Here is a 57,671-nt window from a genome sequence, read left to right as displayed (position 1 = left end):
TATCGGGTAATGGAATCTATGAAAGGTATAAATACCCAATTTTAACTGCAAAGCATACACCCTTATCGTGGCGCTATGATTTAGATCAGGACACTAATCCATATTTGCTCGAACGCTTTGGTATAAATGCAGTGTTTAATGCAGGTGCAATTAAACACAATGATAAATATTTAGTTATTGCTAGAGTCGAAGGAGTAGACCGTAAATCATTCTTTGCAGTGGCAGAGAGTGACAACGGGATAGATAATTTTAAGTTTTGGGATTATCCTGTTCTATTACCAGATATTGATGAAGACGAGACAAATGTGTATGACATGCGGTTGACAAAGCATGAAGATGGTTGGATCTATGGCTTATTCTGTTCCGAGATGCAAGACAAGAACGCTCCTTTAGGGGATATATCTAGTGCAATAGCTTCAACAGGTGTTGTTCGGACAAAAGACTTGAAAAAGTGGGAACGTTTACCAAACGTGAAAGCTAAATGTCATCAAAGAAATGTTGTATTACATTCTGAATTTGTTGATGGTAAATATGCTTTATATACGCGTCCACAAGATGGTTTCATCGATGCCGGCAATGGTGGCGGAATCTGTTGGGCATTGACAGATAGTATGGAAAATGCAATAATTGACGGTGAGCAGTTAGTAGATAGACGCTATTATCATACGATAAAGGAAGCAAAAAATGGGCAAGGTCCTGCTCCAATTAAGACTGCAAAAGGTTGGTTAAATCTAGCACATGGTGTTCGGGCTTGCGCAGCTGGGTTGCGTTATGTTTTGTATATGTTTGTAACTGAATTAGAACATCCTGAAAAAATCATAGCAGCACCTGCAGGTTATTTTATGGGACCTGATGGTGAAGAACGTGTTGGTGATGTTTCTAATGTTTTATTCTGTAATGGTTGGATTGCCGATGAAGATGGTACCGTGTATATTTATTATGCATCATCAGATACGCGTTTGCACGTTGCAACATCATCTATTGACAGACTTCTGGATTATTGTTTTAATACAGATTCGGATGGGTTAAGATCTATTAAGTCGGTGGAAACCTTGAATAAAATTATAAATAAAAATAAAAAAGTATGTGTTAATTGAAAAATTCTACCTAAATATACTTCATTTTTTGGAGGCCTCAATTTTCGGATTGAGGCTATCCATATTCAATAAACTAATACCAATATGCAAAGACTAATTTTCATATCCGTTATATTATTTTCATTCGTACTATTGGGATGTAATATAAAGCAATCTAAAAATGATGAATGGATATTGATCTGGGAAGAAGATTTCGAGAAAGAAGTGATAGATGATAATATTTGGTCAAAAATTCCACGAGGACAAGCCGACTGGAATAAATTTATGACCGACTATGATTCGTGTTATAAAATTGCGCATGGAAATCTTATATTGAGAGCCATCCCTAATATATATCTTGAAGATGATACCGCAAAAGTATTGACAGGAGGTGTCTGGTCGATGGGGAAAAAAAGCTTTCAGAGTGGAAGATTAGAGATTCGGGCAAAATTAGACGAAGGGCAAGGTTTATGGCCAGCAATATGGATGCTGCCTGAAGGTCGGAAGTGGCCGGCTGGTGGTGAAATTGATATAATGGAACACTTAAGTTTTGATACAATCGTATATCAAACTATCCACACACCCTATACTTTAGCCGATAATGATGAGCCTCAGAGATTTGCTACGCATCCGATAACTAATAATGACTATAATATTTATGCTCTTGAGTTTTATCCTGATAGTTTACGCTTCTTTACGAATGATAAATTAACACTTTGTTATCCTAAAATTGACAGCTTGGGTATAGATCAATTTCCATTTGAGGATAATTTCTATATTATTCTAAGTAATCAGGTTGGAGGAAATTGGGTTGGAGAATATAATATTAATGATCTTCCTGCTAATATGTACATCGATTGGATTCGTTTCTATCAAAATAAATCAGAAAAATAAATTACGAATAATATTGACTGTTCATTGAATTGATATAGTCGAAAATAAAATATAATATAAAATGAGAAAATTACTATTCTGCATATTATTACTTTTTGTATTGCAGATACAAGCTCAAACAACACTACATTTCAAAAATGGGCAATTTAAAATAATGCAATTTACAGATCTACACTGGTCTGAAGGAGACAAATATAAAAATATCAATGATAGTACTGCAAATTTGATGAAGAATCTCATTAAAGAAGAGCAACCCAATCTTGTAGTTTTTACAGGTGATATAGCAGTTTCTAATGAAGCCGATAGATCATGGAAAGATATTATTGCTATAATGAAAGAAGTAGATGTACCTTTTATTGTTAACTTTGGTAACCATGATACTGAAACAGCTTTTACAAAACAAGAACAGCTAAATATATTAATGAAGGAACCTCTTAATTTAACATTCAACGCATCAGAATTTATTGATGGGGTAGGTAATTGCCATGTACCAGTAAGAGCTGAAAAATCGGATTCGACTAAGTGGATACTCTATTTCCTCGATTCTCATTCGTATACAAATAATCATGAAGAATTAGGCTATTATGACTGGATAAAAGGTAATCAGATAGAATGGTACCGTTCTATAAGCAATAAGTATAAATTACAGAGTAATACAACATTGCCAGCTCTGGCCTTTTTTCATATTCCTTTGCCTGAATACAAAATAGTAAAAGAATTGCCCGAAACTTTAGGAAATAAATTAGAGGAAGTATGTTCTCCTAAAATTAATAGTGGCTTATTTAGCGCTTTTATCGAACAACAAGATGTATTAGGAGTATTTACGGGGCATGATCATAATAATGATTATATCGGTGTATTGTCAAAAATAGCATTAGCTTATGGACGTAAAACAGGATATGCATCAGCTTACAAGGAGTTGCTTGACCGTGGAGCTAGAGTGATCATTATTTCAGAGAACGATGCAATTATGAAGACCTATATAAGAACATTATCTGCTACGGAATACGAATTTCAACATGCGAGATAAGTTGAATAATAATGAATTGAAAAATAATAGAAGCATAAAATAATATGAGCAAAATAAAACAAGCCGTATTTTTAATAATAGCATTGTTTCTCTGCAATAGTCTGATATTTGCGCAAAATAACAATTACGATATTATTCCGGCTCCTAAAAGTTTAAAACCATCAAAAGGCGTTTTTATTTTTGACAATCAAACGAAGATATATTTCGCTGATGGATCAAACGAACAATCACTTCAAGCTTTTGATGTGTTACGAGAGCGTATCTTAAATACGACTGGTATCAAATTGGCCGTGACAGGTGTTAAGCCTCTGTCAAATGCAGTAATATGCCGAGTAAATAAAAAAATAAAAAATGAAGAAGGTTATATTTTAAATATAGCGTCAGACAAAATAGAAATTGAGTATACAGATACTCAAGGTTTATTCTATGCTACTCAAACTATCCGTCAGTTGTTACCTGCGGCATTAGAAAGTAACAGTAAAATAGCTGATCTAAAATTATCAGTTCCTTGTTGTAAGATTGAAGATGCCCCTATGTTTGGTTATAGAGGGATGCACCTCGATGTGTGTCGCCACTTTGTACCATTGCAAGAGGTGAAAGATTATATTGATCAGATGGCTCTATTGAAATTGAATGTCTTTCATTGGCATTTGACCGAAGATCAAGGATGGAGAATCGAAATCAAGAAATATCCTCGTTTAGCTGAAATCGGTGGATTTCGTGAAAGAACATTGAAAGGACATCTATTTAGTGCTCCTCGTCAGTGGGATAACACATATACAGGAGGTTATTATACTCAAGAAGAAATTAAAGAGGTCGTAGCTTATGCCAAAGAAAGGTCAATCACTGTTATCCCTGAGATCGAATTGCCTGGACATGCTATGGCGGCATTAACTGCTTACCCTGAGTATTCTTGTACTGGGGGTCCTTTTGAGGTACAAGGTACTTGGGGCGTATTTAACGATGTATATTGTACAAAAGAAGAAACATTCAATTTTTTGGAAGATATTCTTAGTGAAGTAGTTGAATTATTTCCTAGTGAATATATTCATATCGGAGGTGATGAGTGTCCAAAAGTGCGCTGGAAACATTGTGCATCATGTCAACAACGAATGAAGGATGAAGGATTGAAGGATGAGCATGAATTACAATCTTATTTCATACAGCGAATTCAGAAATTCATGGCAACAAAGAATAAACGTATTATTGGTTGGGATGAAATACTTGAAGGCGGATTAGCTCCGGATGCAACAGTGATGAGTTGGCGAGGTATAGAAGGTGGTGTAGCAGCAGCTAAACACGGAAATGATGTTATAATGACCCCTTATAATTATTTGTATCTCGATTACTACCAATCTATTTCTCCTGCAGATCCATTAGCTATTGGAGGTTTTTTACCAATTAGTAAGGTTTATTCATTCGATCCTTATCCGACCGAATTAACTGCTGATGAATGGAAACATATATTGGGTGTACAAGCAAATACTTGGATTGAATATTTATCGACCAGAGAACAACGTGAATTTATGATATATCCTCGTTTAGCTGCTTTAGCCGAATTAGCATGGATTCAACCAGAACTGAAAAATTTCAACAACTTTAGTAAGGCTTTGCCTTCATTGCTAAAACGATACGATTATGCCGGATTGAATTATTCGAATGCTTTCTATAGCATACAGGATAAAGTTGTTAGTGATGGTATAGGCGGTGTGAATTTAGAATTGTTTTGTGATGCTCCGCAAGCAACGATCCATTTTACAATCGATGGAAGTGAACCTACAACCTCAAGTGAGGTTTATAGATCAGCCATTTCTCTACCCGAGAAGGAAGTTATTGTAAGAGCCATTTCGGTAAAAGATGGAAAAGTGATGTATGCGCCATATGAGCAACTATTTGTTGAAAATAAAGCCGCAGGTAAGTCTTATATTTTATCGAATGACAAAGATGAGAAAATACAGAATCATTTAGCCGAGAACTTATTCAATCGCAAGTTGGGGATGGACAAATTAATGGAGCGTGACGATTGGTTTTCTTACCATGAGAATCATTTAACGGTAGACATTGATTTAGAAAAAGTAACATCAGTTAGCGAAATATCTGTATTGTCTATAAATCAGGAACATCGATCGATTTACGCCCCTGAAACAGTAGAGTATCAAGTATCTTTAGATGGGAATACTTTCAATACTATAGGAACGCTTAATTATGATCAGATTGAAGCAGCCGATAGTAAAGCCGTTTTGTCGTTTGATCCGATCGATGTGCTTAAAGTACGTTTGAAGATAAAGAAAGTACCAGAAATACCCGCTAATAAAGTGATTGCAGGAGCTTTCTATCCAAGACTATTTATTGAAGAGATTACCGTAAAATAAATGTCTAATATTGATTAGTCATTGTAAATATAATAAAAGTGAGATGAAAAATATTTTAAAAGTAGCTATAGTAATTTTAGTATTACCTTTATTTGTGCAATGCCAGAATTCCAAACAAAAAGTAGATACATATCGCTTCATGACATATAACATACATCACGGAGAAGGTATGGATAGTATTGTGGATATTGCCCGTATTGGAAGAGTGATTCTGGATGTAAATCCCGAAGTTGTAGGCCTTCAGGAAGTAGATAGTGTTATCGGTCGTAGTGGCAACGTTGATATAATTCAACTATTAGCTGATCAGGTAAATATGAACGCAGTGTTTGGACACTCAATACTGCATGATGGGGGTAAATACGGGAATGGGATCTTGAGTAAAGAAAAACCTATTTCTGTAAATAAAATTTCTTTACCAGGCGCTGATGAAATGCGTACAGCTCTTATTGTCGAATTTGAAGATTATGTTGTTGTTAATACACATCTGTCATTAGACACCGAAGAGAGAATAAAATCTGTTGGTATTATAAATGAAACGGTGTCCAAATATATGAAGCCTGTCATTTTGATGGGAGATTTGAACGATCTCCCAGAATCAGAAATGATGAGGCTTTTGGAAAAACATTGGCAGCTGTTATCTGATGTAAATCAGCACACATTTCCTTCGGTTGAGCCTGATAGTACATTAGATTATATATGGGGATACACAGCTAATGATAAAATATACAATGTTGAGAAAGCTCAAGTGATTGAAGATAAAATAGCTTCTGACCACAGACCTTTATTTGTTGATATCCAATTCTAACTAAAATAATCAAATAAAATGAGAACAGTACTAAATAAGCAGGATTGATATTTTTAATAGCGACAAATATAAGAACAACAATATTTACAAATTAAAGCAATATGAGTGCTCATAAAGTTTCATTGAAAGAAAGAGTTGGATACGGATTCGGAGACATGGCATCTTCTATGTTCTGGAAGATATTTGGTATGTATTCACTCTTTTTCTACACAGATGTTTTCGGTATTACTGCTGCCGCAGCTGGTACGATGTTTTTAGTTGCCCGTGTATGGGATTCTTTTTTCGATTTATTTGTCGGAATAATGGCTGACCGTACCAAGACTCGTTGGGGACGCTATCGTCCTTATATATTATACTTTGCAATACCATTTGCGGTAATGGGTATAATTACATTCTATGTACCCGATTTTGGGGCACAAGGCAAGTTAATATATGCCTATCTAACGTATTCTCTGATGATGATCGTTTACTCTTTAGTCAATGTTCCTTATGCGTCATTATTAGGAGTAATGTCAAGCGATCCTCAAGAACGGAACATCCTTTCATCTTATCGTATGGCTTTTGCTTTTATCGGAAGTTTTATCACTTTCATGCTGTTACAACCGTTAGTTAATTTCTTCAACAATTCTTTTGGAGAGGAAATTTCTATAACAAGTAATTCTACTATAAGTACAGGTGCTATAGGTTGGACTATGGGTGTAGGAGTCATTGGCATATTGTGTGTATTTTTGTTTATTATGTGCTTCAAATGGACTCGCGAGCGCGTTGAACCTATAAATGAAGAAAAGGAGACGAAAGTATCTGTCAAGAGTGACCTTAAAATCTTATTTAAAAATTCGCCTTGGTGGATATTAGTAGGAACGGGATTAGCTTCATTATTATTCAATGCAGTTCGAGATGGTGTCGCGATTTATTATTTTAGAGACTTTGTTAAAATCAGCTATTCAACACCATTGACTGGATGGGATCTAACTACTATATACTTCTTGCTTGGTCAGGTTTGTAATTTGGTCGGTGTAATTTTAGCACCAATTTTATCAAGTAAATATGGCAAGAAGAGGACCTATCTGATAGCTACATTTTTTGCTGCACTTTTCAGTGTCGTATTCTTCTTTGTGCCAAACGAATTGGGCTGGATACTTCTATTACAAGCGATAATCTCTCTTTTTGCAGGATATGTACTTCCTTTATTGTGGAGTATGTTCTCTGATATTGTCGATTATCAAGAGTACAAATACGGTCGTAGAGCATCAGGGCTTATATTTTCATCATCTTCGATGTCTCAAAAATTAGGTTGGGCATTGGGTGCTGCAGCAACAGGGTGGGGGCTATTCTTCTTTAAATACGACCCTGCTATCATAGAACAAAGTATTGAAACAATCTATGGAGAGCGTTTGATGATTAGTATAATTCCGGCAATTTGCTGCGGACTAGCCTTTCTAGGTATGACGTTTTATCCATTGAATGATAAAAAAGTAGCTGAGATTTCAGAAGAATTAGAAAAGAAACGTTCAGAGAACTAAGGTCATTCTCTGAATTACATTGTCAATTGTTATCACTGTAAAAAATGAAACCTCGTCAGATAGCTGACGAGGTTTCATTTTGTTTCAATAAAGATAGATTCTTTATCTTGTTTGTTGATTTATTTTAAATTGTCTAATATAACTTCAGATATAGAAGCTTTTCCTTTTGTTATGAGTATACGAATATCACTTGCAACATCACCACCTAAAGGAAACTCTTGGAAATTATCTGTGACTTGAACTTTCCCGACATAGGTTGTGATAAATTGACCGCCTCCCCTTGAAGCTTGAATTTCAAAGTCTGTAGAATCATCAGCATCTTTCCAAAGGATAGATATTTTATGGGCTTTGGTTCCTTCTTTCAACGCGAATGTAAGACTTTCGCCAGATTTAGCATTCCATGTTGTTTGTTTGTTATTATCCAATACATTGTTCAGCGTTGGATCAAGTTTTTTACTATCTGATATTTTAGATGTTCTATCAAAAATATCTCTGATAAGTAATGTATCCTCCAGTCTAATATCTTCAGATGATGCTCCTATCATTATTTTAAACTCACCAGGTTCAACCACCCATTCGTTATGAATATTAAGAAGCGACAGATCACTTGGCTTTATAATAAATTTTATATCTTTTGTTTCACCAGCTTTGAGATGTACTCGTTCAAAACCGCGTAAGTTTTTCTCGTATGTTGTTACTGAACTCACGACATCTCTAGTATATAGCTGTACAACCTCATCTCCATCTTTATCCCCTGTATTTGTAATTTTAAAACTGACAGTTATATTTTGTTTGTCTGTAGCTGTTTTAGGAGAGATATTTAAATCAGAATATTCGAAAGTTGTGTAGCTCAAACCATATCCGAAATGATAGAGCGCTCCATTTACTCTACTCATATTACCATTCAGACCAGGTTTAGCTCCACCATCAACCTGAGCATTTGGCTTCGATGGGAAATTAAATGGTATTTGCCCTACACTTTTAGGAACGGTTACTGTAAGCTTACCTCCCGGATTGTAGTCGCCGAAAAGAACATCAGCTACGGCTGTGCCTCCCTGAGAGCCTGGATACCAGGCTTCTAATATAGCAGGAACGCATTTGTCTGCCCAATTTATCGAATTTGGTCTTCCATGTATCAAAACCAAAACTATAGGAGTACCTGTTTTGTATACAGCTTGTAGTAGGTCCAATTGTTTTCCTGGAAGATCAAGGCTTGAGCGTGATTTATTTTCACCACATGTTCGATTATTACCTCCAAGGACTACAACAGCAATATCACTTTTCTTTGCATTTTCTACTGCTTTATCAATTTCTACTTGTTCTGTATCGGTAAGAGGAAAAGAGATTATCTCAGATTCAGGCCAGTTCTCATCCACAACTTCACAACCTTTTGTGTAAAGAACATTTGATTCTCCAACTTTATTTTTAATGCCCTGAAGTACAGATGTAACATCTACAGCTAGAGGCCCATAATGAGTCAAAGCATATGCCGCATCATCGGCATTTGGCCCGCAAACACTTATCGTTTTTATTTTTTCTTTAGATAGGGGTAATATACTATTCTCATTTTTCAAAAGGACAATTGATTCTCTTGAAGCTTGTAGTGCTATAGCCTGATTTTCTGCAGAATTTACTTCTATATCGGCTTGTTTTAGATTCATTTGATAAGGCATATCAAAAAGTCCGACCAAAAATTTCACCCTCAATACGTCACGAACTCTGTCATCAATAGTTTTCATGCTTATAGAACCTTCTTCAACAAGTTCTCGAAGGGGTAGGACATAAGAATCTGGAGATCGGAATGTGCAACGGACGTTCAGTCCTGCTTCAACCGCTTGTCGTACCGACTCCTTCATATCTTTCGCAGTTCCGTGTTTGCTGTGTAGATATTCTACTGCATCGCTATCCGAAACAACATATCCTTTGAATCCCATTTCTTTACGCAGACGTGTAGTCAGCCAATAATAACTACCTTGTATGGGAAAGCCATCATAATCGTTGTATGAGCTCATAACACCAAGTAGACCACCTTCGCGAATAGCCTTTAACCAAGGATATACATGGACATTTTCTACTTCGCGCGGCGACATCTGAGGATCAAGACGAGCCATTCCCTCTCTAGCCCCTTTATTATTGCTATATGCAATGAAATGTTTGGCTGTAGAAGCAACTTGATAATCTTTTTGCAATCCTTTTACCATCGAAAAGCCTAGTTCCGAAACCAAATAAGGCGATTCTCCGTATACTTCTTCGTATCGCCCCCAGCGCTGATCGCGCCCTACATCCAATATTGGAGCATATACGTTTGTATAACCTAATAGCCTTGCCTCGCGTCCTGTTATATATCCGACTTTCTCTATAAGATCGCGGTTCCATGTATGTCCGAGTCCCAATTGAGTTGGAAAGTTAGTTGCTATATAGCTTTCAACACCTCGTATACCCTCATTTGTGAAATCGACTGGAATACCCAGACGGGTTTCTTCAACAAAAAAACGTTGTACTTCGTTCAAAGCCCATGCATGACGCGATGCCGGCCAGACAAATGGATTGTCAGATGGAGGTAATCCCCATTCTTGAAATCCGTTTAGATGTTCGTCGATAGCACCAATTCCATCTTTCCAAAGTTTGTTTTTCCATTCAGGTGTAGGTAGGTCGTCTTGAAGCACTCTTTTGTATCCGTACAAAGTGACCATCTGGCATGTTTTCTCTTCAAGATTCATCTGAGATAGCAGATCTTCTATACGGTCGTTGATTGGAGCAGATGGATTTTCATAGATATCCATTTTGCCATTTTTATTGAAATCCACCCAACCATTTTTATAGATTGAATTCTTGGGAATCTTGTATGTTATCAGATCCTTGTCAGGAGGAATACGCTTATCTTTATTTTGAGGAAAAGCAGTTGTACAACAAAGAGAAATAATTACGGGTAGAAATATTCTTTTCATATAAAGGTATTCTGAATTTGATTTAGTATGTAAGTGATGATTTTTTTATACCATCTTTCAGGTTTGATATAGGAATAATAGAGAATCCCCATTCATAATCTTTATCGGCGTATATAGTAGCTTCAGGAATTGGTCTCGATCCCCAGCTATCGTATCCTCCAATGCCTTGTTGTTTCAGATCTATACAGATCTCAACAAAATTACGTGGCGTGATATCGCTAGCGTGAGTTTGTTTTGGTAAACGGTTTTTGGCCCATTCATAGTCTCTGTTTTTGATGTCTTGCTCTGAGAAGTTATTCCACTGATAAGGTGCATTTGCTTCCTCTCCGTCAAAATCTTCGATAGAGTTTCTCAAAGCATTAAATTCTATTTTGTCTTGTGCTTTTATAAGCAAGCCTTTACCCGACTTATTTGTTGCCATCATCCATCTGGTATCTGTGCGATGACCGTTTTCTTGTGGACGGACATATGGATGATACATTTCGTCGGCTGTCGTTTTATATAAGTCAACAGTTGTACCCATAAATCGATCAATATAGTTTTCTTCAGGGCCTCGGCCAAAGTATGCTATCTGGTTCATTTGTTCGGGTAGTCTGAATCGCACACCGATGCGAGGAACTTCGACAACATCTTTCTTTGCTTTCAGGTCAGCTAAGGCCTTTGGCGAATGGGTTGCCAAGAGTTCGGATTCCGACTTATCCACTTTTTCTACTTCTGCGTCTAAAGCCGTGAAACGGGCAGATATCTTGATTACACCCGTCGGGAAAATTTCATAGTTTACGATATATTTATTTCCAGCCTTAAGAGCATATGTGATATCAAGCGAGATATTATTCTCTTTCTTCGAATAATTATGGCTCACAATTTTAAAGTCTTTGCTCGACTCTTTCCATCGATGAAGCCTCAAAGGTGCTCCATTTCCATAATCGTTATCGTTTGGAGCTCGCCAAAAATTAGGCTGAATACCGAATCCTTTCTCGAAATATTCAATTCCATCTACTTTATATGAACTTGCGATACCTTTATCTAGATCAAAAACGAATTGGACTTTAGATGATGATATTGTGATAGCATGGTCTTTTTCTGTAACATTCAATGCCGGGGCTTTATTGGCAACATATTTTTCAGCTTGGGCCTTTATTGGCAGTAGAAATTGATCGAATGCTACTATATGTCCTTTCGGGACAAGAAGCGTAGCTTCTTGAGTATATACTCTGAAATTGATAAAGTATTCAGTTCCACCTTTGGGTTTTAGCTGTTCAACTGGAATCGTAATAATTTTGCTCTCTTGCGGCTGCAGTTGTATATTAAGCGTTTCCTCTGTCACTATGTCCTGATTTGCTTTCAGTTGGTATATAATCTTATATTTAGATAAATCATTGAAATAAAACCTATTGGTTATCTCTATTTTACCTTGCGTCAAATCAATAGCTTTAAAGCCGATATCTTGATAATTGTATTTAACCTCCGTCATACCCGGATGCGGTTGCTGATTTGAACCTATTATGCCGTCAGCCACAAAGTTTCCATCAGATGGCATGTCTTTTCCAAAATCGCCTCCATACGCTAAAAATTCTTTTCCATTTTTGTCTTTTGTCAATATTGTGTGATCAATCCATTCCCATAAATAACCACCTTGCAACTGAGGATACTTATATATAGCTTGCCATTGCCCGTACAAGTCGCCGGTGGAATTTCCCATTGCATGGGCATATTCTGATGGAACTATTGGTCTATCTGCACCTTTAGCCCCTATTTCTTCCAACCATGCAGCAGAAGGATATTGTGGAACATACATATCGGTATTCCACTCCCATAAAGCACGCTCGTAGTTGACTGGACGATTCATTTTGTTTTGTTCTTTGTTTTTTATCCATAAGTATGCATTGTAAAAATTATATCCATTTCCGGCTTCATTGCCTAATGACCAGATTGTAACTGACGGATAATTTTTATTTCTTTCATACATATTCTCGATGCGGTACAGATGGGAGTGAAGCCAATCCGGATTATTGCCCAATGTACCTCCAACTTTTAGGTTATAATACATGCCATGCGATTCAATATTTGCCTCGTCATAAACGTATATCCCATACTTGTCACACATTTCGTAAAACTTTCTGTCTTGAGGGTAATGCGCCAAACGTACACTATTTATATTGTTTAACTTCATTAGCTCGAAGTTCCGTTTCATTTCCTCAGGACTTACATAGTGACCAGTGTATTGACTAGTTTCGTGAATATTAACACCCTTCAGTTTTATCGGTTGTCCATTCACATAAAACAATCTTAGCTTTTTACCGTTTTGTTCGTAATTACTTTCTTTTATTTCAATTTTTCGGAATCCGACATTAAATGGAATAAACTCTTTTTCATTATCAGTTTGTATACTCATAATTAGTTTATACAAATTAGGTTGCTCGGATGTCCAAGTCAAGACATTTTGAATCTCATCTTTGAAATTAATAACTTCAGACTGATTGGGAGCAATATTAATTTTCTGATTAGAAGTTAGAATTTGTTTCCCTTGATGATCTATCAGTTCGAATGAAACGATCGCATTCTGCTGCGTTTTTTTGTGATTATGGACATCAACGGAAAGATCGAAAATACCATTTTTGTATGTTTCGTCAAGTGTAGATACTACATTGAAATCTCTGATTGCAACTTTGGGTTGCGACCAAAGGAAGACATCTCTTTCTATCCCGCTTATGCGGAAAAAATCTTGACATTCCAGATACGAACCTGTACTCCAACGGAATATTTTCAATACTAGGCTATTTTTTCCAGGCTTAACGAAGTCATTAATCAGAAACTCTGCTGGATTTTTTGAATCTTCGCTATATCCTATTTCCTTTCCATTGATGTATGTATATACTCCGGATTTAGCACCTCCAATATGTAAAAAAATATCTCTATCCAGCCACTCTTGTGGGATATCTATTTCTCGACGGTAGACTCCGACCGGTGTTTCTTCGGGTAATAATGGTGGTGTCGGATTTTTCGCTTTGAATTCGTATCCATGATTTGTATATATTGCTGTTCCAAAACCTTGTATTTCCCAATTTCCCGGAACTTTGATATCTTTCCATTGGCTTAAATCAACTTCAGAATCTGTAATATTTTGAGGTAAATTGCTATATGCATCAACATAAAAGAATTTCCATGTCCCATAGAGGAGCATATAATGTTTGCTTTTTTCATATTGACTAGTCAGCGCATCCGATTTTTCATTATACGACATGAATGTACTTCGGGGCTTTTGAACATTGACTTTCGTAATATTTAAGTCTCTCCAGTAAGGTAAGTCTTGTGCGTTAAGACTTCCACTTATACATAAAAAGGTTAAGAGAATATTAAATAGCAGTTTTTTCTTCATATTATATTCTTCTCAGATTATTCGCGATTTAGTATGTTTTTCGCTTCGATTAATTTTTGTTCCCAATCTGTTGCTGGCTCTAGCGTACCGAACTGAGCTATCGTTTGATTTAGCTTTTCGAGTTTAGCTAATGATTCGGGTGTGTTTTCCGAAGCGTATTCTTTACGTAGTATATGAATCTTTTCAGCATCTTGTATCCCTTCTATCAATCTTTCGAAACGAATGGAGCTGCGAGCATCAGGATAAACCAGATATGTGTCACCGGCAGGCCATGTCCTGAAACGTGAGTCTGTCAATGGGTTTTCTACCCATGAATTGTATGCCCAACGTAGAAATCCATCATAATCACATGCTACGGCATACCAAGCAGCATATACGGACTCGGAAGAAGGAGAGAAAGTAAACATATTCGGAAATTTATCCGAACAACATACATAGTAGGTTGTGATCAATCCTTTTTCTCGTCTAGCTTCTATTTCTTTTACATCAACTTTGTTGTCAGCGCCAACACAGATATCCTTTATCCATGGATATTGCTGATAACTTTTATGATTATCGGCAAGAGATATTCCTAATTCGGGGGCAGCGTCTTTCAATACATTTAAGGCTGCTCTCATATCTTCAGGAGCACGCTCGTCCATCGCTATATTCGTAATTTCCAACCATTTTTTATCTTTAAGATGTTGTGTGAAATCTTTCAAGAAAGCAGACCATACTTCTCTGTATTCTTTTGATTGGGCTTTAAGCTCTACATCTATAGTTTCTTCTTTAGCCTCATCGTAATAACGAATTTTATTATTCCAAGTGAGTAAAGAGTAGCAATTTATCATTTTAGTTATACCTAAATCCATCATAAACTGCACCCATTTGTCAAATATTTTATAGTCGTAAGTCCAACTTCCATCTTCTTTTTTTGTCCAAAAGATCATATCTGCGTACGCATCATAACATTGATTATCCCACGGGTCTTTGTTTAATGTTGCCGTAATTACCTTTTGTCCACCATCAGCAAGCATTTTCATTAGAGGTTTCATTTTTTCGAAATGCTCATCACTCCATATTTCGAGATTATGTACTCTGGCTACAGCTGAAGGATGCTGCCAAAGATCGAGGTGATAAACCCATTCTTTAGCTGCTGGTAATGTTCTATCTACTACATTGATTGATATATCTATCTTCTGTGAATCATATTCGCGAGAGAATATTTCTAAAGTACCATTGTACATTCCGGGTTTTGCGTCTGAGGGAATATCAAAAGTTATCCAAATAGGTCTAACTGTTTTGGCTTCCAAATCGAAGCATTGTAGATTATCTAACATGTCAGGAGCAAGAGATGCTGCAAAATCTTCGGGTTTGCGATATCCACAGCCTGGACCGAATTCGTCAGTCATAACATAGCGAACAAACCTAGCTTGTGCAATATCGGCAGATAGGGTAGAGTTCTTGGAACTAAAATCATTAAACTCACATTCTATCTGATTGATATCTTCGGAGGACCAGATAACGACTTGCGCTGAAACTTTCTCTCCTCTCCAACCTGAGATATTTATGCTTTTATTAATCTCGATGTTGGGAAGTACAGATTTCGAGTATTTCTGATTAATAGGAACTTGTGAAATATGCAATCCCGGACTTACTGTCGACCAATCAGATAGTGTATCTGTAGTTGGATCTTTCATTTCGAGAAAAGTTTCACACTCCTTAATTGCTCTTTTTCTTTTACATGAACTACTTCCAATTATAGAAAGTAATAATAAGCAGTATGCACACAAAAGTAATGTAGTTTTTTTAGACATTTTGGTATAAGATTATTTTAGATGTATCAACTTAAAGCCAGAATTAATATTCTGAAGAATAAAGATACTGAAAAAATAGGAAGAAAGAATAGTAAGAAAAATTAGTATTATCCTAAGATAAAATTGTATTAATAAATCTCCATTTTTTATCTAATTCTTGCTTTATTTGAGAAATCCGTATAGATTTCTCATTTTCTATAGTGTCTTTTACTTCTATAAAAGGAGTTTGCTGTATATCGGCATCATTATTTTGGTTCCAAAGCTGAAAAATAGACGATAAGAAAACAAGAACTAATAATATACTTTTAAGTGTAGTTTATTTGTAAATACCTGTATGATTGCATTATAGTGTAACGTGATAAGTTGTTTGAAATATTTTAAGGCAGAAATCATCATGTTTCAAATAATCAATATGGTTCTCTTAACATTTCGAAAATGACTTCATTATCTAATAAATTATTCTTTCTTTTGTTCTTAATACAATACAGAACCTATCAATAGCATGAATAATAAGATTGATATAATAACATTAGAAGCTTTGAGGCATGGAGACCACAGTGCTTTTGAAACTGTTTTTATAGCTTATTATGATAGAGTCAGAATTTTTATTTTCGGATATATAAAATCTGAATCGGATGCAGAAGAGTTGACAGAAGATCTTTTTGTTAATCTTTGGGAAAAGAGAAGCTCAATAGATACTTCCAAATCATTTAATGCATATCTACACACTATTGCACGAAATACAGCTCTTAATTTTCTGAAACATAAATATCTACATTCTACTTATGTTGCTAATACATCAGCTTTAGAGCATTCTTCAACATCAGAAGAAGATATGATAGCTAAAGAATTAGGTCTGTTTATAGATGACCTTGTAGACAAAATGCCAGAGCAACGCAAACAAATTTATATATTGAGCCGAAATAAAGGTTTGGATAATGCCGAGATCGCAGAACGACTAAATACTTCCAAAAGAAATGTAGAGAGCCAGCTTAGCCTTGCTCTGAAAGAAATCCGAAGAGCGATTTCGATCTTCTTTTTTACCCTCTTTTAAAAATATTATCAAAAAACTTCATTTTTCTTACTGAGTTTTTCGATGCTTGCTTGTATATATAGTAAAGTAAAGCAAAATGAAGAAAAGTAATATATCAGCAATCATCAAAAAATATCTATCTGGTCGTTTTTCTCCTGAGACAGAAGAAAGAGTCCAACGATGGTTTATTAATGATGAGAATACAGATAAGAAAGAATCTGCATCTTTAGAATATTGGAATAGTTTAGAAACTACATCTAATTCTGAGACTTATTCAGCATTGAATAAAGTGAACCAACGCATTGGATATCCACAAAAGCAAGTTGTCAAAATCCCTCTTTATAAGAAACTAAGTCGTATTGCTGCGGTCTTGATTCCTTTATTTATTATCGGAGGAGGATATTTGTACTATCAAACTACTCAAAACAATATGATAGAAATTCAGGTCGCTTATGGAGAAGAAAAACATTTATTTTTACCCGATAGTTCCGAAATCTGGATTAATGCAGGCTCAACTATCAAATATCCAAAAGAGTTCAAAGGAAATAAGCGTGTAGTAGAGCTTGATGGAGAAGCCTATTTCTCAGTTAAGAGAGACGAAATGAAACCCTTCATTGTCAATACAGAAAAGTTATCTGTTAATGTTCTCGGAACTAAATTCAATGTTAAAGCATACTCTGACGAGGAACAAATCACCACAACACTGACAAGTGGAAAAATTGAAGTGAAATCGGTGGAACAATCTCAAATATTAAAACCAAATGAACAACTTAGCTTTAATAAAAAAACATCTATAATAAATATCACTGAGATTTCCTCAAATGAAACCGATGCATGGCTTACAGGGCAACTTGTTTTTTCGGATGCTACTTTTGGGCAAATCATACAAGCCTTAGAGCGTAAATTCAATGTATCCTTTAGTGTTGATGCAAATGTGAATTTAGCACAGAGTCGTTACACGGTCAAATTTATAAAAAAGGATAGCTTGGAAGATATTCTAAATGTTTTGAAAGAGGTCGTAGGAGGTTTCTCCTATCAAATAAATAATAATGAAATCATTGTAGTAAAAGTTAGTAAAAGTCACTAAATATGAGACGTACAATATATTTATTCTTTCTATGTCACTTTGTTGTATCGATAATATCTGCTCAAAATAAGAATGGACTTATTTCGATTCAAGGTGATAGTATACCATTGAAAGAGGCTTTATCAAAGATTGAAGAACAAAGTAATTACAGTATTGCTTATGAGCATTCTAAGCTAGACTTAGCTAAGCCGATCTGTCTATCTATCGATAAGATGAACGTTACTCAAGCCATAAAGAAGATATTAGAGAAAACAGGGCATACCTTTAAAATTAAAGGTTATCACATTATTCTTTACCCTATGGATCATTCAAATAATATACAAGCTAATGCAGATAGTAACCAATCTTCTGAAGATGGATATAATCAGGAGACTGAAGGTACTTACTATTATACGGGAGTAGTTTTGGATAGTGTATCAAGAGAGCCATTAAGTTATACAACTATAACATTGCTTGATGATAACGGAAATTTTATAGCAGCCGGCATAAGTAATGAAAAGGGGAGATTTGATTTAAAAACTCAACGGCAAGCGCAGTCAATCAAAATCAGCTTTATTGGCTATCAAACACGAACTATATCTTTAACAGTTCAAGGCTTTGATTTAACTGAGATCTTACTAGCTCCGGATGAGCAGATGTTGAACGAAACGACAATCACAGCTAGAGGAGTTGATCATAAAGTAGACAGAAACTCTTATTTAGTGACAGACAAGATGCGCGAGCGCGCATCCAATGCTCAAGAACTCTTAGATCAGATACACGGTGTCCGTTTTGATAAATTGTCGAATTCCATCAAGGTTGGCAACGAAACTGCAGTTCTATTATTGGTTGATGGTATTCAACAGTCGGGCGTTTATATAAAGAATCTTCCAACTAATCGAATCTCTAAAATTGAGGTAATCACCGAACCATCCGGTAGACATCTTTCAGATGGGTATGCAGCAATTATCAATTTTATATTGAAGGAAGATTATCAGGGGTATGATATTAATATCCGTAATATGTCAATGACAAGTCTTGCAGGCTATAATGGAGATGACTGGTTGATAAATGATCAGCCAGGAATTGGGATAACATATACAAAGGATAAAATTAACCTTTTCGCTAATTATGTATATGCAAATATACATATGAACACACCGATTTGGAAAAAGCAAGAATATAAAGATTTGCTTGAAATAGAATCAAAAAGAACCGGAAAAGATAATCAGAATAATATTTATGGTTACATGTCCAATTATCTGACTGCAGGAATTAACTATCAGTTAAATCCTGATCATACAATATCTTTTCAAGGAGATTATACTTTTCAGAATATCAGTGACAATTATCTATTTGACCAACAAATCAAGGATATAAAAAATAATATATCAACAAAGTCTGTCACAACGACAAGGAATAAAACCAGAGATAAAGATTACGTTGGTACACTGTTCTATAAGGGAGACATAGGAGATAATCTGAAAATATATAGTGATTTTACTTATAACCATTACAAGAATGATGTAGAGAATAGATTCAATCAGGATAATAACTTTTTGCAAAACAATCTTTATAAAGAAAGCAAAAGCTACACGAAGTTCAATCTGGAAGGAGATTATATATTATCTAGCAAACTATCTCTGAATTTGGGTTATGTGAATGTATGGAGAAAATATGACTCCGAAAATATTAATGGAGAAAAAATGCTCAATTATTCTGAAAGAAGGAATCAGTTATTCAGCTATCTGCAATACAACACCAATGATAAACTAAGTATGAAAGCTGGGGCTAGTATGGAGTACATTAACATCCGTAGTGATAAGAAAAATAGTTTTTGGAATCTGCAGCCCTACTTTCAGTTGAATTATAAAGCTAGCGAAGTTGCAAATATTAATATTTCATACCTGACGAATAGTTATTATCCAACATTGTATCAACTCAGTCCGATGACTACAGCGGTAGACTCCATAATGATGCAATCGGGCAATCCGAATCTAAGGTCGGCAGTAAGACATACTATTTCGGTAAAAGCAACATTCTGGGATAGATTAACTATCAAACCGATGTTTAAGTTCACACCTAAGCGGATAAGTGAAATTTATACATATGAGAAAGGAGATTATTTCAGCACTTTTGCCAATATCAATGTAAAGCAATACGCTGTTCAAGTGATATATGACCAACCATTGGGAGGATATTTTAATTGGAATAGTACATTCACATATTATTATGACAAGTCAAGTTACAAGGGGATAAGCAATTCTTATCATGGGCTTATATTTGATTCTGAAGTAGGATATTTTAATCCAAAATGGAATTTAGGAGCACAAGTAGGATATTATAGAAGTATAGATAAAGGTGCATTGTTGCAAGGTTATCAAATGGTAAACATGGATTCATGGATGTTATCCGTCCAAAAACAATTCTGGAAAAAGCGTGCATCCTTAATGATATCGTATTTTCTTCCTTTGGAATGGGGTGTAAGGGGTGAATTAAAAAAAGAAATAGATACCCCTTTTTATAAAGAGAGTTATACTCAAAGTCTGAAACCATATCGTAATATGCTCATGGTTCGATTCAATCTACGTTTTAATAGTGGAAAAACAAGAAGTTCGAGTAAGCAGTCTGCAACTGAACGAGAAGAAAGAGCTAAACGAGCCGCAGGATTTTAGTCAACTATAAAATATAATTGATAAAAAAGAATCGGAAAGTAGCTTGAGACCCTCTTCCCGATTCTAGAATGTCGAAAGTCTTTAAACCATAAAGTAAAACGAAGTATCAACACTACAAATGTAACTTCTCTAAAAATATTAAATGTAGGCGGATATATGGAATCACATTTTATCAATATGATGAGAAGACAAACAAAATAAAAAAAGAAAAAGGCTTTGGGATAATTCCTAATATTAGCTATAAGATATATTTTGATAATCAAAATGTTATTGGGTGATTTGTCCAGTATATTGTACAAATGGGATAGTTATGCTCTTATTCGTTACAGTTTTATTAAAATATAGAATCCGTAACGATTCGTTGTCTTTAATAGGAAATAAAGTGGCTGATAATGTCTCTTTGTAGAAAAAACTCTCTAAAATATTATTTTAGAGAGTTTTTTATTGATTTGGCAGTTTGTCGTATCCAACTTGCTATCTTTCAAGTTATCTCGGAGGGGCTCGAACCATTGCTCTATTGATTAAGAGCCGAAATTGACTAGTTATTAGATGTTTTCTCCTGTTTTTAAGTAGTTAATTATCGCTGGTATCCAATGTTTTATGCGGTTTTTGAATTTTCTATCGTTTATATCTTTTTTCATAGTTTCTCCGAAATTGTGGCCAATTTATAGTGATTTCATGTGATCGGTTTTATACGTTTTTTTAGATTAGTGAACTATTATTTTTGCAAAAACCGGATTGTGATCCGATAGAAATATCCCATCCAATTTGTCATCAATAACTTCGTATTTATCTACTTCAGTACCTTTGCTCACAAAAATATAGTCAATATATTCCTGCTGATCTGAGCTTAACTTGCCGAAGTTGTGGAATGTTCCTGCTTTATCAATTTTATTTTTTGCCAGACTACGGCTGTCGGCCAAACTATGTGGAGTGCTTTCGTCAATTATATATTTTACAACATCTGATGTCGGTGTCGAGTTGAAATCACCGGTCAATATCACCGGATAACCTTCCGCTTCCTCTATGGCTTTCTCTAACATCAAAGTTACGCCTTTGATACGTGCTTCCTGACCAACATGATCGAGATGTGTATTAACTGTAAAAAACTTTTTACCACTTGCAATATCTTCCAGTACCGCCCATGTTGCGACCCTACGACATGCTGCATCCCAACCCATAGATGGAACATCGGGTGTCTCACTTAACCAAAATGTACCGGATTTAAGTTCTTTAAATTTGTCTTTTTTATAAAAAAGAGGACTGCTTTCGCCACTATTCGGGCCATTAGTTCCATCTTCACGGCCTACACCAATTGCTGCATATTCGGGTAATCTGTCTTTTAAATCTTGCATCTGATTAGGACATACCTCTTGAGCTCCGATAATATCGGCATCGTAATTTTTGATGATCTGAGCAGCTACGTCTTTTCTGTATTTCCAGTTATTCAGGCTGTCCGACTCGGCGTCAAGTCTTATATTGAAAGTCATTACATTGAGCTCAAGTGGTTTGTTTGAGCATGATTGCATAATAATTATTGTTGTCAGTATAAGTATGTTGAATATTAGTCTTTTCATATTCTTTATTTTGTTTAGTGATTACAATCCAGTTAATGATGATACTTCATCAGGTTTAGTTATAGCATAGTGAGCTGCCAAACGTGCTATTATAATTTCGTCAAGAGTCATTTCGTCTGGGTAATAGCTATTGCTCAATATCTTAATTCCGAGAAGCTTCTCGGCCCAAGTGCATGACGCCGTATATCGTCCAATTTGAAGATTAAGGTGATAACCATCCAGATTGAAATGATCTCCAACGAAACTCGTACGTCCATTTTGAATAGCCGTTCCGACCGGTATTATTGTCTCGATTCCAGTTAAGACAGAGGCTTCCGAAACGGCAGAGACTATACTACGGTACATAGTCATCTGATTGTTATTGTAATTTCGGAATCCGTCGTGAGTTGAGTTATTAGCATAAGACCAGGTTTGATGAAGTACTAACTGAATATTATCTTTCTTTACTTTATCTTTTACATACTTAACCAACGAGGGTAGATCCTTTTCGTAGGTAGAAAAAATACCAGAGAAATGACTGGCTTGTTGAAAGCTGATATAATCCCAATTTTCGTCAGTAATAGCTTGCGATATTTTAAAATTCTCAGTAGTTTTTTTCTCTCCTTTTACGATTTTTCGATAACTATATGCTGCAGCATCGTTAGATGCATTTTGCCAGTGACGTTCGATAGAACATCCAGGAATGTACATATTTCCGATGACTATATTAATGCCTTCAGCTTTTACAATACTATACAAATGTTGCTCTAACGCATCTTCCGAAAAACTATTCCCTATTGCCAAAATTTTGATGACACCATCGTCATCAACTATTACGCGACATGAAGTGATGGGTCGGCTATCAGCAAAAAGGGTAACATCACATTGCCCAAGTCTTAGTGCTTTAACTGTCACAGAACCATGACTCGGGTTCTCTAGAGACACAATGCTGGGATCGCTAGCAGTCCAATATACTTTCTTTACGCCTTCAGCTCTTTGTCCAAGATCGGATTTCAATATAAATTTGTCATTCGGCTTCAAGCATAGAGCTTTATGAGATAGTATATCTTTGGGCAATTCAGAACAGTATCCTTCGAAGCTGAAAACAAAGCTCAGAACAATGATAAATATCGATAAAAATAAATATTTTCTCATGGTTTTATTCTTTTATCTAAGTACAAATTTAACTTTTCCTTTGATGTCTTTAGCTGATGAACCTATCAAAGCTTCAAACTCGCCTTGTTCAGCTACCCAGTCATGTTTCTTATCATCGAAAAAGCTAAGATCATTCTGATCTATTACGAATGATACCATTTTTTCTTCTCCGGCTTTAAGAAATACCTTTTCAAAAGCTTTCAGTTCTTTTTCGGGACGAGGTAAAGATGATTTTTTGTCGCTGATGTATAATTGAATAACCTCGGCTCCATCTCGTTCTCCTGTATTTTTCACATTAACAGTGATGGTTATTTTATCCCCTTTAAATATATCTTTTTTGTCGGCTACAGCCTTCCCGTAAGTAAAAGTTGTATAGCTGATTCCGTGTCCAAAAGGAAATAGAGGAGCTATCTTCTCTCTATCCAGCCAACGATAGCCTACAAATATACTTTCACGGTAAGTAACCTCTTTATCTACTCCGGGATAACAAGCTGTATCAAAGCTATGAGCACCTATATCGGTCAATTTTACAGGAAAAGACATTGGTAATTTACCCGAAGGATTTACATCTCCCATCAATATCGAGGCTAAAGCATTTCCCGATTCAGTACCATTATACCATGTTTGTACAATTCCCGCAACTTTATTTATCCAAGGCATGGCTACTGCATTTCCTGAAATATTAACTACTACAAGATTTGCATTCGCTTTTGCAAGATTTTCAATAAGCTCATTTTGTCCGTATGATAATTCTAAGCTTTTGCGATCATGTCCCTCGTTGTCCTGATTATCGCTTTTGTTCAATCCACCAATGAAAATTACTAAATCGGCTTTCTTAGCCAATTCAACAGCTTCGGCTATTAGTTCAGCTGCCGATCTGCTTTCTGTTAAATCTTGTCCCGAAGTAACACCGTTGTAGGTATTGCTTGGATCCCCAACATAACCTCTTGCATAAAGAATTTCGGCCTGATTTCCGATTCTTTTTTTCAGACCATCCAAAGGAGATACTTCGTATCTGGCCTTTAACGATGAACTTCCTCCACCAACAGTCATTCCTTTGATCGCATTTTCGCCTACGACCAATATTGTTTTTGTCTTATTCAAATCAATAGGTAGAACCTTGTTCTTGTTTTGTAATAAAACGATGCCTTCTTCTGCTATACGGCGACCTATTGTTGCATGTTCATCTGTGCTGAATGAACCCCAAGGACGTTTTGTATTCATAGTTGTACGGAATACCATACGTAAGATGTTTCGTACTTTCTTGTCAACCTCTTCTTCTTTGACTTTACCATCTTTCAGAAGTTTCAGAAATGGTTGAGCCAGATAATAATTATCATAAGCATTGCCTACACCTTTGCTCAAGCCATCAGTCCACGAGCCGAATTCCATATCCAAACCATTGTATATTGATTGATATGTATCGTTTACACCACCCCAGTCCGAAACAACTACTCCGTCAAATCTCCACTCGTTGCGAAGAATATCATTCAGTAGATATTGGTTATGACATGCCCATTGACCTTTATATTTATTATATGCACCCATAATAGCCCAAGCTTGTCCTTCTTGTACAGCAGCTTTGAAAGCAGGTAAATAGATTTCGTAAAGTGCACGATCGTCCACATTGATATTTACTGTATGACGGTCAATCTCTTGATTATTCAATGCAAAATGCTTCACACAAGCAGCTACACCATTGGATTGAACTCCTTGGATATATGGAACAACCATGCGAGATGCTAAATACGGATCTTCACCCATGTATTCGAAATTTCGCCCATTCAAAGGCGTACGGTAGATATTGATACCCGGACCTAAAAGGATATTTTTATTTCGATAACGAGCTTCTTCGCCAATTGATTTTCCGTACAAAGCTGCCATTTCTGGATTCCATGTAGCAGCCAGACAAGTAAGAGCAGGAAATGCAATGCATGAATCGTTTGTCCATCCGGCCTGATCCCACTCGTCCCACATAACTTCGGGGCGAATACCGTGAGGTCCATCTGTAGCCCAATTCTCAGGAATACCCAAACGTGGCACGCCGGGAGAACTGAATTTAGACTGAGCATGACACATAGCTACTTTTTCCTCCACAGTCATGCGTGATAGCGCATCTTCTATACGCTCTTCGATAGGTTTTGTTTCATCCAGATATATCGGAGTCTTATTCTGAGCTCCGATATTTATAGTCAATAATCCGACTGCGATTATAGACAATAAAGATATTTGTATTTTTTTCATTGTATAATTTGATATTTTATGAGATTCTCAATCATTCTGATTTTATTATTTCCGACATCGTAGAAACTCCATTCTCGTTGATTGCTTCTATTGCGAAATAGTACGGAATAGTTTTGTCCATCCCCTGATAGTAATATTCGTTCGCATTGTGTACCATTACGCAGTTGTAAAGCTTCTGAGGATCTGTTCCGATATAAATATTATATGCATAAGCATCCGGAGATATTTGCCATTTGAACCAAACATTTCTGCGATCGGTCATATTACCCCTCAGTACAGTAAAGCTTTTTACAGGTTGAGGCTTTTCTCCATTGCCAAGACCGAAAACACGGAAGCCCGATATTGCAAATTTGCCGGTTGGCATATGAATATTTACCATCTTCAGATAGCGAGCTTGTACAGGTTGTTCCAATTCAATATAGTCGTGCGGAACATCTTTTTTATTAGAGCTTTTATCTATTAGTGTTTTCCACTTTTTGCCATCGTTCGAATAGTAAATGATGTATTGATGATATTTTCCGAGTGTTTTACCCAAGAATTCAACATCCTGATCTGCATAATTTATTTGAACTGCATGCACTGTCGATATTTCGCCTAAATCCGAGATCAGCCATTCACCTTTATTCCCGGTCTCGGCACTCCAATATGTTTTGATACTTTCATCTACAAGATTGTTTGCCGAAAACGAACCTAATACTGATGAAATTTGCACAGGCTTATTGTAGTTGAGCAGCATCCATCCTGTAAACCGACTTTTCAAATGATCAGTCGTACCATTAGGTAAATAGTGAGGATAATCGCCAAAAGCTGTGTTGCAATACATCACATCATCTTTGTCAAATCCGGCAGGCCATAAGCCTATTCGGCGTTCGAAGTTGTTTTTCGTATTGATGACCATTGTTGACGTATGCCAATAATTTTTCCAATTGTCTTGAAACGTAGCTCCATGTCCTGCACCGCGAATAAACCCACCGGCTTTCATACTCAATGGTAGGGATACATGCTCGAAATGACCTAAAGGATCATTGCCCACTGCGACGCCATCTCCATAATGGCTGAACTCTGTTCCAGGTCCTCCCCATTGCAGATAATATTTCCCATTATGTTTGGTCATCCACGCACCTTCCATGAAAGGTTTTAAGAAAGTGTTATCCATATGTTCGCCAAAACGATGCCATCCTATTTTGTCGCCGTCAGTCAGCAATAATTCTTTGCGAGTACCTATCGGTTTGAAAGTGGATCTATCCAATTCTATTCCATATAACGGATACACATTGCTGCTACCATTGTACATATAAAGACGTTCATCTCCATCAATGAAGAAAGCCGGATCCCAACCACCAATATCGAAATGCTCAACAGCTTTGCTCCACTCGTTTGCTTTCGGATTTGTACTTACCCATATTGGGAAAATACGTGAGTAGGTAGAGCCAAATACACAAAGCGAGTCACCTTGCACCCAAGCTGCCGGAGCGCACAGATCGTCCCATTTATTTGCAGTTTTCTCTATTGCTTCTTCAGTCAGAAAAGGACGTGAAACAAAATTCCAGTCTGATAAATCGTTACTCCACCAATATCCTTGTTGGTTGGTAGAGAATAAATAATAATCTCCTTTGTAATTGACGATTACCGGATCGGCCGAAGTTCGGTGCTTACCCCATTCCGTAAAGTTCGGAATAGGGCAGTAACCGTAGTCAATATTAATTGGATTGCAATAAGTCTTTTGTCTTGTCTGCCCAGAACTTACTATTGAGAATAGCAGTGAAAGGCATATTAGTAAGAAGAATTTCATGGCTTATTTATATTTAAATTCTTAGATATTAAGGCTTTTTATAAGTAAATCCCAATTTGTGAAGTCCAGCTTGTACGTCAGGGTGGCTCATGAATAAGTTCCAAAGTAATCCACTTCTGTAGTTCTCTATCATCACTGCAATTGGACCTTGATCAATTGCCAGATAACGTTGAGGATACCAATTCTCAGTTTCGCTATACGCATCGTAAAAACCATAATCACCTAAAATTGTATCACCTTTCTGATATAGATAGCGCATAACTTGCATCGATTCTTCAGGAGTATATACAATAGACGAAAGTGCAGCTGTAGGAGATATCACTCCTAGATCGCCCTCTTCATATGGATGATGAGCCGAATATCCTGTTACTGTGTAGCTAGCTGATAATCCCCAACTATTCTCTCCATAACCTTTATATCCTTTCGGATTGCGGATACAGTACGCACGATTCAGAAGCGTGTAGTTCTTCATTTCTTTAAAGTAATCAGCATACTTGTCTTTCAGTCCGTTCGGATTGAGTCCCAAAAATGAGTAGTGTGCCCAAAATAAAGGACCAGCGCCCATATTACTTTGATAACGCATATTCAGATCATAACCTTCTACTGTATGTGGCTCAACAATAGCCCCATTTTCGGCCCAACCTTCATGATAAACTTCGGCTGGTACGCCATGAGTAGGGGAGCATGCTGCCAGAATATATGTAATTAGACATTCGTTAAAACCGCGAATTGCAAAGTTCATTTCCCATGAATGTTCCGGACTCCAGTGCCAATAAAGCACATTCTGTCCATTACGATGCCAATTCCAGTCCACATTTTTCCATAATGAGTCAATGCGCTTAGCCAAAGCTTGTTCAGCATCCGAACCTTCAACGTAGTATTGACGTAACGCTAGTAACCCTTGTACAAGGAAAGATGTTTCAACCAAGTCTCCTCCGTTATCCTTATCGCTAAAACCAACTGCTTTTCCTGTCTCGCCATCCCACCAATGTGGAAATACTCCTTTGAACGAGTCGGCTTTTTCGAGAAATGATACAATACGCTCCATTCTTTCTAGTCCTTCAGCACGAGTTATGTATCCACGTTCGATACCCGAGATAATAGCCATTATTCCAAAGCCACTGCCTCCTGATGTGACTGTGTTTTTGCTATGCTCTCCGTAATTTCCGTCCAGGTGATAGCGCTCGCGAGCCATGCCGCTTACGGGCTCGGCTCCATCCCAAAAGTACTGGAAAGTACGTCTCTGTATTGTGTCCAGTAAAGCTTCGTCGGATAGAGCTAAAGTGTTGATATCTGTTGCCGAATCATTTTTCTTGTTGTTGCAAGCTATCATGGATATTGTGATGATACCCACTAGTATATATATAATCTTATTATTCATATCTGCCTATTTAATTAAGAAAGGAGGAGTTACACACCTTAAGCCTGATTTGCGTAACTACCTCCTCTCCCCATGATGTGATATTAAATCATTATTTTAAAACAAAATTTGCCGATTTAACATCTCTGCTATTACCACCAATCATTACGCTAAATTCTCCCGGTTCGTTTACAAACTGAAGATCGTAGTTGTAGAATTTCAACATTTCAGGTGTAATTTTGAACGATATTTCTTTCGATTCTCCCGCTTTTATATTTACACGTTCGAATCCTTTCAATTCTTTTACGGGGCGAGTTACCGATCCAACTATATCTCGTAGATATAACTGAACGACCTCATCACCATCATACTTGCCTGTATTCGTAACAGTAATTGTAGCTGTCAATTCGTTGCTGTTCGTCATCTCGTTTGCACTCAACTTAATGTCTCCGTATTGGAATTCAGAGTAGCTCAAACCATATCCAAAAGGATAAAGCGGCTCGTTACTAACATCTAGATAATTGCTGCGGAATTTTTCGAACCATTTTCCTTCAGCTAAAGGACGGCCAGTATTCTTATGATTATAGAATAATGGAATTTGACCTACATTCTGAGGAAATGTTACTGGTAGTTTTCCACTAGGATTTACATCTCCAAATAATACGTCTCCGATTGCAGAAGCCGCTTCGCTACCTCCAAACCAGACGTTGAGTATTGCAGGAACATTCTCAGTTTCCCAGCCTAAAGTCATAGCACGGCCATTGAAAAGCACAAGTACAACTGGTTTTCCGAGTTTCAATAATTCTTTTAACAGTGTTTTTTGAACATCAGGAATACCAATATCGGTGCGACTACTTGCTTCGCCACTCATTTCCGAAGACTCGCCCAATGCAGCAACAATAACATCAGCATTGCGTGCGACCGAAAGGGCTTCACTTAACATTTGTGCATCTGTACGTTTTTCCTGATCACGGTTTAGTGAACGACCAAACATTGTAGCATGTTCTTCGTATGTAGCATCACTCACAAGGTGACTACCTTTAGCATAAGTAACACGTACGTCTGATCCTGCAACTTCTTGAATCCCTTCAACCAGAGTTTTAGGAGCAGTTAAATCAACAGCAACACTCCAAGTCCCCGGCATATTTGATCGTGAATTGGCCAAAGGACCAACAACGGCAACAGTTCCCTTTTTATTTAGAGGTAGAGTGTTTTTATCATTCTTTAGTAGCACGAAGCTTTTTGCTGCTGTTTTACGAGCAATAGCTCTGTTTGCGTCTGTATATATTTCGGTTTTGGCACGTTCTAGATCACAATATTTATAAGGATCGTCGAATAAACCTAGTTTGTATTTTGCTTCAAGGATGCGGCGACAAGCCTGATCAATTTGCTTCTCCGATATTTTACCTTCTTTTACAGCTTTAGCTAGATTCAACAAGAATCCTTCACTAACCATATCCATATCTATTCCGGCATCTAGGGCACGAGCTGAAACTGTTTCGAAATCACCAATACCATGATCAATCATTTCGCTGATTCCAGTATAATCTGTTACAACAAAGCCATCGAAGCCCCATTGATTTCTCAATACATCGGTCATTAGCCATTTATTAGCTGTGGCGGGCACACCATCTATTTCGTTGAATGAAGCCATGACACTACCAACTCCTGCATCAACTGCAGCTTGGTAAGGGTACATATATTCGTTGAACATACGGATACGGCTCATATCTGTTGTATTATAATCGCGTCCAGCTTCAGCAGCTCCATATAGAGCATAGTGTTTTACACAAGCCATTATCTGATTGTTTGCTTTGTATGCATCCGAGCCTCTGCCTTGATAACCATATACCATTGCTTTGGCATATTCGCCTCCGAGGTATGTATCTTCGCCGAATCCTTCTGACATACGGCCCCATCGTGGATCGCGTGAAACGTCAACCATTGGGCTGAATGTCCAACAAATACCATCGGCACTGGCTTCGATAGCCGATACTCGGGCAGCTTCTTCTACGGCCTCTCTGTCCCATGTGGCAGCCAATCCTAGCGGAATAGGAAATACTGTTTCGTAGCCATGAATAACGTCCATTGCAAATATCAACGGAATTTTCAGACGGCTTTCTTCTACAGCAACTCGCTGTACTTCTTTTATTTTTTCTACACCTTTAATATTGAAAAGACCACCAACCTGTCCGGCTTTAATTTTCTCTGCAATGTTACTACTTTTCGCCTGTCCAGTAGTAATATCTCCAGAGCTTGGCAAATTTAACTGTCCGATCTTTTCTTCTAAGGTCATCTTAGACATCAAATCGTCAATAAAGCTGTTCATATTTGCATTACCTTTTTTCTCGCTACCACATGACGATAGCAGAAAGCAAGCAAATACGAAAGTCATAAGTTTTTTCATCATAATTTTTTAAAATATTTATAGCCTTAGTCCTATTACCAACTTCTAAAATTAGCAAGGGCAAGGTATGCCCTTGGCTAATATTAGGTTCATTCTTTTAATTAAAATCTGGATTCTGCACTAATACTCCTCCCGATTGGTCGATAATATCTTGTGGTATCGGAATGTATTTATGTCTCGCTTGGTATTTTGTTTTACCTGCGGCATGTAATACCTCTTCAGCTTCATTCCAACGTACTAAATCGTAAAATCTATCTGGTTCAAGTGCTAATTCGATACGTCTTTCGAAATGAATTTTCTTTCTCAATTCAACTTGATCTCTAGTGGTAACTTTCGGAAGAATAGACTCGTTTCCACCTCTTGCACGTTCACGAATTTGCTCTAAATAATCCAATGCTTGATCAGTTTGTCCCAATTCGTTTGCAGCTTCTGCAGCCATTAATACCACATCGGCGTAGCGTATAAGACGAATATTTACCCATTTACCTGAGTTCGAAGTATATCTCGATCTTTCGCTAGGACTTACATAGGCTTTTTTATTGAAATAGCCACCCATAGCTGTAGATACCGGAATCTCTCCATCAGGAGCGTTCGGAATCGTATCCTGATCTGTTACGTTTGGTCTTATGAAATAAAGTAGTGTAGCATCTTTGCGAGGATCGCCTGCTTCGTAAGCTTCACCAAGCTCTTTAGTAGCCATATGCCATCCCCAACCTAAGTTAGGAGTTCCACGTACACCTTGTACTTCACAGAATTGGCTTCCGATAGCATTGTCAGACGGACGAGATGGAGTAGACATACATGCCAATTCGAATACAGATTCGCTGGAGAATTCACCTTCTTCGGTAAAAATTTTGTTATAAGGAGTCTTCAAATCATATATACCCAAATTGATAACTTCTTGAGCTGCATCATACATTTTTCTCCATTCGTTACGTTGCATGAATGTACGTGCTTGCAATGCTTTGGTAGCTCCATAGGTTATGCGACCTAGATCAGTTGATTGTGGCCATTTTATAGGAAGTAGTTCATTATCTACGATATAAGCCAAGTCGCTGTCGATAAGAGCATATATATCTTCAACCGAAGACTTAGGGATGTTTCCATCTTCCAATATTGCTACAGGGAAATCAATTTTTGGAACTTCACCAAATGCTCTTACTAGATTGAAATAACAAAATGCTCTGAAGAAATAAACTTCACCTAAACGTCTTGCATTTTCTTCAGTTAAGCTGCCTTCTGCATCTCTTGATGCTTCAACTAATGCTATGACGTCATTTACTTCTTTTATTATTTGATAGTTATGATTCCAGTATGCTTTTACTGAACCATTGTTTGCATGATATGCAAACTCGTCGAAAAATGCATATTGATCAGCTCCGTCGGTAACATCGCTTCCTTTTTCCGAATCTTCGGAACGTACCATATGGATAAGGAATGCCGGAATTCCTGCAGTAATATTATAACTGCGTGTAAGACCATATATTTTGTTAACTCTTGATGTTATGGTTGCTTCATAATGCTGACCAAGAGGTTTTTTGTCCAGAGTATCGTCGCAACTAACGGTTCCCCATGCTATTAATGCAGTGAGACATACTGTTAGATATATTTTTATATGTTTCATATTAATTATTATTTGCTAGTTAAAATGTTAGATTAAATCCAAATGTATATACTGCAGGAACAGGATATGTTCCGTTGTCAATACCGAAGGCAATTGCTGATCCTCCGATTTCAGGCGAGTAACCTGTGTTATTTTTCCAAGTTACTGGGTTCTGAGCGTTTACATACACTTTAAGTGATGACATTCTTAACTTTCTTACCAAAGATTGATCGAATTGGTATGATAACTGTATATTTCTGATACGGAAGAAGCTACCATCTTCGATGTAATATTCTGAATTTAAATTGTTAATCGTTCTTTTGGTGTTCAAGATTGGTTGGCTGTTTGATGTTCCCTCGCCAGTCCAACGTCCAACTCGTTGTGACATATAGTTGAATGGAGACCAGTTATAGTTATCCCAAGTTCTGTAAATTTCATTTCCTTGTACACCCATCATGTCAACTGATAGATCGAAGTTTTTATATCCAAGATTTAGCGAAATACCATAAGTGAAATCAGGTGTTGGATTACCAATCTTTGTACGGTCTTTCGAATCAATAATACCATCACCATTTACATCTTTGAATCTTAAATCACCTGGTTTTGGAGTTTGATCAAGTTTAACGTTGGCATCGTTGATTTCTTGTTGATTTTGAAAGACTCCATCTACTTTGTAACCATAGAAATACCCGATAGGCATTCCTTCTTGTGTATAAGCTATACTCTTAGCTCCTGATATAATATTCAACTTATTTGGACCATATGAATATATTTCTTTGACTCTGTTTCTTACAGTCGCAAGGTTTGCATTAATACCATATCTCCAATCTTCTCCGATTTTGTCATTCCAAGCAAGAGAAAATTCGAAACCTCTATTTGACATTTTACCTCTGTTCTGCATAGCCGGAGCTGTTCCAGCAAAACCATCTAATTGAATTAGCATGTCTTTTGTCAATTTATCGTAGTAAGTTGCTTCAAATTTTAGTCTGTTAGCTGCAAAATACGATTCAATACCAACTTCCCATGCTTCTACTTTTTCCCATCTTAGGTTCTTATCAACTTGGTATTCAGGGCTACCACCGAAGTTCGGTTGCTCAGGATCTCCAAATATACCATCAGGATCGTTAGTTCCAAGTAGAGGATATGCTGGATATGCACTTCCTGCATCCTGAATACCTAATGTACCCCATGAACCTTTCAACTTCAAATAGTCGATGATGCCATTGTCTTTCATAAACTCCTCTTCGGTAATTATCCATCCACCACCAAAAGAGTAGAAGTTTTGCCATTCGTTTCCAGTATAGTAGAATGCTGATGTTCCATCACGACGGAATGATGCGTTGAAGATGTATTTTGATTTGTAGTTATACAAACCGCGTAGTAGGAATGATAGTGTTGTTTTTTCCCATTGATCGCTTCCATTTGTAGACGATTCTATATCACCTTTACTCACATACCAGTCATCAGGATTTGTACTGATAGGTAGATTTGAGTCGCTCTTACGGCTAGCATCTAATTTTGATAGTCTATTGTAGAACGTAGTGAAACCTGCTGTAGCAGTTAATCCATGATCTCCAAATTTATCAGTATAAGTCAATACATAATCGCTTTGAACTTTGGTTTCATCCAACTTGAATTGTGCTATACTAGACTTGTTGTTATCAGGTTCATATATGCTTTCTGTTTCTAAGTCATACATAAATCTTTGAGGTTTATAGGTACGGCTATCTTCTGTGCGATAATCGAATCCTAACATAACTCTGAAGTTTAGCTTATTGTTAAGCATGTTCAAATCACCATATACATTACCACCAGCAGTATAATTTGTCGCTTTTGTTGTTCTTGTCTGCTCATCAACCATCAGCATTGGGTTGGTAATTTGATTTTTTTGCATGTTAGGAAGTCTGTTGTACATCCCATATTCATGATTGTATGGTTCAACAACCGGAGCTGAACGTAGTGCATTCAATATTCCATCTTCGTCAGTAGGTGTAGATTGAGGTTGAATTCGAGCTCCAGTGAATTGGTATCCTACTTTGAAATTTTTTGTCAAACTATAATCATTTGCCAGATTAATAGTTATTCTATTATACTTTTCATTCTGGATATTGCCTTGTTCGTACATGTATCCTATACCCAGATAGAAATTACTCTTGTCTGTCGAAGCTGAAACACTCACATTGTTATCTGTAACCATCGCTGTACGTAGGATCTCATTTTGCCAATTTGTATTTGCTTGGAATTTTGAAAAATCAAAAGGCATAAATGGTTCTTTTTGGTCTCCGTCTAACCATTCGTTTTTCAACTGTTCGTTATACATTTCACGGAATTGATCTCCGTTTGCCATTTTTACTTTATTGACAATATTTTTAACTCCAACTGATGAATTGATGCTAACAACAGTTTTTCCCTCTTTTGCTTTTTTCGTAGTAACGATGATGACGCCATTTGCTCCGCGCACACCAAAAATTGCTAACGAAGAAGGGTCTTTCAAGATTTCCATCGATTCGATGTCTGCAGCATTCAAGAAGTTAACATTGTCATAAAATAATCCGTCAACTACATATAAAGGCTTATACCCATTGATCGAGTTCGTACCACGAATACGGATCTCTGGATCCTGTCCTGTACGTCCGCTATTCACAATTTGAACACCGGATACTTTACCTTGTAGTGACGCTAAAGGGTTAGAAGATGGGCGATTAGCTATATCCTCAGCGCTGATACTTACAATAGAACCCGCTAAGTCACGTTTTTTTGCTGTACCATAACCAATTACAACAGTTGCATTGAGCATAGTTGCAGCATCTTCAGTCATTACAACATCAATAACAGACTGATTTGCGACAGTGATTTTTTGGGATTGCATTCCCACGTAGCTAAAAACGAGGATATCCCCCGGTTTAGCAGAAATAGAATATTTACCATCTAGGTCGGTCATAACTCCGGTGGTGGTTCCTTCTACAGCAACGCTAAGTCCAATCAATGGCTCTTTATTGCTGTCGGTAATTGTTCCTGATATAGTTCTCTCCTGAGCATATCCAATAATGCTAGTTAAGAAGAGGCAAACGAACATAACTCCTTTCAGAATGGATGTTCTTTTCTTTAAATTTTGCTTCATATTAAATTTTTCTGTGAATAGATTTAGTGAAAATATCTATGCCTTATTTTTTGCATAGCTTTAATCGTAAATTGAAGTTGTTCTTCATTAATAAAGTTTAGATGTTTTTCATTTCATTTGAATAGGATGCATATAAATTTGGCTTTAGTTCAACAATGATTACTTAACAAGTCAAACGTAATATTTGTTAATAAAAAATGTACTAAAATGTACCTCACCTATAATACATGAGGCCATTCTTTAACATAAGAACGACCTCACTTTTACTACTCAAATATATTTATGTAATTGATTTATAGATTGTCTAGAAATTTATGATTATCTCATTTAAATTTTGATTTGGCGAAAGATTCATCTTCTTGCGTAGTCTATAACGACTATTTTCTACAGCACGGACTGATAAATTCATTAATGAAGCTATCTCTTTCGACTCTAAATTAAGCCTCAAGCAGGCACATAATCTCAGATCATTTGCTGTTAATTCAGGATACTCAGTTTTCAGTTTCTTGAAGAAATCATTATGTTTTTCTTCAAAAGCAATCATGAATGATTTCCAATCAGCCTCATGATCTACAGTGTCTATTAGCGAGTCTATCTTCTTTATTATTTGAAGTACATCTTTATTGGTTGCAGTTGGTCTAAACACATCAACTATATCTTTTACTTTCATGATTAGCTCATTCTTTTGAATAATGAAGGATGTTTGAGTTAGTAATTCTGCACTTTTCAGTTCTAACTTATCTTGTAATTCACTAGCCAATGATCTTAATCGTTTGGTTTCACGTGCTCTAATCTTTTGTAGATGCAGATTCCTATATCTTCTGAGTATCAATGACCAGATAAAATAGAATGTTAGCATGAAAATTATGACATAGGCAAAAAATGCCCATATTGTTGCGTGCCATGGTGGAAGTATCTCGAATTTATATTCAATCTGTTCCGAAAAATTTCCGATATTATCTTTTGTCCTTAAGAATAGGGTGTATTTACCTGTAGGTAATCGTGCATACGATATTTTATTTATGTTTTCTTTTTCTAACCAATCAATATCAATTCCTTGAAGCTTGTATTGGAATGTGATATTGGGAGAAAAAGCATCGGGTGATGAAAAGCTAAATGTGATTAGATGTTTGAAACTGTTTTTTATTTTGGCATTTGCACTTATCTCTAAAAAATGTTTCTCACCTTTGATGTTGGATGATTCTACTGCCGATAGAAACGGAGTTTTTAATTTTATTTTTTGAGTAAATCCTGCAGTTGAATCTGATTTTGTATAAATCAAGAAGCCGTTATCAAGACAAATTAATGTTTGATTCGAATTTATGTTGGATGCATTTTCACTATTGTTTACGAGATAGAGATTCCCTTCGAATGTGAAGTTATCTAGAATTTCGGCATTGTATCCATCGAATTTAAATCTGTAAACAGCATTTTTACCTAGGGCCCAGAATTCATGATCGGCCCCCGATATTATATTTTTTATTCCTTTTATCGATTTGAAGCACTCATTCAGGATAGTACTTGGTACTATGCTATCATGTATATCGTCATATGTATAGAAGCTATTATTGCCATAAAGCATAATCCGACCACCGATTTTAAATATTTTTAGTTTATAGGGTAGTCCATCTCCACTATCGCCTCCGTAGTATTTGTAGCTTTCGATTTCAGTTAAGTCTTTATTTAAGCGACAACGATATACTCCTTTGTTGAAGTGCTCTAGCCATAGATTATCCAGATGGTCATCCATAGCTGTTAATATAGGTTCTTTAATCTTAGAAGATATATAGATTTTCCGAGTATCAGGGTGTAATATTCTTACCGAGTAATATGTTGGCAAAATGATGCTTTTCTGGTTATATATATTTATGTTATTCATGTCATACAATCCTATATCTACCGAAAAAGCGCTTTGGATAGTTAAATTCGGATTGATTTTTAGAAGTCCACGATTATGACAACAATATAGTTCTTCACCCAATTTATTCAGCTTCCAGACTTGCCCTTGAGTACCTTCTACAAATTTTAATTTATCTAAGGTGGATGGTTGAGATAAGTCGGTTGTATTCAGGTAAAATACTCCTTGATTTGTAGCGAGAAAGAGCTTATCTTTCCAAATCTGTGCATCGTATACAGTCGGAGTTTTACCGTAAATATCAGTATAACAGTCAATATCATTTATGTAATGAATATTTGCAAGTCCCCTATCCATGGCTACCCATACATTCTTACGACTGTCTTCGAAAAGTGATAGGATTGTATTATTCTGGAGTGTATTATCAGCCGATAATCTATTTAGTATATTACCTTTAGTATCAACTTCGTAAACTCCGCCCAGAATAGTCCCTAGCATGTATGTACCTGATGATGTTAGAATCCCGCAATTAAGATCTTTGGCATTGAGTTCAGATGTCAGTACTGGATTCCATGTCGAAAAGGTTTTACCGTCATAGATATATAGGCCTTGTCGTGCTGTACCTATAATTATCTTGTCTCTACCATATGGCAGGATAACCCGAACGTCAGTTTTTTCAAGGAAGTCACTTCCTTCTATTTTCTCTAGCTTCGACCCTTTTAATCTGAATAATGGACCTTGCATCTGTTGTACATAATATTCATCGCGTACTTTCGACAGAAATAAGAAGCCGTTTTCAGATGTTATACTTGTTATGTTTTTGTAGTCGTAGACATATATCGTGTTGAACGACTGAAAATATACTACGGAAGTGTCTATCCATATTTTCCAAAAATCATCATTCCTAAAACTAGATTTATCAATACTATCGCTCAGAGATGTGTATATGAGTTCTCCGGATATATCTCGATCCCATCTGCCGAATTCTTCATAACCACCTGTAAATATCGTATTATGTGATTTTACGGCTAGAGATCTAAGAATAGGAGCTTTATTCATTTTGTATAAAGTCCATTCAATACCATCATATTGGAGTAACCCTCCGTCATTACCAAAGTAAAGTATACCTCTTTCATCTTCGCCTATAGCCCAGTTTTTATTGTCAGCATTATAACTCTTGCTATAAATATTAACAACATATGGTTTGTTTGCAAATAGTATCGTTATATGTAAAAGCAATAATATTGCTATTGCAGCTCTTTTTATGTAAAACATGAAAATGATTGATTAAATGATACAATAAGAAAGTATGTCTTTCGTAGATATATTTTGTCAAAAATACAAATTTTTTATTTTATGGATATCATAACTAAAATTGGACATAGATTGATGGACAAGAAATGGATGAGGTTAGCTATCTTTGAATACATATGTCTGGTATAGAAAGCAAAGATGAAGAACGTATCGGTACGATACTTCCTTGCAAAGAAGCGCCTCGCCTGCTGAATAGGTTTGAAGGTAAATTTATATTCAATAGTCTAAACGTCACGAATCCGTCACAGATAAAGAAAAAAGGTTTAGAAGTATTCTAAACCTTTGATTTTCAAGTGACCTCAGAGGAATTTGAACCATTGACCTACTGATTAAGAGTCGCAATTGGCTAGTTTCCAGATGTTTTCTTCTCTTTTAAAGTAGTCAATGGGTTACTGGTTCCCAAGCTGTTATGCGATTTTTGATTTTCTCTCGTTTACATCCTTTTTCATTGTTTCTCTGAAGTTTGTATAAAATGTGTGTAATGAAGCGTACCCTGGGGTAATTTTTCAGCATTGGCTACTCCAGTTTTTTTAATTACTACGATTAGATATTAGCTAGATTATGCTCTCTTTTTAATTTATAGCCATTTTATTTGTGTTGTCGAATGAGATAATTAGTCCCGTTTTTAAGCTTTTATTGAGTCTTATATTTTATACAATAATCAACTCTACCCCTTCTTCCTCTATCAGTTTCTTCATAGATTCACTGATACCCGAATCGGTTATGATCACATCTATTTTGTCCAAATCGCATATTTTACCAAAACCTCTTTTCCCGAATTTTGATGAATCACATAGCACGACGGTCTTTAGAGCAACATTCATCATTGCCTTGTTTAGTGCTGCTTCTTCCAGATTAGAAGTTGTAACTCCAAAAAGCGGATCGATACCGTCCACCCCAAGAAATAATTTGGAGCAGGCAATTTCTTTTAAAAAGCCTATAGTATAGTTGCTGACAACCGACATCGAGCGGCGACGATAATTCCCCCCCAATTGCAATATGCTGATATTCTCATTTTCGCTCAATATTGAGGTTGCTTTAATGGATGCTGTTACAACCATCAATGGGCTTTCTGTATTTATTTGTTCTGCAAAGGCACAAATTGTAGAACCAGAGTTTACAATTATAGAATCGTTTTCTGTTATCAATTTAGCTGCAGCTATACCAATCTTTCGTTTCTCATCAATTCGAATCTTTTCCTTTTCTGTAACATTTCTATCTCCCATGTGAGGATTTACAGGACTGGCGCTTCCATGTGTTCTGTATAGCAAGCCTTTTTCTTCTAGTAGCTTGAGATCTTTTCTAATTGTAACTGTTGTGACATCCAGTTCTTTCGCTATATCTACTACTTTGATAAAACCCTCTTTGTTTAAAGAGTCTAAAATATATTTATGTCTTTCTGCAATACTAAGCATATGTTATCATAATTAAATATATAAGCAAAAAAACGAAAATAAAAGGATATATCAAAATAGATTAATATTAAAATTATATTCAAAAAGAAAAGAATACGAAATATAATTCTTCGTTTTGTTGCTTTTTAAAATAAAAGAGATTAGATTTGCAGACAGATATATAAAGCAAATTTTCCTTTTAACGCAATTTTCCTTTTGTTTCATTGCATTATTGACTTAATAATACAGTGTAAATAAAAAAACAACTCGATTAAAAACCTCTTATCTCACAACAGTAATGAATAACAACAGCTCGAAAGTTGAAATAGCACTAAAAGCCGCAGACGAAACCAAAGCTCTTAAGATTGGATTCGGTAATATTAACGAGGTTGCCGAATTATTCAAGGAGCAATTCCCTGATCAGGTGGCCGTAATTATAGCCGATATAAATACCTATAGAGTTGCGGGCGAAAAAGTTAAAGCAATATTAGATGGTGGTGGAGTCAAGCAGGAGGCACCGTTTGTATTCGATGATGAAAATCTTTATGCAGAATATAAATTTGTAGAAAAGCTTGCAGATTCCCTTAAAAAGCACAAAGCAATACCAATAGCAGTTGGATCGGGTACTATAAATGACCTAACTAAGCTCGCATCTTTCCAAGCTGATAGACGATATATGTGTGTTGCTACTGCCGCCTCAATGGATGGATATACTGCCTTTGGGGCATCGATTACGCATGAGGGGGCAAAGCAGACCTTCAGTTGTCCTGCTCCACTTGCCTGTTTGGCCGATATCGAAGTCATTAGTCAGGCCCCAAGTGAAATGACGGCTTCAGGTTATAGTGATCTTTTTGCTAAAATTACAGCTGGTGCAGACTGGATTTTAGCAGATAGTCTAGGTGTAGAACCTATAGATGCACAGGCATGGAGTATTGTTCAAGATGGGCTTCATGATGCGTTGGCAGATCCTAAAGGAACTCTTGAAGGGGATAAAAAAGCAATAAGTGATCTTACCGAAGGCCTTATGCTTGGAGGATTTGCAATGCAATGGTCTAAATCAAGTCGCCCGGCATCAGGAGCTGAGCATCAATTTAGTCATCTGTGGAATATGGAGCATCACACTAATAATGGTGAGCAAATCTCTCATGGATTTCAGGTTGCTATTGGAACATTGGCGATTACGGCTCTGTATGAAGCGATGCTTGCTTCTCCGATTGAAAAGCTAGATGTAGAAGCTTGCTGTAAGGCATGGCCTACTCCAGAAGAGTTGGAGAAAGAAGCGGGTGAGATATTTAAAGATACAGATTTTCCTCAAATCGGAATTGTCGAAACAAAAGCGAAGTATGCTAACAAAGAAGAGTTGGCTATTCAGCTTGCAACACTTAAAGATAATTGGCCTGCTATAAAAGAAAGATTGTCAAAGCAGTTGATATCGTACGACGAGGCGAAAAATAGGCTGGCGTTAGTCGGGGCACCTACCGAACCTGAACATATTGGATTAACTAGAAAATATCTACGTGAAACATTTGTTAGGGCTCAATATATCCGTCGCCGATTCACGATTTTGGATGTTGCTGTAAGAGCGAATATGCTCGAGGAATGGCTTGATAAGTTGTTTGGAAAAGGCGGTATCTGGGAAATTTAATCTCTTTCAGTGCCGATTTTAGACTCATTAGAAAACAAAAGCTCTAAACATATGTTTACATACATGGATAAAATGGGATTCAATACCGAATCCCTATTAAGCTCTGGGTTGAAAGATATAAAGCATGTCGCCCTAGATATGGACGGAACGATATATAACGGAAGTACATTATTCCCTTTTACGATACCCTTTCTGGATAAGTTAAAAGAAATGGGAATACAATATTCGTTTCTGACTAACAATCCATCGAAGAATATTAACGATTATCTTCAGCATCTTTCAAGAATGGGGATAGAAGCCTCAGTTGAAGAGATGTATACCTCTGCTAAAGCAGCGATCTCTTATATACAAGGACATTATCCTGATGTTAGAAAATTATTTATCCTCGGGACGCCTAGTATGATATCGGAATTTGAATCGGCAGGGTTTGTGTCAACGGAGGATGATCCGAATGATGTGCCAGATATGTTGGTTGTTGGTTTTGATATGACGCTCAATTATGCCAGATTGTGTCGCGCATCGTGGTGGGCTAGCAAAAAGAATATCCCATACATAGCAACCAATCCTGATAGAGTTTGCCCGACAGATAAACCTTTGATATTGGTTGATTGTGGCTCGATAACAACGTGTATAGAGCATGCTTCGGGAAGAAAACCTGATGTTGTAATAGGGAAGCCTGATCCTAGGATGTTGGATGGAATATTGGAAAAATATAATCTTAAACCTCAAGAGGTGGCTATGATAGGTGATCGAATATATACTGATGTCAGAATGGCATATAATGCCAATGCGGTTGGAGTGTTGGTTATGTCTGGAGAAACGACAATGGATATAGTGAAAGAATCTGATCTGAAGCCGGATATTATTGCCGAAAATCTATCGGAATTTTTAGAGATGTTGATGTCCGCAAAAAGATTAAATTAAGATAATCCTGAAAAAGAAAGAAATAGAACAGTTTAAAAAGCAATTTTAAGTATATAAAGAAATACTATCTTCGTTTCCTTTTCTTTTTTGATGTTTATTTTTACTTTTTGTTTGTTTTTATTTGTTTTGTTTCGTTTTAATAGTATATTTGCCCTATAAATATTTCGAATAATAAAAAATGCCTTCTGTGGCAAAATAACTACTGAACCAATACCATGAATAGTTTTGTTATAGGAATAGACTACGGAACAGACTCGGTCAGAGCCATACTGGTAGACGAAAATACTGGCGAAGAAATAGCGTCATCCGTATCAGAATACAGAAGATGGAAAGAAGGTCTTTTCTGCAACTTCGAAAAGAATCAATTTCGCCAACATCCTCTTGATTATGTTGAAGGATTAGAGTCGGTAATTAAAAGTTTGTTGTCGGAAAATCCAGAAGCAGCGAAACAAGTAAAAGCGATTGCAATAGATACAACTGGAAGTACTCCATGTTTTGTTGATAAAAATGCAACTCCACTAGCTTTACTCGATAAGTATAAAGATAATCCAGGAGCAATGTTTACCCTATGGAAAGATCATACAGCAGTAAACGAAGCTGAGGAAATCAATAATCTTATTGCCGGATGGCATATTGATTATTCGAAATATTCGGGAGGAAGCTATTCTTCTGAGTGGCTATGGTCTAAAGCATTACACCTTCTTAGGCAAGATAATTCTTTGCGCGAAGATGCATACAGTATAGTCGAGCATTGCGACTGGATACCTGCACTGCTTACAGGAGTAAAGAAAACTGAAGATATCATGCTCGCAAGATGCTCGGCGGGACATAAAGCAATGTGGGCATCAGAGTGGGGCGGATTTCCTTCGGTGGACTTCTTATCGAAGCTTGATAATCAGTTAGGTCAGTTCGTCTCAAGAATGAATTCTGAAACATATACATGCGACCAGTCGGCAGGAACACTTTCTGAAGAATGGGCTCAAAAACTTGGATTGTCACAAGATGTAATAGTTGGTATTGGAAATACTGATGCTCATGCAGGTGCAGTAGGTGCAGGAGTAAAATACAATACACTAGTACAAAATATGGGTACATCTACATGTAGTATGGTTGTAATGCCGGCGTCCGAAGTGGGTAATAGTCTTGTAGCCGGAATCAGTGGACAAGTTGATGGTTCTATTATACCCAATATGATCGGATTCGAGGCGGGGATGTCAGCTTTTGGCGATGTGTATGCATGGTTTAAAAGACTGATCACGACAAGCACATCAGAAATAATTGAAGAATCATCTGTAATAAATGATCTGCAGAAAAAAGAATTAATAAGAGAGATTTCGGAAAAAATACTTATTCAACTAACCGAAAAAGCTCTCAGAAAAATAAACGAGAACCCAACTGTATACGCTACGGATTGGTTGAATGGTAGACGTAATCCATTCCTCAACTACAATTTGAAAGCTACAATTACCGGCCTTACTTTATCCAGCAAAGCCGAAGATATTTATGCTTCGCTAGTAGAAGCTACGGTTTTCGGAATTAAAACCATTGTTGATCATTTCAAAGCCAATAATGTAGCTATAAAAGAAATTGTAGCCATAGGAGGAGTACCTCTCAAATCAGCTTATGTAATGCAAATGTTATCCGACGCTTTGAATATGCCTATTCGTGTTCCAGATTGTAGTCAGGCTTGCGCCCTAGGTGCTGCAATGTTTGCATCGACACTTACGGGAAAATACAAAGATGTTACCGAGGCTCAAGAAAGATTTTCAAGGCCTGATCTTACAACTTATCATCCATGTAAAGAACAATCCGAGAAAATCAATAAACGATACGAAATGTACTTGAAATTAAAACGACATACAGAAAATCAATTTAATATATAGGTCTTAGAATAAAAAAAACACCAAAGGAAATTTTGTTTATATATCATCAAGTTAATTAAATACGAACCTAAACTAATATCAAATGAAGAAGTTCAAAAAATACTTTTTTGATTCGCTGAGCTTAACAAAAATATCTAAGCTTAAGTACTCGGCAGTCTTCTTAATTGCATTCGGACTGATGTCATCCTCTATCACTGTAAAAGCTGATATAAATAGTTCAGTGAAAGGTGTGTCTGAAGCAAAGCAAAGTGCTAATAAGCAAGGAACTATTAAAGATGAATCAGGTGAAGCTATTATTGGAGCAACTATCAGAGTGAAAAGTTCTTCAAAAGCTACAATATCGGATATTGATGGTAATTTCTCAATCGAAGCTCAAAAAGGCGATATTCTGGAAATAACATACATGGGGTACGAAAACCAGATCGTACATATTACAGAAAAAAATAACTACGAAATCGTCATGCGCGAAAAATCATTTGAAATTGATGAAGTTGTAGTTGTTGGATATGGAACACAAAAGAAAGCAAATCTGACGGGATCTGTTGCTTCGATCAGTGCTGATCGTATAACCGATCGTCCAATAGCACAAGCCACTGCTGCACTGCAAGGGTTAACATCGGGAGTTACAGTAACCACTACAAGTGGAGCTCCAGGTTCCGATGTTGGTGCAATACGTATCCGTGGTGTAAGCTCATTTACGGCTGCTGCTGCCGCTCCTTTGGTTTTGATTGATGGAGTACAAGGTTCTTTGAATGATGTAGACCCCAACTTAATCGAGTCTATATCTGTATTGAAGGATGCTGCATCAGCGGCAATATACGGTTCGCGTGCGGCCAGCGGTGTTGTATTGGTGACAACCAAACGATCAAGCGAAGAACGTTTTTCGGTAAACTATAGCGCATATACTGGATGGCAAAAACCAACCAATCTTCCAAAGAAAGTAAATGCGATAGACCATATGAACATGATCAATCTTGCAGCTCAAAATTCTGGTTCATCGCTGCTATTCCCTGAAGATAAGATTGAGCAATGGAAAGAAGGTCAATATACCGATCCGGACAATTATCCAAATACTGATTGGCAAGATCAGGTTCTGACCGGATCAGGATTTATGCAAAGTCATTTCATCTCTATGAATGCGGGGTCGCAGAAGATAAAAGTAAATACTTCAATAGGATATTTGGATCAAGATGGTATTATTGAAACAGCTAACTACAACCGCTTCACTTTTAGCAATAACTTAGACTTTCAAGTCGATAAAAAACTGAATGTAAAGCTTAATCTAAGATACGTAAATACGAATACAACAGAACCCGGAGTTAGTAATAGTACTGTATTCTATATGGTTAACCGCTTGCCGGCTACACAACCCGGAATCCTATCTAATGGTCTGTATGGAGAAGGATGGAATGGTAACAATCCTATAGCAATGACCAGAGATGGAGGTTCACGTGAAAAGCGTATCATGACTTTGCAAGGAACTTTGCAAATTAATTATAAACCGGTTGAATGGTTAACAGCAGATGTGTCATACACACCAAAATTGTTAACTCTTGACAACAATAATTATAATAAAGCTGTCGTAAGTTATTATCCTACAGGCTCAGTGGCATTTACAAGACCTGCTCAGACAGAGTTGACAAAATCTCACGAAAGACGTATGGCTAACACTTTGATAGGTACGTTGACAGCAGATAAAACATTCAACAAAATACATAATATCAAATTCTTGGCAGGTGCTTCATACGAAGACTATGCTTCAGATGTATTTCAAGGTTCCCGTGTAGGATCATACTTCCCTGACTATCCATATCTTGGAGCTATGGTAAAAAACTCGGATACAGATGCTACTGGTGGTGCTGCTGAGTGGGTATTATTGTCATTCTTTGGACGTATCAATTACGACTATAAGTCTCGTTATCTCTTCGAAGCAAATGCACGTTACGATGGATCTTCACGCTTTGCAAAAGGTAATAAATGGGGATTCTTCCCTTCATTCTCTGCTGCGTGGCGTATGTCTGAAGAGCCTTTCTTCGAAGGAATAAAGGATGTTGTAGACAACTTGAAGTTCAGAGCGTCATGGGGCGAATTAGGTAGCCAAACTGCTGCCGGAAACTATGACTTCGCATCTCTTATGGCTCTAGGAACAGGAGCTATGGGTGGTGAAAACATCCCTCTTGCAGCATTAAATAATATGGCAAATCCTTACTTAGTTTGGGAATCTTCAAGAATGTGGAATGTGGGATTGGATGTTACATTGTTCAATAAACTGAATATCACAGCTGAGATGTATAATAAACTTACTGACGATTTGTTGATGACAGTAGATATCCCTCTAACAGTGGGACTGAATGCACCAATGATGAATGCCGGTAAAGTAAGAAACAGAGGTTGGGAAGTTATGATCGACTATCGTGACAATATTGGTAAGTTCAACTATAACGTAGGTTTCAATATTTCGGATGTTCGTAATAAAATACTTGCATTTGCTGGAACCCAAAGTAATAGTGTGATGAAAAATATAAAAGGATATTCAATTCAATCTCTATTTGGCTACGAAGCAATTGGATATTACCAAACAGAAGAAGATATAGAAAAATATGCTACTACATCGGGATCTACTAAAACAGTAGGCTTGGGAGATATCATCTATCGTGACAGAAACAATGATGGTATTATCAATCAGGAAGATGAAATAAAAATTGGAGAAACGATTCCTCGTTATACTTATGGTATAAATCTTGGAATGGAATATCAAGGTATAGGTTTAGATATGTTCCTTCAAGGTGTAGGTAAAGCTGACGGATATTTGAGTGACTCTGCAATTCAGCCTTTCTATGGTGGTGGTACTGCTCAAGAGCAACATAAAGATTATTGGACACCAGAGAACAGAAATGCAAAATTTCCTCGTTTGACTTATGGGGATGGAGGAAGCAACTTCGTTAGATCTTCATTCTGGAGAAAAGATGCATCTTATCTTCGTCTGAAAAACATACAAGTTAGTTATACTTTACCAAAAGCAATCACTCGCAAATTCAATGTAGATAGATTACGTTTCTATGTAGCTGGACAAAATTTATTTACTCTAGATAATTTCTGGGATGGTTATGACGTAGAAACTCCAGCAGGAAATGGACGTACATATCCGCAAGTGAAAACATATACAATCGGATTTGATATTAAATTCTAAATAGCTGTCATCATGAAAAAAACATATATATATATATTCTTAATATCGTGCCTGAGCATCGCTTTTACGAGTTGTGATAGCTTGCTCGACAAAAAACCTTTGGAATTTCCTTCTTCTGGTACTTACTTCAAAAATCAAGTAGAAGTAGAATTAGCATTAAATGGTTGTTACAAACAACTGTGCTGGGATCTAAAATCAGCTCGTCCTTGGCCAGTAATTATGGACGTGACTACAGATATTTCGTGGCATCGTGCCTCGCATGGTGTTCAAACTCTTGGTAACGGAACTGCTGTAAGCAATAATGCTGCTGCTACAGCTGCATGGACACAATTATATAAAGGGATTGGAAGAACAAATTTATTGCTTACTAATCTTGATGCAGTTCCTGAATTGTCGGATGAGTTTCGTCTACAAACAGATGCAGAAGCCCGTTTTGTAAGAGCGTTAAATTATTTTTTACTTGTTCAGCTTTTTGGCGATGTTCCTAAAATCACATATGTGGTCGATTTGAATGATATGAACACAGCTCAGACTCCTAAAGCTGAAGTGATAGAATGGATTTATCAAGAATTGGACGAAATAAAAGATGCACTTCCTGTATCATATCCTGATGGTAAAAGTGCCCCAATCAGAGGCCGTGCGACAAAAGTATCTGTTTTGGCTCTAAAAGCTCGCCTTGCATTATGCAACGGAGAATATCAAAAGGCAGCAGATGCAGCAAAAGAAGCTATAGATTTAGGATTCTATGAACTACATCCAAAATACGAAGAACTATTTAACTACGCAGGAGAATATTCGAAAGAAATTATTTTCTCTCTTCAGTATCTAAAAGGTGTTGTTGTGCATGCAAACTCAAATTTCTTGTCTTCTCGTTTAGGAAAAGGAGTATCTAACGAAGTACCTACTCAATCAATGGTAGACTCATATGAGTGTATTGATGGGCTTACGATTGATAAATCGCCACTATTCGATCCTCAGAATCCGTACGAAAATCGCGATCCACGTCTTGCTAAAAGTATTGTATATCCAGGTTCGGTATTCTATGGATACGAATTCCAAGTAGATGGTAAAAAATATCCTAAAGTTTGGAATTATAACGAAAATCCGGCAAAACAAGTTGCCAATGCTGACGGAACAAATACATATGCTACATTTACAACATATTTATGGCGTAAGTGGACTGATGAAAAAGATATGGCAGATGATGAAAACTGTGATGGGGATATAGTTGTGTTCCGTTTAGCTGAGCTTTATCTAATATATGCTGAAGCAAAAATAGAATTAAATAAGATTGATCAATCTGTACTCGACGCTATTAATAAAGTGAGAGCCAGAGCTTACGAAGTTGACTATACAGCAACAGATCAATACCCTGCAATCACAACAACTGACCAGGAAGAACTGCGCAAAGTGATTCGTCGCGAGCGTAAAATAGAATTAGCAAACGAAGGACATCGCCTATTCGATATCAGAAGATGGGGAATTGCCGAAAAAGTAATGAACGGAACCAGACTTGGAGGTATCAAGACAGAATTGCTAGCAAATGCTCCTATGCTTGACGAGAATACAACAGCAGACTACTCTAATGTTGCGAACAAAAACAAGATGAGAGTGTTGGAAGAAATGGTTTTCGATCCTGAAAAACATTATTTGTGGCCAATTCCTCTAGCTGAAATAGAAACTAATAAGCTGATAAAACAAAATCCGAAGTGGTAGGAAAATAACTTAATGTATAAATAAAGAAATATGTCATTTTTAAGCGATCCAAATAAAAGACGTTGGTATATCGTTGCAACGATATTCATTGCAATCATATGCAACTATCTGGATAGACAGCTATTGTCGATACTGAAACCCGTCATTAAAGATGCCTTCGAAATAGGCGACGATGGCTATGCTCACATTGTAAATGTATTCATGATATGCTATGCTATCATGTACCCGATAACAGGTTGGTTGGTCGATAAATTCGGCCCTAAAAAAGTGATGTTTGTTGGTATTCTAGGATGGTCTATCGCCTGTATAGGCGGTGGGCTATCCACTACCGTCGAGCAATTCACGTTCTTCCGCGGACTATTAGGTTTGGCCGAACCGACAATATTTGCAGGCCAGATTGTAGCCGTAACCGTATGGTTCTCGGGAAAACAGCGAGCAACAGTTAACAGTCTTTGTGCAGCAGGAGGTTCGATAGGAACGGTGTGTGCTCCGATGTTGATTGCATGGTTAGCCGCATATTTTCCTTGGCACGATATCTTCATTATTGCGGGAGCTATCGGTGTAGTTATTGGTATTCTATGGTGGTTTATATACAATGATCCTCCAAAAGAAGTACTTGCAATAACACAAGCTGAAAACAATGCACATAATGTAAGCAATACTCAATTTACATGGCTACAATTGTGGAAAACTCAGAGTATGTGGGGCTGTCTTTTGATCAGATTCATTAGCGATCCGGTATGGTATTTCTGCCTTTTCTGGTTACCAGGATATCTTCAAGAAGATTCGGGACTGACATTGGCTCAAGTAGGTTGGGTTGGTTGGATACCATTTTTCTTTGGTGCAACAGGAGGCGTATTGACATCAGCATGGTCTGATCGTATGGTGAAAAAAGGAATGTCTCCACTCAAAGCCCGCAAGGTAATGATGAGTATAGTTGCTTGTTTTGCACCGGTATGTATACTTACTCCATATTTTCATCATCCGGCAGCAGTATTAGTAATATTCAGTATCGTAGCTATTGTCTGCCTGAGTTGGCTATTTACAATAAATGTAGTGATTGCTGAAGCTTTCCCCGTTAAGAATGTGGCAAGTGTAGTTGGAATCACAGCCGGATTCGGAGCTGTAGGAGGAGCAATTTTCAACTATTATGTAGGTCAACTTATCGGAAGTGTCGGTGCTGGTACTATATTTGCTATTATGGGAGGATTACATCTGATCTCTGTACTTGTACTTTGGAAAATGACGAAACATGAGAATCCCAACAAATTAAAATTATCAACAAACAACTAAAGTATATTATCATGAAAGAAGAAACATTATTTGTAAACGAACCTGCCCGTTCGATACCAGTACGTAAATCGGTAGATGTCGTAGTTGTGGGTGGAGGCCCTTCGGGCATCATGGCAGCTGAAGCTGCAGCAAAAAAAGGTTTGAAAGTTATGCTACTGGAAAGCAAAAGCTTTTTGGGTGGCAACTTGACAATAGGACTTCCAATCTTAGGTTATCTTAGCCAAAAAGGTAAACTCATAACACAAGGATTAGCTCAAAAATTCATCGATAGACTTAAAGAGAAAAATGCGGCAAGCGATCATCGTCCTTGTCCTCTGCATATGAGTTTAACGATTGTCGATCCGGAAGAAGTTAAAACAACAGCTCTTGAAATTATGACTGAAAATAACGTAGAAGTATTGTTCTATGTATTCTTCTCGGGAGTAATAAAAGAGGGTAACGAGGTAAAAGGTGTTATCATAGAAAGTAAAACCGGACGTGAAGCTATCTTAGCAAAAGTAGTAATCGACTGTAGCGGAGATGCTGATGTTGCATATAGAGCAGGAGCTCGTACTGAAAAAGGAAACGAAAAAGGTGGTATGCAACCTCCTACATTGATGTTTTGCATGAAAGGCGTGGATGTTAAAAAACTACGTCTAAGCATAGCCGACCATCCTGAAACATACGATATGGATACTATTCCTAACGAATTCTTCCGTAAGGATGATAACTTCATTACAGTAGGACTTCGTAATAAGGTTTTGGAAGCTCGTGAAGCTGGAATTAATATTCCGACTGAGCGTACAATCTTGATATCGGGTCTTGATGAAGACGAAATTTGGGTGAATATGTCTCGTATCAGCGGAGTTGACGGAACTGACCCTGCAAGCTTGACTCGTGGTGAGATTGAAGGACGTAAACAAATTTACGAGATTGAAAAATATCTGGTGAAATTCGTTCCGGGATTCGAGAATGCATACATGGATCGTGTAGCTCCATTCCTTGGAATTCGTGAAACAAGACGTATCGTTGGTCAATATATTTTGACAGAAGATGATATCCTTAGCCGTCGCTATTTTGACGATGCTATTGGTGCAGCTAGTTACCCTATTGATATACATCATCCTACTGGTGGCGATTGCACTCTTCGTTGGAGCGGCGATTGCTACGATATACCTTATCGTTCATTGATTCCGCTTGATGTTGAAAATCTAATCGTAGCCGGACGCAGTATTTCTACAACACACGAAGCAATGTCGGCAATCCGAGTTATGGCTCCATGTATGTTGATGGGTGAGGCTGCAGGACTTGCTGCGCATTTAGCTATCAAACACAATATTCATCCATCGCAAGTAGATGCTCAGGAATTGAGAAAGGAAATCCTTGCCGAGGGAGGCTTCCTGCGCGAAATAGAAAAATAAGTTTTCTTCGTAACAATACTTATCTCAAGTGCTCTCTCGGATAGTCTTACTAACTTGGAGAGCACTTTTCTAAATTAATCAACAGAACCTAATTTAATGAAGAATCTAATATCCATAATATTCTCAGCTTTGGTATTGCTATTTAGCTCATGTAATAATGCAAAGCAAGGAGAAAAAGCAAGTATCGAATCTGAAACTAAAATTCATCGAATTCTAAGCTGCAATATACGTGTTGCACTTCCTCAAGATTCCTTAAAAGGAGTAGGGTGGGACAAACGTAAAGAGGCTTGTATTGAAGTTATTAAAAACCAAAATGCAGATATTATATGTGCACAAGAAGTTCTGAAAGTGCAGTATGAAGATATGTGTGAAGCTCTATCAGGTTACGACTCGTTCGGATTTATAGGACCTGATATGGATGCATTTCCAGAAGGTTATCATGGAATCGCTAAGAATGTAATATTCTATTCCCAAAAACGATATGAATTACGTTCGCAAGGCAATTATTGGTTGTCGGAGACCCCTCATATCGCAGCTTCTATGTCATGGGGAAGTGCACGCGCGCGCCATTGCAACTGGGTACGTTTGCATGACAAATATACTGGCAAAGAGTTTCGTGTCTTGAATACGCATCTTGATCATATTGCACAAGAAGCCAAAGAGGCTCAGATAAATATGATATTGAATGAAGCAAAGCAATATCAAGAGACCTTTCCTCAATTATTGATAGGCGATTTCAATGCCAATATGGATAATAATGTTATTAAATCGATATCTTTGGCGGGTTGGACTGATATCTTTGCAAAATTAAATCCAGACAAAGCAAATGCACGATCTTATCATGGATTTAAAGGTATGCATGACGACTCGGGAGATTCGGGACGTATTGATTTTATATTCTCTTATGGGCCAGTCGAAGCTATTGCTTCGAAACTAATTACCGACGAAGTTAATGGAATGTTTCCTAGCGATCACTTCTTTTTGTCAGCCGATGTAGAAATAAATTAGAACTAAATCATGAAAAAAATATACATAATTCTAACCCTATTATTCTTAACTATTGCTACGTTTTCTCAGCAATCTGAATACCAGAAGCCAAAATTGGACGATGAAAAATCATGGTCTATGATATTTCTTCCGGATGTGCAGAATTATTCAAAATTTGGACGAAATCAGGCTATTCTGGATCTGATGATGTCCTGGATAGAAGAAAACATAGATACACTGAATATAAAACTCGTCATGTGCCCAGGTGATTTGGTTGAGCAAAACGACCGTATATCTCATGGTATATCTGGTAACCAATCGGGCGAAAAGCAATGGGAGTTTGTATCGCAATCATTTTCGAAGCTAGATGGGAAAGTTCCTTACATTCTTACAACTGGCAATCACGACTATACTTATGACTCGAATGGGAATAAAAAATCTCGTTATAAGGATTTCTTTCCTATTGATAAGAATTTCCTGAATCGTAAAATAATCCGTCAGAATACACTGAATGATGAAGGTGAGCAAACAACCGAGAATGCTGCATATGAAATGACTACACCTCATGGTGATAATTTTTTGTTCTTAGCCTTGGAATTTGCTCCTCGCGACACGGTTGTTTCGTGGGCAAAAAATGTTGTTAATCTGAAGCAGTATGCCGATCACCGAGTAGTACTTATGACACATGAATATATGGATAGAAAAGCTCAACGCACAAGTGGCGAAATGAAGGTGACTTGCTACAATCCTTATTATGTGGACGGCGATATTACAAAGCGTAAGCAGCTGATTTCAGATGCTAATAAAGGTGAAGATTTATGGAATAAATTAATTAACGAAAGTAAGAATATTGGCCTAGTTTTATGTGGACATATCTCTGGAGAAAGTTTTCGATCCGATAAGAATAAGGCTGGAAAGACTGTCAATCAAATGTTATTCGATGCTCAATCAATGGGTGGAGGCCATTATGGAAACGGAGGTGATGGCTGGCTACGTATTTTCGAATTCTATCCAGATAAAAAGACAGTAAAAGTGAAAACATTTTCACCGTTATTTGCTATTTCACCTTCTACTCAAAGCTTAGCATGGAAAACTGATGCTGCAAATGAATTTATTTTCAAATTTGATTAATTTTTATTTTCTATAGATAGGTTTCTTGGCTGCTTTTGGAAGCAGTCAGGAAACTTTTTTTTTAACAGGCTTCAATTAAGAAGACAATTCAAAATAATATTTGGTTTTCTCTAAAAATTAGCACTTCTCAAAAAATCCAAACATGCCCGTTCAACTTATATATATTGAAGGATATACCGAATGTAAATTTTGAACAACATTCGTATGTGTACCTATTCCAAAGATGGTGTAATTGTCGCCGCTATGATTGATATCCGCAAAGCCAATGCACAGGGGAAATATCCCATTAAGATCAGAGTCAATAAGAAACGCGTAAGATAATACTATTCGATAGGTAAATTGCTGATCCGTGAAGAGGGGGAGAAACTACCCACAGAACGGTCAAGAGAAGCCAAAAACCTGCGTGAAGAAATCGAAAGCAGTTTCTATCTGGTTAAGGACAATGTTTCATCCCTGCTCGAAAGAGGCGAATTCTCCTTTCACCTGCTTAATACGAGGATGAACAAATCAACGGGCGATACTTTGAACAATGCGTCCGTTCCAGAATAAAGTCCCTTGAAAAATAAGAATATATCGGTACGATGCAGACCTATGAAGAAACTTTTCGCGAGCTGAATGAGTTTGAAGGTGAATTTATATTCGAACAATCAAAACGTCACGAATCCGTCACAGATAAAGAAAAAATGTTTAGATATCTATCTAAACATTTGATTTTTAAGTGACTTCGTAGAAATCGCGTTTTATCTCATAAATAATTAGTTATCAGTTGTAAGTAGATTGAACTTTCTTATATGGTATCGATTAGGTACCGAGAGAGAAATTTATCTTTTATCTGACTTTGACAGCGTTCTGTCTGCATAGATATGTACCAACAAACTTACTAATTAGCAATGATGTTACAAAGATGTTTTCTCAAATATTCACTTTTTAGATAAGATGTTTGTGTGTAAAACAGCTGCAATTAAGCCACAGAATATAATCAATATTTTTGTGTTAATCTATTGTAAGTAATATCCTAATTCTTAAAATGAAAACGTTTGCAGATTTTGAGAACGTTCCCGCAATCGTTCCCATTATATCTTATTTGGTTTTACCTATTTTCCTGCTTCTAATCTTATAAATTTGGAGTATAATATTAACAAGTCAATATAATATATCATGAAGACAACTAAAGAAGATAAATTGATTATTGTAGGAATAGGGGAAGCATTATGGGATTTGCTACCAGATGGAAAGAAAATTGGTGGTGCTCCTGCTAACTTTGCATATCATGTATCACAATTCGGTTTCGAAAGCCAAGTTGTAAGTGCTGTAGGAAATGACAAACTAGGTGAAGAAATTCTAGATAACTTCAAAAATAAAGGTCTAAATACTACAATTGAAAAGGTTGATTATCCGACCGGAGTAGTACAGGTTGAATTAGATGATAGTGGTGTGCCTTGCTACGATATAAAAGAAAATGTGGCATGGGATAATATTCCTACAACTCAAAAATTAAAGGATCTAGCCCTTAAAACTCTAGCCGTATCTTTCGGCTCATTGGCTCAACGAAACGTAATATCACGGAATACTATTAATACATTTCTTGATACTATGCCCAATGAAAAAGGACGATATAAAATATTTGACATAAATCTTCGTCAAAGTTTTTATGCAAAGGAAATCCTTGATAGATCAATGAAACAATGTAATATTCTAAAGATAAATGATGAAGAACTCGTTATTGTTAGCCGTTTATTTGGATATTCAGGTGTTGATTTGCAAGATAAGTGCTGGAAGATTCTCGAAAAATATAATCTGGAAATATTAATTCTTACTTGTGGTATAAATGGTAGTTATGTGTTTACTCCGGGTAATGTTTCTTTTGTAGAGACTCCTAAAGTCGATGTTGTAGATACGGTAGGGGCAGGCGATTCGTTTACCGCGACTTTTATTGCAGCCATTCTAAAAGGTAAAACCATAATGGAAGCTCATCAATTGGCTGTCAATTTTTCGGCTTATGTTTGTACACAGAATGGAGCTATGCCTACTTTGCCCGAGAGTCTGAGAAAAAGAGTTGATTGATATTTGTTCAAATCCTAATTAATCAATTACTATGAAAACTTCTAATATCAATAGAAGGCTTACGTATTTCAACAAAAGGAATTTACTGTTCATTGCTTTTATGTGTATAGCAAGTAATCTGATTGCACAAATCAATGGAGAGGTTAATTTTCAGAATATGCACTTATGGCGGGGGATGGAGGTTACAGATGGTTTTGTTCTGACTACAGATTTAAGTGTTTCCGATAGGAAAAAGCATTTTAAATTCGGCTTCTGGGGTGGAACAAATGCTAACGGGAGTTATAAGGAATTCAATAATTATATCTCTTATACTAAGGGGAAATTTAAAGTCGCATTATGGGATACATACAATTTTTCGCCCGATGCCGCATATAACAACAGAGAATTTTTTAACTATAATGCCCGAGAAACAGGTCGCTTTTTAGATGCTACTATTTCGTATTCAGGTAGTAAGAAAGTTCCTTTATCAGTCAGTTGGTCTACAATAATCTTCGGTCGCGACCGCGATGGCTTGAACTCGAAAAACAGATACTCAACTTTCGTTTTTGCAGAATACTCTGCTTGGCAGGATGGCTTATGGGAAGTCAAGCCCGGTATTGGTGCTGCATTTGCTTTTGTATATGGCAGGAATGTTGAAGGAGAGAGATCTAAAGAACACTTTTATGGTGATGATTTTGGCATTGTACATGTTAGCTTATGTTCCGTCTATAAATTAAGCATCGCCCGATATAATATGCCCATAACGGTGATGGCTATGTGGAATCCACAAAGTAGCAAAGGTTATTTACAAGTTGGTATTCAACTATTTTCTTTTTAATCTGATATTACTCAGACGACGCGCGGATTTTTATTTCGGCATCTAATACAACAGTCCTATTTGGAGCAGATATACTTTTTATTTTTTCTAGAATCATTTCAGCAGCCGTCTTTCCCATCTGGGTCAAAGGCGGCTCAACTGTTGTTAACTGTGGGTAAACGATCGTAGACAGAACTGTCCCCGAAAAGCTTGCTACAGCTACATCTTCGGGTATTCTTTTACC

35 protein-coding genes (2 of these 35 cut by a window edge) are annotated in these 57,671 nt (G+C 36.8%); 21 read left to right on the top strand and 14 right to left on the bottom strand.

What is annotated here, in order from left to right:
- The 6 genes from C1A06_RS12175 to C1A06_RS12150 all read left to right on the top strand — a co-directional run.
- Positions 1 to 1,097 carry the 3' portion of a glycoside hydrolase family 130 protein gene (locus C1A06_RS12175; protein ID WP_185116844.1) on the top strand. 85 nt of this gene lie to the left of the window's left edge, so only the last 1,097 of its 1,182 coding nucleotides appear in the window; its start codon lies beyond the left edge, outside the window; the stop codon is at positions 1,095 to 1,097.
- An 84-nt stretch (positions 1,098 to 1,181) separates the two neighbouring features.
- The gene (locus tag C1A06_RS12170) at positions 1,182 to 1,970 is read left to right on the top strand and encodes a glycoside hydrolase family 16 protein (protein ID WP_101690487.1); all 789 of its coding nucleotides are present in this window, start codon (positions 1,182 to 1,184) and stop codon (positions 1,968 to 1,970) included.
- Between the two features lie 61 nt (positions 1,971 to 2,031).
- Entirely contained in the window at positions 2,032 to 3,000 is a 969-nt protein-coding gene (locus C1A06_RS12165) for a metallophosphoesterase family protein (RefSeq protein ID WP_101690486.1), read from the top strand.
- A gap of 44 nt (positions 3,001 to 3,044) precedes the next feature.
- Positions 3,045 to 5,372, top strand: a complete 2,328-nt coding sequence (locus C1A06_RS12160) for a family 20 glycosylhydrolase (protein WP_101690485.1) — start codon at positions 3,045 to 3,047, stop codon at positions 5,370 to 5,372.
- A gap of 43 nt (positions 5,373 to 5,415) precedes the next feature.
- Positions 5,416 to 6,177 (top strand): endonuclease/exonuclease/phosphatase family protein, encoded by a 762-nt coding sequence (locus C1A06_RS12155; protein ID WP_101690484.1) that lies wholly within the window; start codon positions 5,416 to 5,418, stop codon positions 6,175 to 6,177.
- Between the two features lie 101 nt (positions 6,178 to 6,278).
- The gene (locus tag C1A06_RS12150) at positions 6,279 to 7,700 is read left to right on the top strand and encodes an MFS transporter (protein WP_101690483.1); all 1,422 of its coding nucleotides are present in this window, start codon (positions 6,279 to 6,281) and stop codon (positions 7,698 to 7,700) included.
- 119 nt (positions 7,701 to 7,819) lie between these two features.
- On the opposite strand, the gene C1A06_RS12145 is transcribed toward C1A06_RS12150, so the two are convergent.
- Genes C1A06_RS12145 through C1A06_RS12135 form a run of 3 tightly spaced genes read right to left on the bottom strand, consistent with a single transcriptional unit; the run spans position 7,820 to position 15,706 of the window.
- Positions 7,820 to 10,648, bottom strand: coding sequence for a glycoside hydrolase family 3 N-terminal domain-containing protein (locus tag C1A06_RS12145; protein WP_101690482.1), 2,829 nt, complete (start codon positions 10,646 to 10,648; stop codon positions 7,820 to 7,822).
- Positions 10,649 to 10,670: 22 nt separating this feature from the next.
- The gene (locus C1A06_RS12140) at positions 10,671 to 14,027 is read right to left on the bottom strand and encodes a glycoside hydrolase family 2 TIM barrel-domain containing protein (protein WP_101690481.1); all 3,357 of its coding nucleotides are present in this window, start codon (positions 14,025 to 14,027) and stop codon (positions 10,671 to 10,673) included.
- A 17-nt stretch (positions 14,028 to 14,044) separates the two neighbouring features.
- Positions 14,045 to 15,706, bottom strand: a complete 1,662-nt coding sequence (locus tag C1A06_RS12135; RefSeq protein WP_101690480.1) for a DUF4091 domain-containing protein — start codon at positions 15,704 to 15,706, stop codon at positions 14,045 to 14,047.
- Positions 15,707 to 16,325: 619 nt separating this feature from the next.
- Between C1A06_RS12135 and C1A06_RS12130 the strand changes: the two genes are divergently transcribed.
- The 3 genes from C1A06_RS12130 (at position 16,326) to C1A06_RS12120 (ending at position 20,597) form a co-directional block, all read left to right on the top strand.
- Positions 16,326 to 16,877 carry an RNA polymerase sigma-70 factor gene (locus C1A06_RS12130; protein WP_101690479.1) on the top strand — a complete coding sequence of 184 codons (552 nt, stop codon included), beginning with the start codon at positions 16,326 to 16,328 and terminating at the stop codon, positions 16,875 to 16,877.
- Positions 16,878 to 16,953: 76 nt separating this feature from the next.
- A complete protein-coding gene (locus C1A06_RS12125; RefSeq protein WP_101690478.1) occupies positions 16,954 to 17,943 on the top strand; it encodes a FecR family protein in 990 nt (329 codons plus the stop codon).
- 2 nt (positions 17,944 to 17,945) lie between these two features.
- Entirely contained in the window at positions 17,946 to 20,597 is a 2,652-nt protein-coding gene (locus C1A06_RS12120) for a TonB-dependent receptor (RefSeq protein WP_101690477.1), read from the top strand.
- A gap of 707 nt (positions 20,598 to 21,304) precedes the next feature.
- Here the strand turns inward: C1A06_RS12120 and C1A06_RS12115 are convergent.
- The 9 genes from C1A06_RS12115 to C1A06_RS12075 form a co-directional block, all read right to left on the bottom strand.
- Positions 21,305 to 22,174, bottom strand: coding sequence for an endonuclease/exonuclease/phosphatase family protein (locus C1A06_RS12115; RefSeq protein WP_101690476.1), 870 nt, complete (start codon positions 22,172 to 22,174; stop codon positions 21,305 to 21,307).
- Between the two features lie 21 nt (positions 22,175 to 22,195).
- On the bottom strand, positions 22,196 to 23,308 hold the full coding sequence (locus C1A06_RS12110) for a DUF4886 domain-containing protein (RefSeq protein WP_101690475.1): 1,113 nt from the start codon (positions 23,306 to 23,308) through the stop codon (positions 22,196 to 22,198).
- Positions 23,309 to 23,320: 12 nt separating this feature from the next.
- Complete coding sequence (locus tag C1A06_RS12105; protein ID WP_101690474.1) at positions 23,321 to 25,552, bottom strand: glycoside hydrolase family 3 C-terminal domain-containing protein; 2,232 nt, start codon at positions 25,550 to 25,552, stop codon at positions 23,321 to 23,323.
- Between the two features lie 31 nt (positions 25,553 to 25,583).
- Positions 25,584 to 27,344, bottom strand: coding sequence for a family 43 glycosylhydrolase (locus tag C1A06_RS12100; protein WP_101690473.1), 1,761 nt, complete (start codon positions 27,342 to 27,344; stop codon positions 25,584 to 25,586).
- Positions 27,345 to 27,372: 28 nt separating this feature from the next.
- Positions 27,373 to 28,677 (bottom strand): glucoamylase family protein, encoded by a 1,305-nt coding sequence (locus C1A06_RS12095; protein ID WP_245872067.1) that lies wholly within the window; start codon positions 28,675 to 28,677, stop codon positions 27,373 to 27,375.
- Between the two features lie 139 nt (positions 28,678 to 28,816).
- On the bottom strand, positions 28,817 to 31,111 hold the full coding sequence (gene bglX / locus C1A06_RS12090; RefSeq protein ID WP_101690498.1) for a beta-glucosidase BglX: 2,295 nt from the start codon (positions 31,109 to 31,111) through the stop codon (positions 28,817 to 28,819).
- Between the two features lie 97 nt (positions 31,112 to 31,208).
- On the bottom strand, positions 31,209 to 32,735 hold the full coding sequence (locus tag C1A06_RS12085; RefSeq protein WP_101690471.1) for a RagB/SusD family nutrient uptake outer membrane protein: 1,527 nt from the start codon (positions 32,733 to 32,735) through the stop codon (positions 31,209 to 31,211).
- Between the two features lie 19 nt (positions 32,736 to 32,754).
- On the bottom strand, positions 32,755 to 35,835 hold the full coding sequence (locus C1A06_RS12080; protein ID WP_101690470.1) for a SusC/RagA family TonB-linked outer membrane protein: 3,081 nt from the start codon (positions 35,833 to 35,835) through the stop codon (positions 32,755 to 32,757).
- A gap of 304 nt (positions 35,836 to 36,139) precedes the next feature.
- Positions 36,140 to 38,965, bottom strand: a complete 2,826-nt coding sequence (locus C1A06_RS12075; protein WP_101690469.1) for a triple tyrosine motif-containing protein — start codon at positions 38,963 to 38,965, stop codon at positions 36,140 to 36,142.
- A gap of 155 nt (positions 38,966 to 39,120) precedes the next feature.
- On the opposite strand from C1A06_RS12075, the gene C1A06_RS15100 reads away from it, so the two are divergent.
- Entirely contained in the window at positions 39,121 to 39,282 is a 162-nt protein-coding gene (locus tag C1A06_RS15100) for a hypothetical protein (RefSeq protein WP_159461416.1), read from the top strand.
- A gap of 372 nt (positions 39,283 to 39,654) precedes the next feature.
- On the opposite strand, the gene C1A06_RS12070 is transcribed toward C1A06_RS15100, so the two are convergent.
- A complete protein-coding gene (locus C1A06_RS12070) occupies positions 39,655 to 40,419 on the bottom strand; it encodes a DeoR/GlpR family DNA-binding transcription regulator (protein ID WP_101690468.1) in 765 nt (254 codons plus the stop codon).
- A gap of 277 nt (positions 40,420 to 40,696) precedes the next feature.
- On the opposite strand from C1A06_RS12070, the gene C1A06_RS12065 reads away from it, so the two are divergent.
- From C1A06_RS12065 to C1A06_RS12015, 11 genes are all read left to right on the top strand, one after another.
- Complete coding sequence (locus C1A06_RS12065) at positions 40,697 to 42,043, top strand: sn-glycerol-1-phosphate dehydrogenase (RefSeq protein WP_101690467.1); 1,347 nt, start codon at positions 40,697 to 40,699, stop codon at positions 42,041 to 42,043.
- Between the two features lie 51 nt (positions 42,044 to 42,094).
- On the top strand, positions 42,095 to 42,967 hold the full coding sequence (locus tag C1A06_RS12060; RefSeq protein ID WP_101690466.1) for an HAD-IIA family hydrolase: 873 nt from the start codon (positions 42,095 to 42,097) through the stop codon (positions 42,965 to 42,967).
- A gap of 215 nt (positions 42,968 to 43,182) precedes the next feature.
- Positions 43,183 to 44,850, top strand: a complete 1,668-nt coding sequence (locus C1A06_RS12055; protein WP_101690465.1) for a ribulokinase — start codon at positions 43,183 to 43,185, stop codon at positions 44,848 to 44,850.
- 82 nt (positions 44,851 to 44,932) lie between these two features.
- The gene (locus C1A06_RS12050; RefSeq protein ID WP_101690464.1) at positions 44,933 to 48,040 is read left to right on the top strand and encodes a SusC/RagA family TonB-linked outer membrane protein; all 3,108 of its coding nucleotides are present in this window, start codon (positions 44,933 to 44,935) and stop codon (positions 48,038 to 48,040) included.
- Between the two features lie 12 nt (positions 48,041 to 48,052).
- The gene (locus C1A06_RS12045) at positions 48,053 to 49,756 is read left to right on the top strand and encodes a RagB/SusD family nutrient uptake outer membrane protein (protein ID WP_101690463.1); all 1,704 of its coding nucleotides are present in this window, start codon (positions 48,053 to 48,055) and stop codon (positions 49,754 to 49,756) included.
- Positions 49,757 to 49,786: 30 nt separating this feature from the next.
- Complete coding sequence (locus C1A06_RS12040; RefSeq protein ID WP_101690462.1) at positions 49,787 to 51,049, top strand: MFS transporter; 1,263 nt, start codon at positions 49,787 to 49,789, stop codon at positions 51,047 to 51,049.
- Positions 51,050 to 51,060: 11 nt separating this feature from the next.
- Positions 51,061 to 52,449, top strand: a complete 1,389-nt coding sequence (locus C1A06_RS12035; RefSeq protein ID WP_101690461.1) for an FAD-dependent oxidoreductase — start codon at positions 51,061 to 51,063, stop codon at positions 52,447 to 52,449.
- A gap of 96 nt (positions 52,450 to 52,545) precedes the next feature.
- The gene (locus C1A06_RS12030) at positions 52,546 to 53,457 is read left to right on the top strand and encodes an endonuclease/exonuclease/phosphatase family protein (protein WP_101690460.1); all 912 of its coding nucleotides are present in this window, start codon (positions 52,546 to 52,548) and stop codon (positions 53,455 to 53,457) included.
- A 9-nt stretch (positions 53,458 to 53,466) separates the two neighbouring features.
- Complete coding sequence (locus tag C1A06_RS12025; protein WP_101690459.1) at positions 53,467 to 54,567, top strand: metallophosphoesterase; 1,101 nt, start codon at positions 53,467 to 53,469, stop codon at positions 54,565 to 54,567.
- Between the two features lie 1,158 nt (positions 54,568 to 55,725).
- Positions 55,726 to 56,631 (top strand): carbohydrate kinase family protein, encoded by a 906-nt coding sequence (locus C1A06_RS12020; RefSeq protein WP_101690458.1) that lies wholly within the window; start codon positions 55,726 to 55,728, stop codon positions 56,629 to 56,631.
- A gap of 31 nt (positions 56,632 to 56,662) precedes the next feature.
- Entirely contained in the window at positions 56,663 to 57,448 is a 786-nt protein-coding gene (locus C1A06_RS12015) for a hypothetical protein (RefSeq protein WP_245872060.1), read from the top strand.
- 7 nt (positions 57,449 to 57,455) lie between these two features.
- Here the strand turns inward: C1A06_RS12015 and C1A06_RS12010 are convergent, their stop codons facing one another.
- Positions 57,456 to 57,671, bottom strand: the 3' portion of a protein-coding gene (locus C1A06_RS12010) for a LacI family DNA-binding transcriptional regulator (RefSeq protein ID WP_101690456.1). The gene runs 789 nt beyond the window's last position; only the last 216 of its 1,005 coding nucleotides appear in the window; its start codon lies beyond the right edge, outside the window; it ends in the stop codon at positions 57,456 to 57,458.

This window comes from Dysgonomonas massiliensis, from assembly GCF_900240225.1.
Lineage (GTDB): Bacteria > Bacteroidota > Bacteroidia > Bacteroidales > Dysgonomonadaceae > Dysgonomonas > Dysgonomonas massiliensis.
The sequence above is the reverse complement of the archived record's forward strand: the minus strand, read 5'-3'. Positions and strand labels throughout refer to the sequence as shown.

Excerpts from the sequence above, each read along its gene's own strand:
- C1A06_RS12170 (WP_101690487.1), top strand. The coding sequence starts at position 1,182 with ATGCAAAGACTAATTTTCATATCCGTTATATTATTTTCATTCGTACTA.
- C1A06_RS12165 (WP_101690486.1), top strand. The coding sequence starts at position 2,032 with ATGAGAAAATTACTATTCTGCATATTATTACTTTTTGTATTGCAGATA.
- C1A06_RS12160 (WP_101690485.1), top strand. The coding sequence starts at position 3,045 with ATGAGCAAAATAAAACAAGCCGTATTTTTAATAATAGCATTGTTTCTC.
- C1A06_RS12155 (WP_101690484.1), top strand. The coding sequence starts at position 5,416 with ATGAAAAATATTTTAAAAGTAGCTATAGTAATTTTAGTATTACCTTTA.
- C1A06_RS12150 (WP_101690483.1), top strand. The coding sequence starts at position 6,279 with ATGAGTGCTCATAAAGTTTCATTGAAAGAAAGAGTTGGATACGGATTC.
- C1A06_RS12145 (WP_101690482.1), bottom strand. The coding sequence starts at position 10,648 with ATGAAAAGAATATTTCTACCCGTAATTATTTCTCTTTGTTGTACAACT.
- C1A06_RS12140 (WP_101690481.1), bottom strand. The coding sequence starts at position 14,027 with ATGAAGAAAAAACTGCTATTTAATATTCTCTTAACCTTTTTATGTATA.
- C1A06_RS12135 (WP_101690480.1), bottom strand. The coding sequence starts at position 15,706 with ATGAAAGATCCAACTACAGATACACTATCTGATTGGTCGACAGTAAGT.
- C1A06_RS12130 (WP_101690479.1), top strand. The coding sequence starts at position 16,326 with ATGAATAATAAGATTGATATAATAACATTAGAAGCTTTGAGGCATGGA.
- C1A06_RS12125 (WP_101690478.1), top strand. The coding sequence starts at position 16,954 with ATGAAGAAAAGTAATATATCAGCAATCATCAAAAAATATCTATCTGGT.
- C1A06_RS12120 (WP_101690477.1), top strand. The coding sequence starts at position 17,946 with ATGAGACGTACAATATATTTATTCTTTCTATGTCACTTTGTTGTATCG.
- C1A06_RS12115 (WP_101690476.1), bottom strand. The coding sequence starts at position 22,174 with ATGAAAAGACTAATATTCAACATACTTATACTGACAACAATAATTATT.
- C1A06_RS12110 (WP_101690475.1), bottom strand. The coding sequence starts at position 23,308 with ATGAGAAAATATTTATTTTTATCGATATTTATCATTGTTCTGAGCTTT.
- C1A06_RS12105 (WP_101690474.1), bottom strand. The coding sequence starts at position 25,552 with ATGAAAAAAATACAAATATCTTTATTGTCTATAATCGCAGTCGGATTA.
- C1A06_RS12100 (WP_101690473.1), bottom strand. The coding sequence starts at position 27,344 with ATGAAATTCTTCTTACTAATATGCCTTTCACTGCTATTCTCAATAGTA.
- C1A06_RS12095 (WP_245872067.1), bottom strand. The coding sequence starts at position 28,677 with ATGATAGCTTGCAACAACAAGAAAAATGATTCGGCAACAGATATCAAC.
- bglX (WP_101690498.1), bottom strand. The coding sequence starts at position 31,111 with ATGAAAAAACTTATGACTTTCGTATTTGCTTGCTTTCTGCTATCGTCA.
- C1A06_RS12085 (WP_101690471.1), bottom strand. The coding sequence starts at position 32,735 with ATGAAACATATAAAAATATATCTAACAGTATGTCTCACTGCATTAATA.
- C1A06_RS12080 (WP_101690470.1), bottom strand. The coding sequence starts at position 35,835 with ATGAAGCAAAATTTAAAGAAAAGAACATCCATTCTGAAAGGAGTTATG.
- C1A06_RS12075 (WP_101690469.1), bottom strand. The coding sequence starts at position 38,965 with ATGTTTTACATAAAAAGAGCTGCAATAGCAATATTATTGCTTTTACAT.
- C1A06_RS15100 (WP_159461416.1), top strand. The coding sequence starts at position 39,121 with ATGTCTGGTATAGAAAGCAAAGATGAAGAACGTATCGGTACGATACTT.
- C1A06_RS12070 (WP_101690468.1), bottom strand. The coding sequence starts at position 40,419 with ATGCTTAGTATTGCAGAAAGACATAAATATATTTTAGACTCTTTAAAC.
- C1A06_RS12065 (WP_101690467.1), top strand. The coding sequence starts at position 40,697 with ATGAATAACAACAGCTCGAAAGTTGAAATAGCACTAAAAGCCGCAGAC.
- C1A06_RS12060 (WP_101690466.1), top strand. The coding sequence starts at position 42,095 with ATGTTTACATACATGGATAAAATGGGATTCAATACCGAATCCCTATTA.
- C1A06_RS12055 (WP_101690465.1), top strand. The coding sequence starts at position 43,183 with ATGAATAGTTTTGTTATAGGAATAGACTACGGAACAGACTCGGTCAGA.
- C1A06_RS12050 (WP_101690464.1), top strand. The coding sequence starts at position 44,933 with ATGAAGAAGTTCAAAAAATACTTTTTTGATTCGCTGAGCTTAACAAAA.
- C1A06_RS12045 (WP_101690463.1), top strand. The coding sequence starts at position 48,053 with ATGAAAAAAACATATATATATATATTCTTAATATCGTGCCTGAGCATC.
- C1A06_RS12040 (WP_101690462.1), top strand. The coding sequence starts at position 49,787 with ATGTCATTTTTAAGCGATCCAAATAAAAGACGTTGGTATATCGTTGCA.
- C1A06_RS12035 (WP_101690461.1), top strand. The coding sequence starts at position 51,061 with ATGAAAGAAGAAACATTATTTGTAAACGAACCTGCCCGTTCGATACCA.
- C1A06_RS12030 (WP_101690460.1), top strand. The coding sequence starts at position 52,546 with ATGAAGAATCTAATATCCATAATATTCTCAGCTTTGGTATTGCTATTT.
- C1A06_RS12025 (WP_101690459.1), top strand. The coding sequence starts at position 53,467 with ATGAAAAAAATATACATAATTCTAACCCTATTATTCTTAACTATTGCT.
- C1A06_RS12020 (WP_101690458.1), top strand. The coding sequence starts at position 55,726 with ATGAAGACAACTAAAGAAGATAAATTGATTATTGTAGGAATAGGGGAA.
- C1A06_RS12015 (WP_245872060.1), top strand. The coding sequence starts at position 56,663 with ATGAAAACTTCTAATATCAATAGAAGGCTTACGTATTTCAACAAAAGG.